Origin of the sequence: Sphingobacterium sp. JB170 (genome assembly GCF_900163865.1) — a bacterium.
In the GTDB taxonomy this organism is placed as follows: Bacteria; Bacteroidota; Bacteroidia; order Sphingobacteriales; family Sphingobacteriaceae; genus Sphingobacterium.
In genome coordinates this window covers 1-51,243 of the sequence record NZ_FUKU01000040.1, presented here as the reverse complement: position 1 = coordinate 51,243, position 51,243 = coordinate 1, and the positions used below count along the sequence as shown (strand labels likewise).

The window sequence follows — 51,243 nt, the reverse complement described above, 5'->3', positions numbered from 1 at the left end:
GGGCATCAAGTGCGATCACCAGATCCCGGAGACTTTCACGGTTGGAAAGCTGTCCAAACATCAACGCAAGCAACTGGTTCCAGCAGGTGAAATGTTTCACGTACTTGTCGCCGTTATACTTGGCTACGATACGATTGAACTTACTGCGGTTGAGAAACGAGGCCAATTGGGCGAAAACATATTTATCTTGAAACATAGACTGTCAGGTTCATCTTAACACAAAGCTATGTTTTCAAGTCCGTTCGGTCTAAAAACCTCTGTAACTAACTATATTTCAAATATTTCAAAGAACAATTTCAGATTTTAATGGGACAGCAATGTTATCTAATTATAAAGTTATGAAATTTATTGGTATTGACATTTCAAAAAGCTCATTCGTGGTTGCTTACCCGGAATTAACTGGTTTTAAAACAGCAGAATTTGTCAACGATGTAAAAGGCATCAAGAAATTTATTTCCTCATTCTCCCACACAGAGTATCATTGCGTAATGGAGGCTACTGGAAACTACAGCACTCTTCTTCTTTACATGCTTTGCAAAGAGCAAATCGCAACCAGTTTGATTAATCCTAAACAGACTAAGCATTTTGCAAGAATGATGATGGCTACTATTAAGACCGATCGGGTGGATGCAAAGTTGATCGCTATGTATGGAGAAAAAATGAAACCTGAAATTTACAAAATGCCTACCGAAGATATTATTGTCTTAAAGCAAAAAAGGGTTGTTCTAAGACAATTAAAGAAGCAATTGACTGCATTAAAAAACCTAAAGGAATCATTTGACGCTTTACCGACGACTGATAGAAAAAGCTTGTCTGTTTTGTCTAAAACCACTACATTTCTAAAAAAACAGATTGCATTGGTTGAGGCTGATTTGTGCTCTATCGTTAAAGAATCATATCAAGCACAAATGAAATCCTTAACATCCATTCCAGGAATAGGGATAACAATAGCAAGTGCATTGATTATTACAACTGGAGGGTTCTCCCAGTTAGAAAATGCCAAACAGGTATCCCGCTACATCGGCCTCTGCCCAACTTACCAGCAATCAGGAACATCAATAAAAATCAGAGGTGCCATAAATAGAAATGGGGACTCTGAGATCCGTTCTTTGCTTTATATAGCATCTTGGTCTGCGATCCGCTACAACGAGCCCTGCAAGGAGTTTTATGAGCGATTAAAAGCCAAAGGGAAACCTTCAAAGCTAGCGCTTATCGCCGTAGCAAATAAGCTGTTGCGACAGGCTTTTGCCGTTTATAAATCTGGGGATGTTTACTGCAATGAGCACCTAGGGCAAGGTAGTCGGTACTCGGATAGGTCGCTCTCGCCGAAAGCTTTTTAGCCCTGAATGTAAAAATAATAGGACTTTTTATTTGCTTTTTAACATAGTTCGTGTCATCTCACTCCATTTAGGGTTCGTACTAAGAGGCTGTAAGCCTCGTGTGCGAACCCTAAATGGAGTTGCCGAAGGCTTTGATTCTATCTTCAAATTTAATGTGTAATTGTTGCATTGTCAAGCCCCAGTTGTGGATAGGCAAAAATATTACCAGTTTTCAACGTGGGACTCAAAGTAAAAACACTTTAAGATTTCTATATTTTACATAGCAAAGATAGTAAACATCTCGGGCTACTATGCAATACTGGTGAAATCCAAGCACAAATCTTCAATTTTTCACAAATGCCGCTTGTAGTAACCGTCTTAACATACAGTGTAGAACATTTTCAATCGTTGTATTCTTGGCACTCACAGGCTCAATACGCTATCGGAAGAATCTATTACCTTTTGCGATTTTATTTTATTTACTAATTATACTTATGCATGGAATTTTTTCGTTCTTTTTTGCAATATCAATGGCGCTTATTTTATTTTTACAGCCAACTAATGTTCCGCTCGAATTTAATTTTCTCCAGCTATGTCAAAAAAAATAAAATACATATTTTCATTATCTATTCTGATTTTACTATTTAGCGGCTTCCTTCTACTTCAAAATTACACACAGATTTCGCAACCGGTCGTCACACATATGAATATCAGTGGCGAAGCCGACAAATTTGGCGACAAAATCAATTTAGTTTATGCATTATTGGCAAATGCAGGTATTCTGGCATTTATACTATTCTTTATATGGAAGCCTCAATTTGCCAATTACCCCTTCGAAATTACAGAGACAACTCGAGAGCCCTCCTATCGAAAAATGCAATTGTTCCTCGCAGTACTTTGTATTATAACTTCAATTGCATTCAATTTCATGATTCTGAAAGCTATAAAAGAAACAAACCTCTTTCTTTATCTGATTTCTTTTATCATGTTCGTAACGATAATGATATTTCGGTTCAACAAAAATGATTTCAATTAAGAATTTTATAGAAAGTTCAGCTGATGTATCAAGGTACTTGACAAAAAAACACTGTTTCCCATGCTTTTTAAATCATTTGAACAATGAGATATTGTCATTACAGTTATATCCTGAAACGGAAGCATTCAACTTCTCTTTATGTGAAAAGGGGGGATAACTATAAATGATTAATTCAAAACTAAACAAAAGAATGTGGAACCTGGGTGGGATAAAAAAGTGAGAACTATTATATAGAGCATAGGTTCCACTCGCGAGAAAATTACCAAATCATTATATTAAAAGGGCTTTGACAGCCCTTTTTTATTGGATTAAAATTCAATAAAACCCTATGCAAACATTTAGTGATCAAAAGCTCCATTTTTTAGGCATCTCTGCACCTTCGTATTTAAAAAAAGAAATATGGCAATCACTCTGCACTACTCAGCAATTATGTCACCAGCCCTATTAGTATTTTGAAAAGTTACAATTCTCCTTAAGTTATTCCATCTTAACAATAGTGATATTTTTATGAAAATTGTCCGAAACATGTCCAAAAATAGAAAAAGCCACTGATAATCAGTGGCTTTTGTCGGGGTGGCAGGATTCGAACCTACGACCTCCACATCCCAAATGTGGCGCGATACCGGGCTACGCTACACCCCGATTCGGTATCATTTTTTTTGCGTGGGACAAATATACAGCGATATTTCCCATTTGCAAATATGTAGAGGAAAATAATTTATAACATACTGATTATTTGAATCATAATTTTAATGCACCCTGCGATATTCGCTTAATCAATTAATATCTGTTGTTACAGAACAACAATTCTCTGGCTGTAATCAAATTGTTATCATTTCGAAAGTTGAAAGTAACGCTGTTTCTTACTCTTTCGATTATTTCGGATTTTTTCTTTTTTATTTCCGATTACGATATCAATATGTAATTATTGACGCTATATTTGAATATTGTTTTTATTAAATCTAAATAAAAATAAAACATCTCTTCTCAATATAGTTGTCGTGGGCTCTCTACTCGCGGCAACTTTTTTGAATTCAAAAAACAAAACGCTAAATTGGTCGTTGTAAATAGACATAGGTATATGACAGATTTTAAATTTAACGTTGTTTAGTTCTTGCAGGAAGATACAGAAAATAATAGATTGACGGAAATAAACATAGGTAATACACCACTCCGCAAGTGCGCGCATCTTTCGGTGCGCTTTAACACCAACATTTACGTCAAAGAAGAGTTTTATAATCAAGGGAAATCGTCCAAGGATCGACCGGCCTTGTTCATGATTCAAGATGCGATAGCGAAGAACAAGATTACAAAGGGAGGTTATTTTGTGGAAGCGAGTAGTGGAAATACTGGATTAGGCGTCGTATTGATAGCGAAACAACTGGGATATAAAGCAAAAATATTTGTTTCAAAAAGCTGTTCAAACGAAAAAATAGAAGCATTAAAGACCGCTGGCGCATCAATCGAAATGTGTGAAAATTCTAATGGCTTACACGACTTTTATTCGACTCAATTCAGAGCACAGTCGTTCGCCGCAACGAATCCAAACTCCTATTTCACCAATCAGTACTACAACTCTCAAAATATACGGGCGCATTATAAAACGACCGGACCAGAGTTGTGGGAGCAAACAAATGAAAGCATAACACATTTTATTGCAGGAATTGGAACAGGTGGTACGATTTCTGGCGTAGGTCGGTACTTGAAAGAAAAAAATAAACATATTAAGATATGGGGGGTCGAACCCAATGGCTCTATCTTGCAGTATTTTCTGAAACATCGTCGTACGCCAGAAAACCCCGAGGCCTTTGACAGTATTGAAGGCATCGGTAGGAATTTTATACCCGGAGCATTCGACGCTGATTATGTGGATGAAATATTTCAAATAGGAAGTCGTGAAACAAAACACATAGCTTTAGAGTACTATGAACAAACGGATATTTTAGTTGGGTACTCGAGTGCCGCATTGATAGCATCGATAGAACAGCATCTTACGAAAATGAATTTTAAACCGACTGATCAAGTCGTATTGTTGTTTCCAGATCACGGCTCGCGTTACAAAAGTAAATTGTACAAAAAACTACTAAAAACTACTAATAACACAAAAAACACGTTCTAATTCTAAGCATGCAAACATACAATGATATCGCTATTCCTCTTTCCTGGCCCGATAAAACAGCTCGCGGAGACGAAGGTTGGATGGCTTTTTTTAAACGAATTGGAATAATCAAAAATTTAAATTTCAAGGTAGGGCACGCAGCCATTCTACTCGTGCAGCGCTCCTCCGGTTTAATAAAATACTATGATTTTGGGCGTTATATTGTTCCGCGTGGATACGGACGTGCACGCTCAAATGCATTTGATCCCAGATTAGTCATTAACACACGAGCAAAATTCTCGTCCGATGGCTCGATCACAAATATCGAGGATGTGCTCAAAGAACTAAAGAGCATAGAGGATGCTACGCATGGAGGTGGCCGTCTTTTATATAGTATCTGCCCGTCCATTTCATTCCTTAAAGGTGATGCTTACGCCGAGAAAATTGTTGCGGATGGACCGATATTATACGGGGCAATAGCGCCAAACAATAATAGTTGTTCGCGCTATGTTGCCCAGGTGCTAACCGAAGCAATGGAACCTGAGGATTCCCGCATTCGGAAAATACTATATCCTGAAAGCTTAAAAGCCAGCCCGACAAGCAATGTTGTAAATGCGGCCAACAAAGAAGGCGTGATGTGCTATCACGATACAACGCTTCACCCCATGCCGATGACTCGGCGTCAGTCGTTACTTTTTCAGTTTCGTCTGATCAAGGATAATTTCACAAAACAAGGTTCAAAAACTTTAGGGATCGACTCAAATTCTGGTTGGATTGATGCTCCCGGCTGCCCAAAACACATACCCAAAGACGCGCAGTGGCTCGGAGGAATCGGTGAAGGTGCGTGGTTCCACCTCCAGCATATTGGCCAAACTAATTACCTACTCCGGAAATATAACACGCAAGGGGAAATAGAATATACGACACCGGTATATTGCATTCAGCAATTAGATTTAACAAAACCTCATCAATTCACCTTCCACTTCACGCACAATAATTGTAGTATTGAACAAAACAACAATCTTCTCATATTCAAGAGCGATCCAGATCGCGATCAAAGCAATAGTGAAAAAGATTATAACATAAAAGCAATATCATAAAATCATGGAAGTAACACTTTTAAAAGCAAAAATTCATACCGTCAAAGTAACGGAAGCTAACGTAGCATACAATGGATCTATCACCATTGACGCAGATCTTCTGGACGCGGCGGGTATAAAAAAATACGAACAGGTATACATTAACAACGCAGTAAACGGAAGTCGAATCATGACCTATGTTCTTCCTGGCAAACGTGGAAGCGGTGAAGTATGTATGAACGGTGGTGCAGCATTGCACGCAAAACTCGGGGATACCGTACACATATTATCTTTTGTGACAATGTCCCCTGAAGAGGCTGAGAGCTATCAGCCGACACTCGTTTTTACCGAAGGAGAAAACCAAATAAAGTCCGTCGAAAAATATAACTATTAATATTCAATAAACGTCCGCATTCTGTGTTATAGAATAGAATGCTGACGTTTTTTACCCAGAAATACCCCTTGAAGGGTGCATGTAAAACAACGACTAGCAGGGATTAAGCCCGACCCTTTCCACAAAACTAGTCTTTGCTCCCAAGGCTGTTTATTCGTGGCTCAATCCCTATGTCAATTTTGCGTAAACCTTACCTTATAAAGATAAAAAACTGGTGCTTTTTGAATTACCTCATCGTTTTTCTAATAAGTGATGCCTAACTTTATACATTAGAGGAATGTAAACATGAATAAGGCAGATATACAAACAGTGGATGACATTAAAGTACTTGTAGATACTTTTTATGGCACAGTCCAGAAAGATCATCTTATCGGTCCCATTTTTAATGAAAAACTTGAGGGTCATTGGCCTGCGCATTTAGCGAAGATGTACACCTTTTGGCAAACGATCCTCCTTGATGAACATACCTATAACGGCAGACCGTTTCCTCCTCATGCACAACTTCCGATCGAAAAAGAACATTTTGAGCGGTGGCTATCCTTGTTTAACCAAACCGTGGACGCCCTCTACGAAGGTCCAACCGCATCAGAAGCTAAAAGTAGAGGAAGCAAGATGGCCGCGTTATTTCAAATCAAATTGGAACATATTAGAAAATCCCCCTTCCCCCCTCTAATATAAAGAAAGTAACACGTAAACCGTGTTGGGAAAAAATAGCATCACGAAAATAACGCACAAAAATTTCAGGATAATAAACTTTCGCGCTATTTTTGCATATGAGTAGACAACTCCCACGTCCGGCAAAACAAATTGATCTACATGCGGAAGCATTCCTCGATAATCCACAAGACTATAACTCCGATGAACTTCTGGGTGAAACTATTGTCTTTTTTCGAGAAATGCTCGATGGCGCAATTTATTGGGACTACAACGAAATACGATTCGTCCACGGTAAGGGTAAAGGCTTATTAAGACAACTGCTATACGAGGAGCTTCGGGAATATAAATTTAACGGGACGATCGCCAATTATCACCCCTCCTATAACAACCCCGACGTTGTCGTTGTAGTCATCGGCTTATAACTAAAATAGCATCGCTCGATCCCTACTATCACTCACAATATCCAACAGAAACTGCATTCGGTCATGCCAGTTCATACTATTCCACGCTAAGTACAACGTAGTTCGCTGCTCCAACATATCCAAGTCAATAAAATTAACATCAATATTGTACCCTCTTTTCAAGGAAGCTGGTACGATGGCAACGCCCAATCCCTGCTGCACAAGGTTGAAAATAGTTAACGCATTAACGGTGCGTAATGCGACCCGAGGCAGGAAATCTGCACTATGAAAAACACTCATTATCAAATCATAGTATGACTGACTATAATCCTTAGAAAACAAGATAAACTGCTCCAATTTAAAATCGGCTAACGTTTCAAAATTGCCTTGTTGTATAGGGTAGCTTTTGGGTACGACTAAACAAAAATGTTCGGTAAGAATCGGTATTGCCGATATTCCTTGCGGAAGGGCATTAGTGCGTACAAAACCAAAATCAATTTCTTCGCGCAGCAGCATTTCTATTTGTAAGAGATTGGATTGCTCTTGGATTTCCACCTCAATTGTAGGATGATCATGCTTGAGTGTGATCAATAATTCGGATAATACGATTTGCACGGCGGAGCCAATGAAACCGAATCGAAGCCGGGTGATTGGGAATTCTCCCAAAGTACGCACCCCACGCTCAATTTTAGTAATATGAAGAAACAATTCGTCTATCTCTTTCTTCAGGTATGTACCCGCGGCAGTAAGTTTTACAAAGCGCTTTCCTCTTTCTAAGAGGGGAACGCCATATATTTCTTCCATTTGTTTGATCTGCCGGCTGAGTCCCGGCTGGGAGATGAACAATCGTTGCGCAGCTTTCCCGAAATGAAGCTCCGAAGCTAAAACACGGAAATAGCGCAGATGACGAAGCTCTATTTGATAACCCATAGTTATTACTTAATGACACAAATAGTATTTATAATTATTAAAACTAACCATTAATTTTGAAAATAAGGTTTCGTCCTCGAAAAAGAACCGTTAAAAGAAAAGTATTATGAAAAAGACCTTCCAATACGGAATTGACCAGCTCACATGCAGCCTTGCACTTGAAATTATGCGCGGGGACCGAATGGGAATCCTTTCTGAAGAAACTAAATCAGGAATTGAACGCAGTTCGACTCACGTGCAACATATCGTCCAAACCCAACAAACGGTGTATGGCATAACAACCGGATTTGGCCCATTGTGTACAAGTATTATTAACGCAGAGGATACGCGTACGTTACAGGAAAACTTACTAAAAAGCCATGCTGTGGGCGTTGGAGAGCCTATCAGTAGCGACCTGTCCAAACTGATGCTCATCCTGAAAGTCCATGCCCTAGCAAAAGGTTTCTCGGGAATACAGTGGGATACAATCGAGCGGATCGTCTGGCATATTGACAACGACATTATCCCAGTAGTGCCCAAACAAGGATCGGTCGGCGCTTCAGGGGATTTGGCTCCCCTTTCTCATTTGTTTCTTCCTTTGATCGCCTATGGGGAAGTATGGGTGAATTCGAAACGATGTGCCGCTGCGCCGATATTAAATTCGCACGGCTTGCCGCCGATCAAGCTTGGCGCTAAAGAGGGGCTCGCTTTAATAAATGGAACGCAATTCATGGCGGCACACGCTGTAATGGCGGTCGTTCAAATGCAAAATCTCTTGCAGAATGCGGACCTTATAGCATCACTCATGTTAGAAGGGCTGAACGGTTCCATCAAACCTTTCTTTGGGGAGCTTCATGCGTTGCGCCCACACCCGGGTAACCAATACGTCGCAAGCACAGTTTATAATTTATTGCACGATTCTCAAATCGTACAGTCCCACAAGAACTGCTCACGGGTACAAGATCCCTATTCTTTACGGTGTATTCCACAAATACACGGGGCATCGCGAAGCGCATGGCTCCAGCTAAAACAAACAACCGAAATTGAGATAAATTCCGTCACCGACAATCCTGTAATCATCGACCGCGAACTAATCATCAGCGGCGGAAGCTTCCATGGTCAACCTATCGCTTTGCCGATGGATTATGCATTACTTGCCGTTTCGGAACTCGGTAATGTCTCAGACAGGCGTGTTTACCTCTCGCTTGAAGGTGATACCCCAGGGGTTCCCAAACTGCTACTCACCGCGACTGGACTTAATTCCGGCTTTATGATTCTGCAGTATACCACAGCAGCACTCGCAAGTGAAAATAAGAACTTTTGCTTTGCTGCAAGTGCCGACAGTATACCGACCTCTCTAGGGCAAGAGGACCACGTAAGTATGGGATCCATTAGCGGACGAAAACTCCTACAGGTAATCGAAAACGTAAGTCATATTTTGAGTATTGAATTGATATGCGCGGCACAGGCGTTCGACTTCCATCGGCCGCTTCGTTCAACACCTATTATCGAAGCTATCCACCAGGCGGTACGGCAGCACATCCCGCATATTGAAGCCGATCAACCAATGACCGACATTTTAGCATCTTCGCAAAAGCTTGTTGCTTCCGGAGAATTGGTCGGTCGGGCTACACAAGTGGCACAAGATTATAATGTTCCCTATCTAGGGGAGCAAGCTCATCTTTTTAATCAATTTTAACATGAACAAGAAACTCATCGGTCCTTTCTCGCAATTACTTCCCATGGTGGACCTACCTCTGAAAGGCCCAATAAAAGACAGCCAGCTAAAGGTCCAACATGCCGCGGGGATTGTCGTGGAGGCGGAGAAAATCCTTGCCGTTGGCGATTACCATGAACTTCAACAGCAGTACCAGGGGGAGGTGGAACAGGTCGACATTGGCCTAAATAGCGTTTGTTTACCCGGATATGTCGATTGCCACACCCATATTGCTTTTGCCGGAAGCCGGGCCCATGATTTTGCGCTCCGAAACAGTGGTGCTAGTTATCTGGAAATCGCAGCTAGTGCTGGCGGAATATGGAGCACGGTTCAGGATACGCGGAATTGTGATTTTATGAACCTTATTGCCCAGATCAGTACGCGCGCGAGGCAGCTTGTAATGCAGGGCGTCACGACAATAGAAGTTAAGAGTGGTTACGGATTAGAAATAGAGCAAGAATTAAAGATTTTACGGGCCATACAGCAGGCTAACCAAGAACTTCCTATCGCGCTTGTTGCTACTTGCTTGGCGGCGCATATGAAACCTCGAGATTATAATGGATCGGCGAGCGCGTACCTTCAATATATTGAAGAATACCTTTACCCCATCCTAATTCGTGAAGGTCTCAGCAACCGGATTGATGCCTTTGTAGAGCAAAGTGCCTTTTCTGTAGACGAGATCCGCCCCTATCTACAAAGTGCGAAAGATATGGGCTTTGATATCACCGTACATGCTGACCAATTTACGAGCGGCGGGGCTAAGCTCGCTTGCGAGCTCGGTGCTATAAGTGCCGACCACCTGGAAGCGACGAGCCAAAAAGATATTGATTTACTAGGCGCATCGGAAACCGTTGCTGTCGCGCTGCCAGGTGCATCACTCGGGCTGGGGATGAACTTTACCCCGTGCCGTAAGCTACTCGATGCTGGAGCGGCTCTCGCAATTGCGACAGATTGGAACCCCGGCTCTGCCCCAATGGGACAGTTAATGGCGCAAGCTGCCATACTCGCCAGCGCCCAAAAACTGAGTAACGCTGAACTGTTTGCCGGCATCACTTTTCGGGCAGCAAAAGCGTTGAATTTAACCGACCGCGGGTCCTTAGCACCAGGCAACCGGGCTGATTTTATTATTTATCAAACAGACAGCTACCAAAATATCCCTTACCATCAGGGTACCATATTGCCCCAACTAGTATGGGCGAACGGACAACTCGTGTACCAAACAAAATAAAGGAGAATGAATATGACTTTTCAAGAAGAAATCCTGCAGGGAATACCACATCATTTACCCCAAAAACAAACGTTCGATAATTCCATAAGCCATGCCCCAGTTCGAAAAGACATACTCGGTACCGCTGAAAAGAAACTGGCCCTGAGGAATGCTTTACGCTACTTTCCAGAAGCCTGGCATCAAGTGTTAGCACCAGAGTTTTTACAGGAGCTAAAAACATATGGACGGATTTATATGTACCGATTCCGGCCGAAGTATCCTATGCACGCTCGAGCAATACAAGCGTATCCTGCAAAGTGTCAACAAGCGGCAGCTATTATGTTGATGATACAAAACAATCTCGATCCGGCGGTCGCCCAACACCCGCACGAACTTATCACGTATGGCGGTAACGGTGCTGTATTCCAAAACTGGGCACAATACCTCTGTACGATGCAGTTTTTAGCCCAAATGACGTCGGAGCAAACCCTGCATATGTACAGCGGTCACCCTATGGGGCTTTTCCCTTCCTCCAAAGACGCGCCGCGTGTGGTGATCAGCAATGGGATGATGATCCCCAATTATAGCAAACCTGATGATTGGGAGAAATATAATGCTTTAGGCGTCACCCAATACGGGCAAATGACTGCAGGATCATACATGTATATTGGTCCGCAAGGGATTGTTCATGGAACCACGCTCACGGTAATAAACGCTTTTCGGAAACAATATCCACAGTGGGACACAATCGCTGGTAAGGTGTTTTTAACTTCCGGACTGGGCGGAATGAGCGGTGCCCAGCCAAAAGCAGGCAATATTGCCGGATGCCTCACTGTATGCGCTGAGGTCAATGCTCATGCGGCACAAAAACGTCACAGCCAGGGATGGGTCGACATCATCATCAGTAACCTTGGCGAGCTTGTCAACACCGTGAAACAAGCCATATCGCAGCAGAAAGTCTGCTCGATCGCTTTTATAGGAAACGTGGTCGATGTTTGGGAAGCATTCTACCAGGAAGATATTTACGTAGCTATCGGATCCGATCAAACTTCGTTGCATAATCCCTATGCTGGAGGATATTATCCTGCAGGCATGAGCTTTGAAGAGGCAAACCGATTAATAACAGATGATCCTGCTGCATTTAAAGTTGCAGTTCAGCGTTCACTCGTTCGCCATGCCCGGGCAATTGAAAAACATGTCGCACTTGGAACCTACTTCTTCGACTATGGTAACGCTTTTCTGTTAGCATGTTCCCACGCGGGCGCCCCTGTAATGGCTCACGGCGAAAAAGACTTCCGGTATGCTTCCTATGTACAGGACATCATGGGCCCGATTTGTTTCGATTATGGCTTTGGACCCTTCCGCTGGGTATGTTGCTCGGGAGACACCGAAGATCTAAAGCATACCGATCGGCTCGCCCTACAAGTTATGCGCGAACTGCTCGAGCAGGCGTACCCAGAAATTACACAGCAGTTGACCGATAATATTCTGTGGATCGAAAAAGCAGCCGAGAATAAACTTGTTGTCGGCTCGCAAGCACGCATACTCTACGCCGATGCGCTCGGTAGAATACGGATTGCCAAAGCCTTTAACAAGGCCGTCCGCGAAGGAACCCTTAAAGCACCCATAGTCATAGGGAGGGATCACCACGACGTCAGTGGGACGGACTCGCCGTACCGCGAAACAAGTAACGTCTACGATGGCAGCAAGTATACCGCAGATATGGCAATACACAATGTGATCGGGGATAGTTTTCGTGGTGCCACCTGGGTATCCATCCATAATGGTGGCGGTGTCGGTTGGGGGGAGGTTATTAATGGTGGATTCGGATTGCTGCTCGATGGAAGTGCGGACACGGACCATAAATTGGAAAACATGCTCTTTTATGATGTAAACAACGGGATTGCTAGACGCGCTTGGGCGGGCAGCGCGCATGCACAAAGAGCATTGACCGCCGAGCTGCAACGCAGCCCTTCATTTCTAGTCACCCACGCAGAAATAGCCGATACTGCGCTAATCGATCAACTATTTGCTAAACAACCGGAATAACCATGGAATTGAACAACTACGAAGTAACCGCATTCGATACGCATGCCATGCGTATCGACGGAGACGACTCACGCGAAAATCGCTGGCATCAAATTATAAGAATTGTCGACTTGCGTAAAGATCCTGTACTTAAAAACGGCATTGTTCTGCTGGGCTTCGCTGTCGAGGAAGGTGTACGACGAAACCATGGACGTCCCGGCGCCAGCACAGGGCCGGCATGCCTACGTGATGTGCTTATCAACCTTCCTGCAGGCGAGATAACGAAAGGTGCTTTAATCGACGCGGGAACAATACGGTGCGCTGCAGGAGATCTAGAACAATCCCAGCAGCAGCTGGCACGTTGCGTCGCATATATCATTAGTAATGGGGGCTTTCCTATCGTGTTAGGTGGGGGGCATGAGATTAGCTATGGTCACTTCCAAGGGGTAAAAAAAGTGCGTGATGGAAAGACAGGCATCATTAACTTCGATGCTCACTTTGACCTCAGGACCCCAAAACCGGCGGGGAACTCGGGCACGAGTTTCTATCAAATTGCGATGGATGAACAGCGTACTGGCGGTTCGTATCATTATCTGGCGATAGGAATACAATCTATCAGTAACACGCAGCTGCTTTTCGATCGGGCACAAACGTTGAACGTTCGCTGGATCAGTCGCGATAAGTTTCATCCTATGTATGCCACTAAAAATGACGAGGTATTGAAGCGTTTTCTAGCGGAAATCGACCACCTTTACCTGACCGTAGATATGGATGTATTTGCCGCAGCTTTCGCGCCGGGCGTCAGCGCGCCCGCATTTAACGGCATAATTCCAGACGCATACTTTCTAGCCGTGTTTGATGCGCTAATCAATTCGAAAAAATTAGTAAGCATGGATTTGGCGGAATTTAATCCCGCTTTCGATAGGGACAAGTGTACGGCGCGCTTTGCGGCGGAACTTATATTCCGAGCGGTGCAGTCCAAGCATAAGCAAATTAAAACAGGTCTTTAAAAACCTAGCGCGTAACGTGGTGCTACGCGCTGGTCTTTTAATTTATTTCGCTGGAGTGATAACCAGTTTTCTAAATTCAACACCGGTATGGTCACCTTGTAAATAGATCGGTCCGGGTTCACCCTCATTGCTGTCGAGCGCGCCCCCTGTAATTCCAGGAATCTCCTGTTCACTGATAATGGTCTTCCCGTTGGCAACAATTGTTACGAGACGTCCACGAAGGGTGATCTCGTAGGTATTCCATTCTCCAGGCCCATTTGTTGCAAGCTGGTTTGGCGATAAAAAACCATAAACGCCACCAAAGTACAACGATCCGGGATGTCTATCCTTGGGTGAATCTTCAATCTGCACTTCATAACGGCCGCGTAAATAAATACCTGCATTACCACCTTCAGCATAACGAAACTCTGCCGTTAATTTAAAATCTTCGTAGGTCTGTTCGGATATCAAATTGGCACCAGCTTCTGTATTGATTAGGATACCGTCCTTGACTATCCATTTATTATTTTCGTCGGATGATGGTTTCCAGCCTTTCAAATCCGTTCCGTTGAATAATACGACCGGCGTTCCCCATTCGGCATCCCCGGTACGGTTTAGGTAGGGCGCTTTCACTCCCGTAAAATTGAAGGTCTCTCCTTTGTTCGAGGTGATTGTTCCTTTTAAATCACTCCCGGCGAGCTCGCCATCGATTTTGAAGTCACCTTCGCCGCCTTCCCATTGTGGTGGAATAGCAAACGAAAATTTACCTTCTTTAAGCACGATATGTGAAACTGGACGGCTACTTCCTGCTTCGCTTACAAATGCCCCGACAAGGGTATTATATCCAGAAACTTTAATCTCTAACCAAGATGGTGCTTTCTTCTCGCCTTTATCGACAGTCAGGTCCCAACGGCCAACTAAACCTTCGGCCTCTTTAGGCACTTCTAGCGACGCGGGATTATGAAGTTCTTCTTCTTGTCCAACTACTTCTGTTTTCGTTTCCGACTCCGTCGAGGCTCCGCCACAGGAAGCCAAACTGCCTATAAGTAGGCAGGCTATCGTGCTGTAACCAGCATATTTTTTTAACATCTTTAAATGGTTAAGGTATTACAAAACTCTAAACTAGAAAAAATATTATTAAAATTATCATCCTTCAAGAGTTCGGGAAAAGAATTATCGACCGAAGATCGAAACGACAGACTTATTTCCATGGATAAGTAGAGGTATCATACCTCCGGTTATTCCTGTTTCCTTTTCCATTATTACCCTTGTATTTCTTACTTTTTTTCCATTTTTTTTTCTGCTGGCCAGGTGCATATTGTTTTGCCGATTTATTACCGTGAATTTTCTTTGCATGCCCCGGCGGAATTCGCCCATGTCTGTGATACGAACCATATGACGAGCATGCAGACATGCCTATCACCAAAATCGCCATCAACACAAAACCTATTAATTTTTTCATATCTCTTTCTTTATCGCGTTATTGGCAAAATTTGGGCCAAAAGCTATTTAACAGCATGATAACCACAAAGTCCGCACGCATTTATGTCACAAACAAACGTAAACAACTAGTGTTAAACTAGTTATAATAAACTAAAGGTAGCGAACTGACGAAAAAAAAGCAAATGCTAATTCCCAGATTCCGGCTTCAGGTGTGACTTGTAAGCGCGACCTTTGCAAATTAGCGTGTAAAATAAGGAGACGTAACTCAAATTCAGGGTCCTCTTGAAACGTAATCCGCGATCAATAAACAAATTAATAATTATCCCACTCGGGCGGCCTTACCCCCAGCAAATGGCGTACGAAGAAGTCGCGACGTTTATTTTCACCAAAGGTTCCTCCCGAGGAGTGCCCCATCCCGGGAACCACAATCAGCTCGTGGTCCTTTCCCGCTTTTATTAAGGCATTAGTGAACTGAAAGGTCGACGAGGGATCGACATTATCGTCAATCTCACCTACAATTAGCATAAGTTTCCCTTGCAAGTTCGCCGCATTTTCAATATTTGAACACGCCGCATATTCAGGCCCTACGGGCCAGCCCATCCACTGCTCATTCCACCATATTTTATCCATACGATTATCATGACAACCGCAAGAGGACACCGCAACCTTATAGAATTCAGGGTGAAATAGCAATGCGCCAGCGGAACTCTGTCCACCCGCTGAGGTGCCGTATATACCTACTCTTGTGGTATCCATGTAAGTATATTTTTCAGCGGCTGCCTTTATCCATAGTATCCGATCAGCAAAACCAGCATCTTTAAGATTTTTCCAGCAAACATCTTGAAACCGCTTGGACCGATTGGAAGTTCCCATGCCGTCAATTTGCACCACAATGAATCCCAGTTCAGCGAGCTCCTGCATTCCGTTAGGGTTTATTGCAAAAGATTTTGGAACAAAGGAGCTGTGCGGACCAGCATAAATATACTCAACGATGGGGTAGCTTTTATTTTCTTGAAAGTTTGATGGTCGAACAATTATTCCCCAAATATCGGTCTGTCCATCTCGACCAGTAGCCGAGAAAGCCTCCGGGGTACGCAGCCCTAGTTGCTGCAATTCAGAATCGTCGGCGCTTTCCAGGCTCATAATCACAGTCCCTTGACGATCACGCAACACCGTACGTGGAACCGTATCTATTCGTGAATACATATCCATAAAATAGCTAAAATCCGGATTAAATGTCGCCGTATGATTTCCATCTTCATGGGTTAATGCGCGTAAATTATTCCCGTCGAAATCAATGCTATAATATTGGAGGAAATAAGGATCCTGTCCTCGCTCCCGGCCGCTCCCCTCAAAGATTATCTGTTTCTGCTGTTGATCGACATGCAGTACGCGCCGTACTACCCATTCACCTTTTGTAATTTGATTGATGATTTCGCCGGTCTGTCCATCGAGGCGGTAAAGATGATTCCACCCGTCGCGCTCGGAAGCCCAAATAATCTCCTTACCGTCCCGTAGGTCGAAGCGGTAACGCTTACCACTGTAATCGATAAAGGTATCGCTACGTTCAGTGATAATCGGTCGCACTTGTCCATTATTTGCCGCAAGTTCCATCACATTATACTGCTGATGCCCACGTTTATTATACTCAAAGCTTATCGCGCGACTGTCCTGGCGCCAAGCAATACGGCTGATCGAAAATTGATTCTCTAGTTCCTGAACACGCGTAATAAACAGCGTGTCGAGTTCGAGGTTATATATTACTGGGTAATATTGCGTTAGTGAATCACCGGGTTTTGGATAGTCCCGAGTATGCAACTTCGGCTGTAGCTGCTCGCTAGGAGATGACTCGACCAAGGTCAGCTGACGTACGGCGGCAGGGTGAACCTTACTGCTTGCAATTTTTTTATTATCCGGGGACCAGTGGATTTGTGCAGAATAATATTCTGTTGGTCTACCGTCAAAGGTTAATTGCTTGATAGTGGTCGTGTCATTTGTCGGACGAATGAATATATTGCTGTCCTTGATAAAAGCAGTCCATTTCCCATCTGGCGAGGGAATACCCTCGCCCTCACGATTCGGAGGAACCCATCCCCAATAAGTGGACCGATCTTCGCGCGCTATTGCGTATTTTTGAACTAGTCTTTTATGCTCCCAGTCCCAAGTCCAGGCATAACCTTGATGTTCAAATTCCAACCTTCGCCCAGAAAGCTTAATCTTCGCCCGATCCAGTGCATCCTCTCCAATCGAATGTCCAAGCTTATTTTGCAAAGAACCTAACAGTTCTTTCAATGTAAATATTTCTTTTTTAGTGCGCTGCGCGATATTTACTAGTATAAATACGCGTCCTTTCGGCGTCTGCTTTTCATACCACAATTCTTTGCCATCCAAACTCCATCCGCTTGCAATGGGAGCGTCGTACAGTTTTCCTTCAACAGCGCCCTTAAGTTGTTTTGCGCGCCTGTAATCCGAAACCGTACCTTGCGCCGAGCAGGGTAGTATATAAAACACTGTTAGCACCAAACAACATAAAATTCTAAATATCATATAGTCAATAATTCTTTGTGTTACACGGTCAATTCCAATCCCCCGAATGGTAAAAATAGGATTGTTAAACGAATGAGCGATACAAGGAAAATAGTGTTCATCGAAATATAAATGGCAGGTAAGGATAGCAAACCCATAATATTATTAAATGTTTTCAAAACTATCGCCTATTCCTGATATGTGCTAATCGAGTTTTAATCAAAACTCACCGCATTTTAACAAAAGTGTTTACAGTACGGTGTTTCTATATCGCGCCAAATATTCCTTGGGTGAGTATCCGGTGATCGTCCGAAATACGCGATTAAAATTTGTTATACTATTAAATCCTGAGTTGTAGGCCACAAGTCCAATACTCTCATAGCGCTGTGCTGTTATCAACGTACAGGCTTCTTGAATGCGAAGCTCGTTGAGGTAACTAACGAAAGTAAGTCCAGTGTGCTTTTTAAAATATCGACAAAACGCTTGGGGGGTAAGGTTGGCATGATCCGCTGCCTCTTCCAAGGTAAGGCTACGGCGAAAATTATCTTTTATAAACCTGCAAACATCGTTTATTCTTAAATAGCCTGATTCTTTGGCGAATACCCTCGCCACCGAAAGCGGTTTAAGCTCATCGGCCACCAAGCTAAGTTCCTTTAAAAGGACAAAGAAGCTCATCAACTGATTCATACTTTCAGCGTCCTTTAAGAGGGAAATGCGCCTTTTAATACGGCTCGTATAGGCATGCGGAACTTTAAACCCGTGGGAATTCTGTAAAATAAAGGAGAATATATCTCGCAACTCAGGCATATTTATCAAACTTGAAAGCCCGCCGTTTAAATTGAAAAATATGGAAACGCTTTCAACGTTCGTCGAATCCGTGGTGTTTTCATTCTTTTTGAATACATGTGGTTGGTTTGGTCCCAAGAGGAATATATCATTTTCCTGAAACGTGTGAAACCTATCCCAAAGGAAAAGTGTCCCCTCGCCTTTGACGATCCACATTAGTTGATACTCTTCGTGCTTATGAAAATAGGGATAAAAATTTGATAGTTTTTCCTCTTGTACGTACACACTTTTATCCTTCGGTGAGGGTACATTAAATTGAATCAATTTCATGACGAGTTTCTGTGAGCGATCTAAAAATACTGTATATGACTATACGCCTAGTGAAAGGAAAGTTACAAGATTAACTTAATATTAACAAACTACAGCCTCGTCTACTCCGAAAAAACGAGCTGCGTTGGTTGACACACAGCATGTTTAATTTCGCTATCGTCCTATTTTGCAATAGAATATTGCTCCATGAAGGTTTTCCATTCACTGGCTGTGAATAAGAATGGAAAAACCGTGAGTAACTTTTCATGTAGAATAGTAATACACTTATGGCCCCACCGGTTAATTTACGCTCCATAAATACCAATATCCGGTAACAATATGATGCGTCCAAGTATTATTTTTGGAACACCGTTCAGCAAATTTAATTTTTACGGATGCAGAGCTCATTTTAACTAAAACACAACTATTGATCGCTATATGTGTAGACTGATGAAATTCCCCTTAGCATTGCTTCTCTTGCAGATAGTATTCTGTAACGAGGGTTTTGCACAGAATCCATTTTGGGAGAAAATAAAAAATCAACCAATCACGCTTGACCTAGAATCAGGAATGGAAAACTATACACTCGAAAAATTAAAATTTAGTATCCTTAAGTCATCGCAAACCCTCAGCGCATTGAAACTGAAAGACGATACTGCTTTCGATTATACACCAGACGAACTTTTAGGATACCGCGCCCGTGATAATTTCTATCATCTTGGCGATATCAACCTGACTATACGTCCCCAGGGCGATTCCTCATGGTCCCGATTTTCTTCCGCACAAACACGGCGCAACATTAAGCCTCTTATGACCACCGGAAACATCTTGGCGGTAGCGGACATGGCACCAACCCTTAACGATATCCCACTTCAGGTGATCCGCAGCTGGGAACAAGATAATGGGGATCTCGTGTTACGATTTACAATCACCAACATCACACGGAAGGCTTACGAAATTGGAGCTCTGGGTATACCGATGATTTTCAACAACAACATGGACTGGAAGAGCCTAGATAGCGCACATGCAGACAACGTATTCTTCGACCCCTATATCGGAAAAGACGCGGGCTACCTACAAGTCAATAGGTTACACGGAAATGGCCCCAGCCTCCTTGTACTTCCTCAGGAAAATGCGGGTTTTGAGGCATACCGTCCCCTCAATGACGACCCAACACCACGCAGCATTACCTTCGAAGGATTTCACGAATGGTTAATACACAGTAAGGCTCTTACACAAACAGCGTGGAAGGGTGTCAAGCAATGGAATGACCCCACTTCCGAAGTTCTTGATCCGGGTGAGACGAAAAGTTATGCCCTTAAGCTGGTCTTAGCGCCCAGTATTCGGGAGATTGAAAAGGAACTTCTCACTCAGGGACAACCTGTAGCAATCGGTGCACCGGGCTACCTGATTCCACAAGACAATCCCGCGAAATTATTCATAAAATATACGCAGAAGGTAAAGCGTATCGATGTATACCCGACGGGTTCAGTAAGTGTAAAACAGCTAGGGTCTACATCGGGAAAATGGTTGAGTTACAAAGTGACGGGGAACAAATGGGGCCGTTCTAGATTAACAATCACGTACGAAGACGAACGAACGCAATCAATTCATTACAAAGTAATTAAATCTGAACAGCGGATCGTGGGAGATCTTGGCCATTTTCTCACCAATGAACAGTGGTATGATAACCCCAACGACGTATTCGGTCGGTCTCCGTCCGTTATCACCTATGATTACGAGACAAAATCACATGTTACGGAACATCAAAACGCATGGTTTGCAGGCCTTAGCGACGAAGCCGGCGCTGCAAGCTGGCTCGCAGCTATCATGAAACAGCTCGTCCAGCCCGATCCCCAGGAGATAAACAAGCTTAAAGAATTCGCTGCACAAACCATGTTTGGAAGAATTCAACATAAAGAAGGGCGCGATAAATTTGGTGTGGTCAAAAGCTTGTTCTATTACGAACCCGATTCGCTACCGACAGGTACCTATAGCGATTCTATAAACTATGAGACTTGGGGCGCATGGTCGAAAAAGGAGGCCAGCGATGTGGGCCGCTCCTACAATTACCCGCATGTCGCTGCCGCACATTGGGTCTTATATAGACTAGCCAGAAATTATAGCCAATTAGTTACCGAGGAAACTTGGCAAACATATTTAGAGCGTGCGTTTCAGACGGGTGTTGCTATGGTAGAAAAAGCCCCCCATTATGCGCAATTTGGGCAGATGGAAGGCAGTATCTTTCTATTCATCCTTATGGATCTAAAAAAAGAAGGGCTGCTCGATCAGGCCAGTAAGTTAGAAGGGTTGATGAAGGAGCGCGCCTTACACTGGAAAACATTAAACTACCCGTTTGGTAGCGAAATGCCCTGGGATTCCACGGGCCAAGAAGAGGTGTACCTCTGGTCACGCTACTTTGGTTTCGATCAAAAAGCAGCAGTAACTTTAAATGCTATTCTGGCCTATGTCCCTGCGATACCGCATTGGGGCTATAATGGCAGCGCTCGTCGGTATTGGGATTTTGTTTATGGTGGTAAGCTTGCCCGTATCGAAAGACAACTGCACCACTATGGTTCGGCTCTTAACGCCATCCCATTACTGACTGCGTATCGGGACAACCCCGCAGACTTCTACCTTCTACGTGTGGGGCATGCCGGAATGATGGGCGCACTTGCAAACGTTACTCAAGACGGTTTCGCTCCTGGGGCGTTCCACTCCTATCCCTCCACGCTCGCAAATGACGGGATCACCGGCGACTACGGTTCGGGGTTTTACGGGTATGCCGTGAACTCAGGAACCTATATCATTAAGCATCCCGAATTCGGGTGGTTAGCCTTCAGTGGAAACCTTTCAGAAACTGGCGGAAAGATTAGAGTAGATATAACCACTGCTTCCAGGGCACGCGTATTTCTGGCCGAGCAGCAACTATGGGTTACGCTCGATGCAGGTCAGTTGAAATCCTTAGAATATGATCCTGAAACCACAAAGGTGCGCCTTACGCTCAGCGCCTCTAAGGAAAGCTACGCCGAAAATACGCTTTTGAAAATTGGACAGAATAGTGGTTATAAAGTTAAAGGATACAAAAAAAATGCACAAGGATATTTCGTTATACCGAGCGAGGTCAAAAGCGTTTTGTTAGTTAAAAGCAACTAGGGAAAGTTTATCTCGTAGATTGTTTCAAAATCAGGGCAAATACATTAAAAATTCCTGCGTTAGCTTATCTTTTCAAGATCCGCTGCGGCCATATGCCTTTTTCTTCTGATGCAGACATTCTTGGGTTGATCATTATTGAGAATATTCATCGTTACATCCTTTTCAAAGGAGGAATTGCGGGCAGCAATCAATTTTTTTTCCCTAGCAGCATCTTCATAGAAATCAAACTCGAGTAAGCAGTGTACCCAATTTCTATCCCCGAATGACAACGAATGTGATGTTGATAAAATTGAACCCCAGCCTGCTTGCTCCCAATATAATAAAGAGTCGCTGTCCCTTTTTTGTTGCTTTGAAATGCCATTCGCTTTTTATTTTAGCCAGAACGTGTTAATTTTTCCATTTTTCGGGCTGTACTATATGCGCTATGTTTGTGCAGTATATCGTATTGTTTCTTTTCGCCCCCACCACGATGAATTTCCTTAAATGAAAACCTTTCACAAGCATTGAATAAGCATTTATATATCAGGTTTCGATACTTGTCTATTCTAATGATCAGTCTAAATACTAATCTTCGGTTGAGGAAGTATTTGCAAGGTTTCGTAAAAAAAAGCTACTACCTTTACTAGCTTACACCCGTTATTATTTTCCGCAACCGTATGAATCTCGCCTACCCTTTCTCCTCGAGCTAGTCCATGAACCAAGACGCCGTGGGGCATAAGGTTCTATAGTAGTACGAAACTTGAAGTAGCGCGCTTAATGAGGGTTGCAGCCTTAATTTTAAGCTAAACTAATCAAGACCGTAGTGCAGAAGATCAATATCTAAAAGAATTCCCGAACGCAATCCGTAGGATCCCTAGATATAAATCGCGCTCCGATCTGCACGAAGCGCGGTTTATAAACGTTATGACAGTTACTTTAAGGTAACATCAAGATAAACCGAGTGACGTCCGTAGGTATCGTAAAAAGGTTTAAATGCTACTCCATCGATTGTAAATTCTAATTTTCGCGGATCGCCCTTGATTGTTTTACTGATATTGCTCGCATCGAAAGTAACTTTACGCCATTCTTTTCGAGGTTCAGTTTCCTGCGCAGCTAGTAATATCGGTCCATAAAATAGGCTCGCTATATTTTGTTGATCCATAACGGGATCTAGATGAAATGCAAACGGTATGGTTAAATCGATACGATCGCCGTCGTTCCAATCGCGTTCTATTACGAGGTAACTTCCTGGCAGTGCTTGCAGCTCCTGCGGTTTTCCATTAATTTGCACGCTAGCACCTTTAGTCGCCCAGCCGGGTACACGCATATGTACAGCGAACCGGCCGCTCCCTTTAATCTTTAAACGTGTTTGATCACTCTTGGGATAGCTCGTTGACTGGGTTAGGATGATATTTCTCTCATCCCAATTTAAGGTTGAAGGAATGAACAAATTAACGTACAAATCATTATTATCCTTACTTTTAAAATAGATCGAATTTTGGAGCTTTGTACTGCTTTCAATCGCTGTGCCATTACAGCAGGTAAAACCTTTCATGTGCGGGTTCCCGAACTGCTTTATAGCTCCTGGCCGCAATGAAACGTGGTAAGTGTTGGCTGGGCTATCTTCCGCTACGGAGGCTAAGATATGGTTATACAAACCTCGTTCATAGTAATCCATTAGCTCGGCACGCGGCGTAAAAAGAAACAAATCACTCGTCAATTTTAACATATTATACGTCGCACATGTTTCATTTTGCCCTCCGGCGGAGAACCCATTCTCATACAGGGTTGCGGGTTGACTAATAAAGCATTCGGCATTTGCCGGGTTTCGTGCACCGGCAACCCCGCCGATGCTGTACATATAGTCGTTGACAGCTTTATACCAAAAATTGTCGGCAATTTTAAAATAATCCGGGTTCTTAGAAACACGGTACATCTCCATGCTACCGACGATCTGTGGAATGTGCTGATTAGCGTGCAATCCTCTGAATGTATCTACATTTTTAGCTAACCCGTGGGAATGCTCCGGATCACCGTAGAACATCTTAATATTATCAAATAACTGCGCGGTCTTCAGGTAGTCTGGATTCTTGGTGATATGATACAAGCGCGCCATGGATTCGTTCATCCCGCCAAATTCACCAGCGATGTACGTATTCCACATTTTAATTAGCGTTTCCTTGGGAAGCTTACTCAAACGCATATAAACCCATTCACTCATCCCTTCGGCCACCTCGAGTGCTTTCTTGTTACCACTCACTAGATAAACATCGATTAAACCTGCTAGGATTTTATGCAGCGTATAATAGGGCGCCCACACCTGATTGTTCTGTCCTCCATAGCTCGCGCCATTTTCCAACATGATAAATTGATCGGGAGGATAGGCACTGATATATCCTTTTCCCCAGTTCCAATAGTCGTTACGTATCCCTTTGTCGCTCAGGTCCGAATCATACTGTGTTTTATTCGGCCCGACAGGTACGGCGGTAGGATCTGAAACATGGTCCCCTCCAGCTACTTTTGCATGACCCGAAAGCTCGGACAGCTCGTATAATGTATTGACCATATACGTCATTTTTTGCGCAAAGTTTTCTTGCAAACGCTTATCGTATGCCGTGCTCGCATAGGACTGTGCTATCGCGGTAAGAAAATGGCCGGTAGCGTGACCTCGTAGCTTCGTATCTTGACTATCCCAAACCCCAAGCGGTGTCGCCCCTTCGGGCTGCTTCTGACCGAAAGCATGTCGAAACATATACAGGAACGAATTGGGATCGGTTTTCGCAAGGGTAGTAATAAATTTATCCCTATTTTCTATAAATTTAGTATCGTGGTTTTGATCATCGCTATTTAAAGAAACTTGGTTTAATGCGAAAATCTCCAATTTTTCACCGGGAGTAGTTTCATTTTTTAAATCTTTAACTCTTACCACAGCTTTTGGTTTCAAGTCTGTTCCGGGCACTCGTCCCGTGATTGTGTATTCACCCGCTTTTTGTACCGCATCATTATCTATATCTGCAGGCCATAATACCCGTACTTTTGGACCTACCATTCCCTTTTTATAGGATCCTTGCACAAAACTAGGCAACCGTGGAAGATCCCCTAATGCCGTTTCGACGCTCACATCCGATACCGCTGTGAGGTAAGTATTATAAAATTGTGCTTTGCTAAGCTCATAGCTCGGAAGATCATCCTCCACTTTGCCCATGCTTTGTTCATCTTCGCGCACCCCTTGTAGCGCGTTGTAATAAATACCTGCAACCTGCTTCTCGGTAAGTGGTACACGATAAATTCGAAAATCATGCACAAGGGCGTTTAAACTTGGGCTTTCAGCATCAAGGGACTTACCTATATATAGTCCGCTTGTTTGCTTCTCCCCTTTTTTAAACACCACAGCAAGTTCCTTTGGTATATCCTTCCCTTCCCCTACGTGTTTACCATCAAGATAGGTTGTAATTGATTTTGAGAAAATGTCGATAACAATCGCAACATGTACCCATTTATTTTGTGGTACTCCAGCAGAAATCGCTCCAGATGTCCGTGTGTTATTAGCCGTTATTAAAGCTTGAAATCCTTCTTGCTGAGCAGAACCCACTGGAGTCGCAAAGAAATGCTGATCATGATTCTGACCAAAATCAAAGAAATACTGTCCTTGTTGTGATGAGCGTAAAAATAACCATCCGGAGATACTTAATGATTCTAGATTTGTTAAAGTTCCTTCCGGTAAAACAACATATTCATTTGATCCTCCAGCAAGAGATAACACTTTACCAAATTTATCGTCTTGAATGAAGCTTGCTTTTGCCCCTCTAAATTCGGCATGCAAATTATTGCGCGACCAATCTTTAAAATTCCCATCAAAAACATAGCGCGCAATCATTCCCGTCTCCCCTATCCCATCTAAAATTTGATCGCCGCTCTGCGCTTGAACTACATTTACACCCTCAACCAGAAGCGTAACAAGCAGCACGATACGCGCAATCCTTTTATTTATTTTCATCTTTTCTTTTCAATAAGTATCTAAAAATTTTCCTCGTCAATCAAACGCCATATTTCCTCGCTCTAAAACTAAAAAGAAATCTGGTTCTTCTATACATTCATTTTAGCCAATTTACACAGGATATTAACAACTGATAGTACTCTTTTATTCAGTATTTAAAAAAAAGAGAGCCGTCAATTGACAGCTCTCCTATTGATTAATCTACTAATTTAAATTCTGTTTAAAAAACGTCACTACGTTGATCCCACCACATCTGTTCTCCCCAGACATAGTCTTTGACCTCTGCATTCGCCTGATTTACATTTTGTGTGTTATACAAAAATTCGTTGTTGGGATACGGTAAACGAAACGGTTGATCGTTATGTGCATCGCCGAAAATAGAATTCAACGACGGGTAATTTGTTGATGGAATTCCTGTACGACGGTATAGGCTCCAAGCTTCAAAATTTTCTTTAAATAAAGCTACCCACATATCCCACCAGATACGCTCTTTCGTGTTATTCCATTTACCTTTACCCGCTAGATACTTAGCAATCGCATCTGAAGCGATCTGGTTATCTTCCATCGACACACGTACAGCCTGCTCGTAAGCTTCTTTGGCAGTCATACCAACGTTATATCCTAACATCGCTGCCTCAGCATAAATATAAAATGTTTCAGCTGATTTGTAAAATGGTGTAAAGCCAGCAGGGTCGTCCATATATTTATCGCCAATAAATGAAATTTTGTCTAAGGGCGACGGAGAAGCCTTTGCGCCGTTCTGGAATCCTCGGTAGGTTCCATCATTTGCTTTATTTGCGACTTTAGCAATCCGTGGATCTTCCATTTCTGTTAAATGGTCAATAAAAATATCTGCCATTCCATAATTATCTATACGTTTTCCTACAATCCCATCATTATACCATGGTTCATAATACGGCGCACCGCCTGGATACGTCAAATAACAATTCTCCGCGTTGGTTTCAAGTACAGGATATTTAGCAGGATCACCTGCGATCTCCTCAATAGTAGTTTTCGCCAATTCCGGCGCCACTGCGGAAATACGCATTGCAAGTCTTAACCGTAATGAATTACAGAATTTTTGCCATTTTTCCATATCACCTTCATAGACAAAATCACCAGCTCCTAGTTCATCCTCTCCAAGCCCAGCATCCATTTCGTCCGCTATAGTCTTCAGATCCTGTAATAAAGCCGGATAAATATCTTCCTGTTTATCGTACTCTGCCTTAAGAACACTACCATTTTCTTCGCGTCCTTGCAATGCTTGGGAATAAGGAACGTTACGCCATCCGTCCGTTAGGTAGGACCACATGTAATTCTGCCATATTCGTGCGACAAAACGAACATTCTTATATAAGTCCGCTTTTTCTTCTGTTGTTTTAAGTAATAAATCCAGCTGTGTGTTATTATAATAACATGCAGCCCAGCGGTTACCGTAGGTATTATTTGTTGGAATCAATCCTCCTAGATAATCAAGGTATTGGATCTTGACGATATACCCCGCAAAGGTTCCATATCCGGCCACATCGCCGCCAAACTCTTCTCCGGTATTACGTAATACATTCGCTAAAATATTTGTGCTTGGAACTTCAGTGAATGCATCGGGATCTGTATTTACGTCTTCAAAAGACTTCGTGCAACTCGTCGTGGCCAAACCAAATGTCAAGCACGCTAGAATTGTATATTTATTAAATTTTATATTCATGATTTTAATTTCTTAAAATGAAACGCCTAATTTCAGCCCAAAACTACGTGAAGTAGGAACGGATGCCTGCTCAAAACCAACACCACGGCTATCACTCGAAACACCACCAGTCTCCGGATCGATACGCATAGTATTTGATTTATGTGTCCAAAGTAAGGCGAGATTCGTTCCGATTAAAGAAACATTCACGCGACTAATTCCTTTCAAGTTTTGTAAATAGCGAGATGGTACATTATAGGTTAGATAAGCCTCTCGTAGCTTTAAAAAAGATCCATCAAAAACATACATCTGCGACACGCCCCCATCTCGATACCAAGTCTGGGCATCGGTTTCGATCGTATTTTCTACCCAGTTACCGTTACCATCACTCATCGCAAATTTTTCATCTTTCATTACATCTCTGCCGGCAACAATCGCGCGTTCACGAACACCGTTTTCAGCGGTGATTTCAGCACTCCCTGCAGAATATCCATGGTTCATTGTTTGAGACCAAATATCTCCGCCAACACGGAGGTCTAATAGGAAACCAAAAGAAAAATCTTTATACGTAAAATCATTACGCCAGCTCGCTAAGAAATCTGGCGTTACGTTCCCAATCTCTTGCCCGCTTTTATTTACCACAAGACCAGTGTTATTTACTTTGATGGCTCCTTTCATTGGTCCTTCTTCCACACGGTCATATCCAGTACCAACTAACGTACCCCATTTCTCTCCTTTACGGGCGACATTTGCGACACCCCAAGTCCATCCAATTTGATAAGTATCTAATTCCAGTTGCGGATAAAGTTCGATCACCTTACTGTTGTCTTTCGCATAATTTACAGTGGTAGACCAATTAAAACCGTCTTCTTTACGAATGATATCACCTCTTAACTGTACCTCAATACCCTTGTTCTCAATTTCACCGGCATTTAGAAGCATTCTGCTAAATCCAACAACATTCGACGTGGAAACTTCTAAAATTTGATCGCGTGTGTTTTTATAGTAATACGCGACATCTGCATGTAACCTGTCATTGAATAAGCCAATCTCTGTTCCTATTTCCCAGGTACGAACACTTTCGGGCTTCAGGTCTTCGTTGGGTAAGATCATCGTATGATACATCTGTGCTACCCCATTAAAAGCGTTATCCTGCGCATAATAATAGGCCCTGTTTTGATAGGCCGATGCGCCAGCGCCAATTTCGGCCCATCCTCCTCGCAGTTTCCAAAAGCTTAACACATCACCCTTCAAATTTTCGAATGTCGATGTCGGGAGCCAGCTTAAACTTGCCGACGGATAGAAAAAATCATCTTTAATTGTGGAGCTCCAGTCATTTCTCGCACTCAGATCTAAATAAAGCTGATCTCTCCACCCTAAGTTCGCAGATGCAAAAACCGAATTAGAACGAACATGTGTATGATCCATCGTAGAAATAGCGTCTCCCATTTTATTAGCAATCGTGTATACGCCGAGCACAGCAAGCGCATCTGCTCCAATCACCGAGTTACCCCACTGTACATCTCTGTAGTTGGCTCCGGCGAGTGCTAAAACATTGAAATCGCCAAATTGCTTATTAAATGATGCAATAAAATCTAAATTAAGCTCGGTGTTATCTGTTTTTCGGTCGCGAAAACCACCAAACGGGAACGCGCTATTGAAATAGTTCTTCTCAAACGCTTGCGCGCTATAATAATCTAATCCGGCACGTCCTTCGAATTTTAGGAATTCAAACGGTTGGTAGTAAAGAGAGGTCTTTCCAAAAAAACGATCTCTTTTATAGGAATTCGTGTTTTCATGAACGTTAAAAAATGGGTTAACATGGTAATTTGTATTCCAGTTATAAAGGGTGTATTCGCCACGTTCATCCTTTTGGTCCCAGTTATCCTCCAGATTTTGCATATTAATCTGGCGGCCAGTCCAAATAAATCCATTCATTGGATTGTTGCCGTCATACCCCTGAGACACGATATTATCACTTTCTGTTCGGGTATAATTCGTACTCACATCGAAAGATACTTTCTCGGAAATTGTCGTGTTGTTGTTTAACTGTATACCATAGCGCTTCTGATCTGTATTCGGTACCGTTCCGACCTGATCACGAAAAGATAAGGATGCCCGGGTACTGGATTTTTCCGACTGTGCGAGTACCGACAGATTATGATTCATCGAATGCCCAACCTGGAAGAAATCGCGTACATTATTTTTATGAGATATCCAGTCGGTAGCCTGACGAACACCATTTTCTACCGGGCTATCGAACTGGGGTAGCTTTAACCCCGCATCTAAGCGAGGTCCCCAAGATTCATCCATTCCGTCAGAAACACCTTTACCAGCTCCTGTGCCCATATCATATGAAAACCCTTTAGTACGGGCATAGTCCTGGTAAGATAAGTTTCCACCGTCACGATTAAAATGGAATTCATCTCCATTGAAACCTTGCCCATACGAATTTTGAAGTTTTGGTAGGTAAGAAGCCTGATCTACCGTGAAATTCCCGTCATAAGAAAGTTTAATCCCCTTCTGGCCTTTTTTACCCGATTTTGTGGTGATGAGAATGACACCGTTACCGGCTCGCATACCATACAGTGCAGCAGACCCTCCCTTGAGTACGGTCATTGACTCTATGTCCTCGGGATTAATATCGTTAATTCCCGAACCGTAATCGACACCACTGTAGGTGTTATCACCCGAGCGCTGCGTATCGTTGGAGATCGGAACGCCATCAACAACGATCAGTGGCTGTTGGTCTGCCCCTACGCCGGAGTTGCCACGTAAACTAATACGCGCCGATGCCCCAACAGTACCTCCAAACTGATTCACCTGTACGCCGGCTACTTTACCCGAAAGTGCGCCGGTCACATTCACTGGTCCTGCTTGAGTTAATTCTTTCGCATTAACCTGTTGGGCAGCATATCCGAGTGACTTTTTATCACGAGAAATACCAAGAGCGGTAACGATAACCTCATCGAGATCTTCCGTCGCCGAATTTAAAATAATCTCTACCGAAGTTTGATTTAAAAGGTTAATCATTTTGCCACTATACCCAATAGCGGAAACATTAAGCTGACCTGCTTGGTCATAAGTGATAGCGAATTCGCCATTGCTACCTGTTTGGGTAGCCGTTCCGTCTTTTAGGGATAAGGTAACACCGGGGATGGGTGCACCGTTCCCGTCTACAACTCGACCTTTTAGCTGTGTTTGGGCAAACAAGCCGGTCGAGAAGAAAAGACTAGCTGCTAAAAAAGCAATTTTTCTTTTGTTCATCTAGTTTTTGTCATTTAGTTAGTTAATCAATTAAATTTAACCGCTTCTAATGTCGGGAGATTTACGTATGCAAGCAGACCGAATATTAACAAGTGTTAACCGTATTTTAACATCTTATTAAATTTAGCTTCGACCCAGCCGCATTAAAACCATGATTATCAACAAATAAACCTTGAATAGCAAGAAGAATACTATTTCGCCCTAAATGTTGAAAAAAATTTAGTCCAAATACGGTTTGAATTTTACATTTAACTTTATCATGAAGCGAAGAAAATGACGACCAAGGCTCCACTATAAAAGGTTAATTAAACACGCTCAACCACAATGATAGTGCACACGACAATCAATTACCTCACGGTATACAAAATTATTTAACAGTCTACATGACACAACATTTCGGTTCAAACTCTAAAACCTCACTGTTAAAATTCGGCATGCGTATCCACACGAGTACGTATAGTTTGACCTAATCACGTTCATCTGTTAAAAATATTTCCCTCGATTTTTCTCCTGCATACATTGTTAAAGAATTAAAAGGATACATCAGTAATACGCTGGGTAATGAATTTCTCAAACTAAAATCCAGCATACTAGGCATTATGGACTAGAAATTATTATTACCAGCCCGGGGGGCAGGACATACTTCGAAAGAAACAGAAAATACATCGACGAACAAAAATCACCTCTCCTTATACCTCTAAATAAACGAGGCTTTACCTGTCGTGTTCGTAAAATCGTTGTTACCCAGCGTTAACTTAAATACGTATTGGGATGAGGAACCTCCAGCTTCCTCCTCGCTACAAACGGCCAGGTTAGAAAACCTCTTGACACGCGCGCCTGGAGAAGATAAAATACTGTATAAAAGCCGACTAACACTCTTATCGCCCAAGAAGATCAATCGAATGATTGGTAGAAAAAAAACACACTGAAGAATTCCATCTTGCGAACATTGAGCCACCAATTAATGACTAAATAGATTTAGCAAAACTTTTTTATTCAATTTGGTTTATATAATTTTAACATGATGAAAATGATAAATACCCTCGTGACGACGGCTTTAATGCTTTTCGTGACCATGATAACGGCGCAAATCAAAACACCAGTTGATTATGCCAATCCCTTAGTTGGTACACAGTCCAAGTATGAACTTTCTAACGGGAACACTTACCCGGCCATTGCGCGGCCGTGGGGGATGAACTTTTGGACTCCACAAACCGGGAAGATGGGTGATGGATGGGTCTATACCTATACAGCAGATAAGATCAGAGGTTTCAAACAGACGCATCAACCAAGTCCATGGAATAATGATTACGGGCAATTCTCCATTATGCCTATGACCGGAAAAGCGGAATTTGACGAAGAGAAGCGCGCAAGTTGGTTCTCCCATAAGGCCGAAGATGCGCGTCCGTATTATTACAGTGTATATTTAGCCGATTACGACGTAATGACCGAATTATCGCCAACAGAGCGGTCAGCCATTTTCAGAATTACATTTCCACAGACTGATAGCGCTTTCGTAGCCGTCGACGCGTTTGATAAAGGATCATACATCAAGATCCTTCCCAAGGAAAATAAAATTATTGGCTACACCACGCGCAATAGCGGGGGTGTTCCTGAAAATTTCAAAAACTATTTTGTCATTGAGTTTGACAAGCCGTTTACCTATCAAGCCGGCGTAAAAAACAACACTATCCAAGAAGGCGAATTAGAAATCCAGGATAACCACGCCGGCGGAATCGTTGGATTCAAAACCACGAAAGGTGAAGAAGTGACTGCGCGCGTGGCGTCTTCGTTTATCAGTTTCGAACAAGCCGATTTGAACTTAAATGAGGTAGCGAACAAATCTTTCGACCAGGTGATGCAAGCCGGCAAAGCCCGTTGGAATGAGGTACTTGGACGCGTGGAGATTGAAGACGATAATCTCGATGCGAAACGCACATTTTATTCCGCATTATACCGTTCAACTTTATTCCCACGTAATTTGTCGGAGATAGATGCAAACGGCAATAAAATCCATTATTCACCGTACAATGGTAAAGTCTTACCAGGTGCGATGTTCACCGACACCGGGTTTTGGGATACTTTCCGTTCCCTATTCCCGTTACTAAACCTCCTATACCCATCGATGAACGATCAGATGCAGGAAGGACTAGTGAACGCTTATAAGGAAAGTGGCTTTTTACCCGAATGGGCAAGCCCAGGGCACCGCGAATCGATGATCGGAAACAACTCGGCATCTATTGTTGCAGACGCTTTAAAAACAGGAAGAAAAGGGTACGACACGCAAATATTGTGGGAAGCGCTTCAGCACGGCGCAAACCATGTGCATCCAAATATTTCCGCAACAGGCAGAACGGGGTTCCAGTTCTATAATGATTTAGGTTATATTCCAATAGGAGAGGATATTAATCAAAATGTAGCCCGTACGTTGGAATACGCCTATAACGATTGGTGTATTTACCAGTATGGAAAATCCATCGGTCGCCCGAGCGCCGAAACTGCGATTTATGCCAAGCGTGCGATGAATTATAAGAATCTTTTTGACGCGCAAACAAAACTTATGCGTCCAAAAGATAGTGAAGGAAATTTTATAGCGGACTTCGATCCCAGCGCCTGGTCTCGCGCATACACTGAAGGAAATGCATGGCATTGGAGCTTTTGTGTATTCCATGATCCGCAGGGTTTGATCGATATGATGGGTGGGAACAAAGCCTTCACCGCGATGTTAGACACCGTGTTTGTAATTCCTAGTTATGAAGGTATGAACAGTCGGGGTATGATTCATGAGATGCGCGAAATGCAGGTAATGAATATGGGCCAGTATGCACACGGCAATCAGCCGATACAACATATGCCCTACCTATACAACTACGCTGGTGAGCCGTGGAAATCACAATATTGGGTGCGCAAAATTATGGATAAGCTCTACCAGCCCACTCCAGACGGATACGCGGGCGATGAGGATAACGGGCAGACTTCCGCTTGGTATGTATTTTCCGCTATGGGATTCTATCCTGTTGCGCCAGCAACTGGTCAGTATGTTCTAGGATCGCCTCAATTCAAGAAGGTCACACTACACCTTGAGAATGGAAATAAAGTCGTTATTGGCTCCAATAATACAGGGGTGAAAAACGTGTATATCCGGGATCTAAAGGTTAACGGCAAAAACTACGATAAGAACTACCTGCGTTATGAGGAGTTGCAAAAAGGTGGTAGCTTAATATTTGAAATGGATGATCAGCCGAATAAACAACGAGGCACCTCGCAGAGTGCTTTCCCCTACTCTTTTACCCGGGAATTAAATGAAATAACACAATAATATGAAGACCTTCTTTTTAAAAATTATAAGCGCCGGAATTGTCCTGAGCTTATTGTGCATCACGGTTAAAGGGCAAACCTTGGACTTGACACTCGGAAGTTACAATATTCGGTATGACAACAAGAATGACCAGACCAATGGTGATGGATGGAACCAGCGGCTACCGGTGATAAGCTCATTGATCCAATTTATCGACTACGATATTGTGGGTTGCCAAGAGGTTTTGAACAACCAGTTAGAAGATTTAACACGTGAGTTGCCTGAATATGGTTATGTGGGCGTTGGTCGTGATGATGGTAAGACGGAAGGGGAATATGCACCAATTTTCTATAAAAAAGATAAATTTAGCGTACTGGATTCAGGCGAATTTTGGTTGTCTGAAACGCCAGAAAAACCATCAAAAGGCTGGGACGCGGCCCTTCCGCGCATTTGCACCTATATACATCTTGAAGAAAAAGAAACGGGAAAAAAATTATGGTACTTTAACCTGCATATGGACCACGTTGGTCAGCAAGCGCGTGCGGAAAGCAGCAAGCTTGTCGTTCGCCGAATAAAAGATATGCTTAAACCAGAAGAGGCCGCAGTACTGACTGGAGACTTTAACGTTGACCAGCATAACCCAATTTATGATATCCTCGAAGAGTCAGGCATTGTTCGCGATAGTTACGAATTAGCGCCTTTTCGATTTGCGTGGACTGGATCATTCAACGCTTTTGATCCCGACCTGTTCACGGATAGTCGTATAGACCATGTATTTGTCACCGATCAATTAAAAGTTAAAAAGTACGCTATACTAGCGGAAACTTATCGGGCGCCCAAAGCCGTTTCGCAAGACGTGAAAAAGGGCGATTTCCCGAAAGAACTTTCGTTCAAAGATTACGAGGCGAAACTACCTTCGGATCACTTTCCTATCATCGTCGAGGCCGAGTATTAACGCTAATTTTGAATTTATTGTGAGGAGTACAATCCCCATTATTTGGCAACACTATTTATAGACTATACTTAAAATCATTTTCCTTGACGCGCGCGAGCAGGACATAAAATCAAATCGTTCTACTCGCGCGCTGTCACGTTGACTAGGCACATCAAAAGCTATAGACGGCCCATTTATGTTTAGGAACCTTCTATTTTCATAATAATTAAGAACGATCGGGGTGCTACGATGAACCGATCCTGAGCCTTTTGCGTCCTTCCCTGTTTATCTCTCTTTTGCACGCCGTATTTATTTTTTAACGGGCTATCGTGAGCCTGATATCGCTATAACTTTAGAAGCTCAATCCACTAAAGTAATAATATCACCAAGCATCTGCATATTGAAAAGTATATATACCTCTTTTCTTTTCGGGGGGGGGGATGTATATCAAAAAAACGGGTAGTAAATACACTTAACCATACGCATTCTCGCACAAGTAATGGTCGGGATGGTAACCTGGCAAGGAGAAGTTACGGTATTTTTCGTGCTGTGTAGTTACGCTAGCTCCTGCAGCAAATTACCCAGATCAAGCGCCTTGGTATACATCACCACCGTTCCATCTGGGTTATATTCCCACCGATCTCTTGGTCTATCCCAATACAATTCTACGCCATTACCATCGGGGTCATCCAGGTATAACGCTTCTGATACGCCATGATCGCTAGCACCAGACATCGGATAGTGTGCTTTACGAAGCCTGTCGTAAATTGCTGCTAGATCTCTTCGTGTCGGGTAGACGATTGCCGTATGATACAAGCCAACACTATTCGTTAGCGCTGGCGGCAAACCTTTACTATGCCAGGTATTTAAACCTATATGATGATGGTAACCTCCCGCAGATATAAATGCCGCTTGGTTGCCATACATTGTCGTTACTTCAAAGCCGAGTATGTCGCGGTAAAAAGCTAGCGACCGTTCCAAGTCCGATACTTTTAAGTGCACGTGACCTATATGTGTTTGCTTTGGGATTTTATATTCGTCCATAATTATTTCAATTGGGTATTGATTTCGATCGGATTAGTTAGTATTTTGTGAATAGGACATGTTTGGGCAACTCTCCGTAACCGCATACGTTGCGAATCATCCAGATTTCCGATGAAATGCATTTTCCGAAAGATCTGCGTTTTATTTTCATCGTCGTTTCGCTCCAGCGCTATTTCAAGCTGCACCTCTTGCAGATCCCAGCCTTTTCTTTCGGCGTACATTTTAACGGTTGCACTGGTGCAGGCCGCTAAGGCCGATGCCAATAACTCTTTTGGAGAAAACCCGAGGTCCTTCCCTCCCTTATCGGCCGGTTCGTCTGCAATGACACAGTTCCCTGTTGGCGAGGTAATCTCCACCTTGTAAGGATCTTGTTTAAGAATTGACGCTACGTTTGTCATAATTGGTTTATCTATTTATTAACAAGTTAATTTTCGTCTATACGCCTATGATAACGGTCCTTATGTTCCACAAAGCGCTCCGTGAAGCGGGTTTTCTTTTTGCGCTAACGGCAAAATGAAAACTTTGTTCTTCGCCGTGACAGGTCAAAAAGAACATGCCTTTTTTTACGATTACGGATACTTAGTTAATTCGCCGAGTATATATCTTGAGCATTCCCCTACAAAGGTGAATCCTTCTATTAGGCCCGCTATTCATTTCGCGCGAATTGAAATAGAGTCACGCCCGCGCTTACTAATTATTTTTGCTTGATGAATTCACCATCGGCTTTAATTTGAACGGCGTTGCTTACTAAAGCTTCGGGAACTTTTGTCCCAACACCGAAGTCTAAACGATTAAGTACACCTGTTACCTGAAATCCTGAAATTTCGTTACCACTTTGCGCGTCGGTAATTGTCCCGCGGTACCAAAAATCCATCGTGAGCGCTTTGGTCACCCCGTGTATAGTCAAATCCCCGCTCAATTTGTAACGATTTTCCCCCTGGTCTTTTTCTACTGAGGTGGTTTTAAAAGTGATGGTAGTGAATTTTTCCGCGTCGAAGAAATCAGCACTTTTTAAGTGGTCATCACGCATTTTAACCTCCGTGTCGATAGACTTCACATCAACAGTAAGATCGAAAACGGCATCGCTAAAATCTGCTTTGGAAGCCTTTATTGTCGCATCAAATGAATTGAATATGCCATCAACGTCCGAAATAGCATTATGAACTGTCGAGAAGGCAATTTTTGCGTGCGCAGGGTCTGCCTTATACGTTGATTGTGCAAAAAGCGTCGTGCTAAGCAATGTTAGCGCTACAAACAGGGTGAATGATTGGAATGTCTTTTTAATTTTATTCATAATAACTCCTATTAACTATAATTTAAATCTTATTTATTGGTAAACGATCGTATTGCCATCGACAATGACAACATGCTTGGTTTGAATATATAGTCAACAAGAAAGTGGTGTAATATGTTTTATTTGCTCGCATTTTCCAACAGGTCCAAATCAGCACTGTCTAAAACGAGCGCGGTACTCGAAAGTATTTCTTGCAATTGCTCGAGCGAGGTCGCGCTCGCTACCGGCCCACCGATATGAGGCTGTGCAGATAACCAAGCTAATGCAACTGCTGCTGGAACCGAATTTTGTTTTTGGGCAACCTGGTCTAGTGCATTTAATACATTCAAACCTTTTTCATTCATGTATTTAGCAGCACCTCGTCCACGTGGACTTTTGGTAAAATCAGCTTCCGAACGATATTTTCCGCTCAGGAACCCCGAAGCTAAAGCATAATATGGGAATACCGTTAAGTTATGCTCAGCAACGATAGGTGCATAATCGTTTTCATACCCTGCGCGTTCCACCAAATTGTATAACGGTTGTAACGCCTGATATTTGGCTACATTATGTTGGTGAGAAAACGTCAATGATTCACGAAGGCGTTCGGGGGAAATATTAGAAGCCGCAATATGGCGTATTTTACCGGTTTTCATCACCTCATCGAAAGCGCCAAGGGTTTCCTCTACGGGTGTTTTTTCGTCATCGAAATGCAAATAATACAAATCTATGTAATCGGTCTGCAGTCGTTGTAGTGATTTGTCAACTGACTCTAAAATATGCTTTCGGCTGGCATCGGTTTCATGCACGCCTGAGGCCCCACCAACTTTTGTTGCAATGACTACTTTATCGCGATTTCCTCGTGCCTTAATCCACTTACCGATGATTGTTTCGGACTCTCCGCCAGCACCGTCATTGACCCAGTGGGAATATATGTCCGCCGTGTCAATAAAATTAAATCCCGCTTCCAGGAAAGCATCTAATATCTCAAAGGATTTTTTTTCGTCTAAGGTCCAGCCAAAAACGTTACCACCAAAGTTGAATGGTGCTACTTCTAAATTTGTCTCTCCGATCTTGATCTTTTTCATTGTCAATTTTTTTGAATTTGTAACTTATTTATCTTTGTTAAACCCGTATCCATGGCGTGTCCCATCGCACTTGCCCGGCGGGCACCCGAGGAATCTCGTATCTCGGCCTGAAGCCCTTCGAGCACATTTACCATGAATTACTGCCAACCTTGGTTATCTAATTTCATCAAGAACAAATTTCAGCCTATTTTCAATTGTACCAACTGGTACTTCGACAAGGTTATATCCATAGTGAATATAGATTTCTTTCATTCTCTCAAAAGTCGTTACCGCTTCTTCCCATTTTTGTTTTCTTTCACCATCATTTTCATAAATTTCCTTCCAAGGTGGTAGGACAAAGACTTTTCTATTATAGATAACTTCGTTAATTAATACCGCCATTTTTTTAGGAATCGGGATATTTTCCATAATGAAATAGCAAACAGTATCTAAGACGCCACGGTCAAAGAAAATTATTCCGGACGGATTCTCTTTTCTAATCTTTTGATATGTCTTTATTGACTCATTAAACATTAATGTTGCATAGAGTACCTTATCCTTCCAAGGCAAGCCAAGACCCTGAAATTTAATTTGTTCTTTTATAATTCTTCGAGCATCTTCTGGAATTGTTTGAAACTTTTTTTTGTTCAATTCATTTAGCAAGGTGGTCTTTCCTGATCCTGGACCGCCTGTTATCACATAAAAATTATCTTTCATTTTACACTATTTAATTTCCGTTCCGGAAAACGAAATCATCGAGAATAATTATTAAAATGGCATTTGGAGCTTAGGTAACGAGTCGTTGTGGAAAAAGCGGAGGAAAATATTGGAACGGCGCCACCCTGATTAAAGCTCTTTGTAAAAAAACGATTAGCTTCTAATGTAAAAATAGCAATTTAACCAATAAGACAAGCAACGAGGTACAAATTTTATTGACTGTCGAACGAATAAACCTCTATATCACATCAGATTTTCACCGTAAATGCCCAACTCGAGAACAACAGCAGCTATGAGCGGTATTTTATCAATTCATGTTAAATTTTCCACGAGTCGCTGACCAATTAATTATGGGTTATAGACACCATTGAATATAATAACTCTCCAACGCTCTGGGTCTTCATAGGTTTTCACTAACATACTTCCAATTGGTGTTTGCTGGTTGAACAGCAATAATTCCCGTTTTTTAGTGTCGTTCATTGGCTTGTTTAATTAAAAGGATTAACATAATAAAAAAACCATTAAATTTTCTTTTGTGGGCCCTAGCAAGTGAGCTCGATCTTTATACGGAGTGAATTCTAAACAGTATGTCTTGTCAGGTAATTCCAACATGACTCCGTCATAACCTATATGGTTCTCAAATTCCCTCAATACCTCTAACCCTATAGCGTCATGATAAAACTAGACGACTCCGTTTAGGCTATAGATCCTTCCAAAGTTCGGCTGTGAAACGTCTACTGCGCATTTATTTTTCCGATGATTAGAATGAAAAAAAGAAATGGAAACAACCTTTCGAGTTTATGTTTCATGTTCATGTAGTTAATTCGGAGTATCAAGACGGTATGAGTACCAAATATTAATGTGGTTACTTGTAGATTGGGTATGTAATAATTATTCAAAAGGTCATCTTTTCCATCTTTTATGCGTCCAGAGCCAGCCATATGGCTCCTCTTTGATATTTTCTGTGAGCAATTCGACATACTTTTTAGTAATTTCACCCTTTTTTGTAGATTCTGCTTTAGCGTTTATGGGCGTGCAGCTCACCTTATAGTTTCCTTTTGAGATTAGTGTAATATGTAGATATATAACTGCAGCCTCACTTTTACGAGCTAGTTTCTCCATACCTGAAAACATATATGTCTCTTGATTTAGTAATTTGAATTTGTATTCCTCTTCTTTTATTCGTGGACTTTGGTCGGCAAGAAAAAGATAAACCGCCGGAAATGCTTTTTGAGTTAAAATATGGCGTATAGCGTACTTATCGGCAAGCAACTTCATGCCAAAACGAGATCGGACTTTAATCATAAGATCATTCACTAATCCCGAACTTAGCGGCTTGTATATTGCATAAACGTCGTGTTGAATTTTATGCGGTAAAAAATTTAACACTTCCCAGTTGCCGCAGTGCCCAAGAGCGACAATAACATTACGTCCTGATTTTATGTATAGATCCACTAACTCAAGGTTTTCAAATACTATTTTTTCGTTAAGTATTTTTGCGTCAACAGAAACACCTTTTATCATTTCAGCAAAATAGGATACGAAGCAGACATAGAATTTTTTCACGATTGCTTGGACTTCTCCATATTGCTGCTCAGGGAATGAACGAGCAATATTCTGAATGACAACTTCTTTTCTATATCCAACTATTTGGTAAACAAAGAAAAAAGTAAGAGACGCCATCGCATATAACAATGCCATTGGCAGCAGACTTACCATATAAATGGCCACGTAGACCAACCTATATACAATAAGTCCCAGCGCTCGCTTCAGATTATTCATAGTTAAAATTTCATCTTTAAGCCGACCGACGAATAGAGTGCAACATTAAAAAAATAATCGTTATCGGATGCAAAAACGCCTTTTAGAGTTCTATCACTGTAAGAGGCAGGACGGTATAGATTGAGTCCTGCCATGCCGGTTACAGAAAGCCTTTCATCAATTTTGATTTCGGGACGAAATCCGGTAACAATATACTGGTGAGAAAAAATGACATCCTTGCCGTCTTTTTTCAATAAAGCTACTTGACCATTCATTTCAAGAGCGTATGAGAGCTTAAATCGGTCGTTGAAATCATAACCTGCCGACACTTCCAATCCGTCTATTAGTTCTACGTTCAGATCAAATTTGCCTTCAGTTTTCCAATTCACATACACGGCGGGAAATACCATCGGATAGCCTAGTGAACTATTTATTGCAACCCCTCCACCTATCGAAAGATTTGGATTCAAATGACGGATGAAGACAGCACTTCCACTAGCCAGTACATTTTTGAAGCTTAATTTCGAAAAATCGGTAGTGGGCGTAAATACCCCCATCCCGAGACTTGCCCTCATCGACCACCTGTCATTCAACGGTCGCAAATGGTAAATCCCTACTTGTAGATTCATGATTTCGGAGACCATCTGTTCCGAAAAGTTTTGGTTTTTCAACGAAACATATGACCCTCCGAGACCGATGCCCCATGCAGTCGGACGATTATTTTCATTCATCTTCATGGACAACGGGATATTAGCCGCAGCTTGGTAAACCATTGCAGAGCCTTTAGCATCACCTATTTTCTCTTTTGGTTTCTCGCCCGGAGGCAGATAGTAATAACCCGATTTCCCGATGTATTCTGTCTTGAACGTTACTTCTTGTGCTTTTGCCTGCAGATATAACAACGTCACCAACGTTGTCAATAATAATGACTTTAATTTCATTTAATTTTAAAATTTATATTTGAGATAATTTATCTTCGTTAAGCAAAGCAACGATGATTAAAGCGGGGCAGAAAGCAGTAAATTATAGACTTCAGAATCAAAAAGATGAATTGCGGAATATGAGGGATGGAATGCAATCGACCAAACCCTTGTTCCATTTTTTTTATTCATTCCAAACAACAAACCTCTACCTAATTCAATTTTTTTCGGCAATCGTTGGAGTGCATTCTTTAGATATGTCTATCTGGCAATAACTACCTAAAAAAAGAAGCTCTTCTGCCCATCAATTTATCGGTACTAATTTTTTATATGTTGCTAATTTTTCTAATTTATTTAATTGTAGAGCAGGAAATAACAATACCTGTCGTCCTATTGTTAAAGTGCTTTTTGTAGCAATATTATTCTGTAAGATTTACATAGCGCGTAGAAGCAACGATCAGGAAATTATTGCATACCGAATTTCAAGCGTCGTGATATTTTAATACGCAAAAAATCGGTATGCAATGTATGATTATACGTTGTGTTGAATGTTAAAATTTATAAGATATACCGATGGATGCACCGCTGCTTTTCATAGAACCGCCTCCGCCTTTGTGCAGATCAGCGAGACCAAATTTATAACTTGCACTTATCTGCCACCTTTTGTCAAAGTCGTACCCGATAATCCCTCCCAAACCATAGTCAAAATGGTTCATTGCGACTCCTTTTTCATTATTTTTTTTCAATAAGTTCACGTCATCTAATTTTGCACTGATATTATAGCCAACGTAAGGCCCTACTCCTACGAACGCATTTCCGGTTCCTAGCCTGCCCTGAATAACTCCATAAAGAGGAATTTCAGCGCCGAAGGTTTTGAGTTTATCAGATGATCTATTCGTCTTAGATTCCAGCGTCGTGGTGTTATAGTATCCATCGATACCGGTTTGCAATGCAAAATTTGAACTTAGGTCATATTTCACAAAAAGGCCGGCTGAACCACCTATGTTCATTTTACTATTAAAGCTTTTCATATGACCACTCAAGCGATAATTTGATAAACTGGCACCGATTTTAACACCAACGGTCAGGGGTTTATCCTGAGCGGATAATTGAGTAGAGAAAACTAGAGTACCTACTGCGACAACAAATGTTAACATGTTCTTTTTCATTCTTCTTTAGTTCTAAAATTTTGATATTTATTTTTTTATTGTGAACAAAAGAACAACGATCTATTCCATTATGAAAAGGATAAAAGATAGACTTAAGAATCTAACACTTTAAATGTACTATTTAGGGGATGGGTTTTTCGAAATCCATAGTTATTCCACAATTCCATCCATCCATTTTAAGAAGTCCGGTACACGTACACGGCTTACCAAAACCTCATGAGGACATTCTGGCAGAAAGGAAAGTTTAAGACGGCTATTGAAGTATTTTGCAACATTTTCAATAGCTTTAACATTCCCTATGCAATTACGGGACACACGAAAAAACAAACGGCCATCAAGCTGCTGTTCTAATTGATCTAACGTGTAATTAATAATGTACCTGTAGTCCTTAAATGTATGGAGAAAGACGACACCATCTTCACTATAAAAATGGGCAATATCGATTGTCTCGATATAATGATAGTTTTCCCCTTTTGATATTAAAAAGCGGTTTTTAGTTTTGACCGACAACAGCTGTTCAAAGTTCTTAGGGATAGTGGCATATGATACATTATGGAAGATATTTTCAAATTTAGTTAATGCCAATTCTAACTCATTCTCCTCAAACGGTTTGAGCAAATAATCAACACTATTTAATTTAAAAGCTCTAATCGCATGCTCATCATACGCAGTTGTAAAGATTACCGGAGTGGATACTTCTATATGATTGAATATCTCAAAGCAGTTACCGTCCGCTAGTCGGATGTCCATAAGAATTAAATCTACAGTCGACAATTTCAAAAATTCTATCGTATCTATAACTGTTTTAGTTTGTTTCTCCAATAAATAGTCGGGACGTAATTTCGTTATCATACGTTTCGCTTCTTCGTATGCGAAACGTTCATCTTCTACAATCAAGTACTTCATGGCTGTATGTATGGAATTCTAACAACAAATAAGCGCTCAGTATGTTCAACTATAACCTCTTTGTCGTATAATTGATATTGCTTGGTGATGTATTTTAGTCCAATTCCACCGTTACCGATATCAATCGAGGGTTGGATATTGTTTTCGACCGTAATATATTTGCTGCCAATAGTAATTTTAATTTCTAACAGCGAATCTTCTGTTGCGATATTATGCTTAAATGCATTTTCAATCAATAATTGCAACGTAAGAGGAATAATCACATTCTGTTCACAATCGCATGTTTTATTTACAGTAAAAGTAAAAGAGTTTTCAAACCGCATCCGCATCAAAAAGATATAAGATTGCAATGCATCCAATTCTTCGATAACAGAAACCACTGGTTGCCGGGTGAGTGAAAGTACATATCGGTATGTTTTTGAAAGAGCTTTTGTGAATTTGTTGGCGTTTTCCGGATTCAGATATATTAATGAAGAAAGCACATTTAGCGAATTGAACAAGAAATGTGGGTTTATCTGTGCGCGTAGCGTCTCGTGCTGAAATAGCAACACTTGACGTTTCGCTATTTCAGAATCAGCGATGGCTTTTTGTTCGGACTGAAAATAATAAATCAGTTCAAACGCGAGTAGAATAGGAATGTTATTTGTCATTGCAAATGCAAATTTGACAACAAAAGAGGGCAACCCATCCTCTGAAATTAACAAGACATCATAAATCAAGTAATTGAAAATCCATAATATAATCAAGCATATTACGATCAGACCGGTAATATCCGCCATGATGCGATATAATATATTCTTGGAATAGGGTAAATACGAATTGAGAAACCTTAATAAAAGGTAATCAGCTATACACATAATAACGATTACCATATAATGCGACAACAGTTGAATATGAAAATTGCTCCATAAATCTTCCTTCATCAAAACAATGCTAAACAGCATTTGACACAAAGCGTAAATCAACGTAGAGAAGAAAAAAATGAGCAATTTTTTGGCGCCTATTTTCCTAATTTGAACCATTTATCAAAAATAAAATTTTTCATTTGAGGTTTATGATAAATCAATAACATTTCTGATGAACTTCATTATTTGGGAGATGAATTTAACTTTTGTGCTATTGTCCGGCTCACTTCTCGTAAAAATTATTCGTTAGAGCGAATTGCTTTTTGGCACTGCAAATATTTTCCTTGGCATCAAATAACAGAATTTAATTTACAATCTCGAAATAGGCAAAGATATGACTTGACAATTCCATTCCACTTTTTCTTGCAGGAAAAATAGGATTGCCGTAGCTTGATTTAACAAATTCATTTTCATTTCTCACACCAATTAAAAATATTATAATCATGCCGATTTAACTTATCCGACAAAAAATATCACGAAGGGACGAAATGTTACAACTAGAAACCAAGCTCAATCCTCCATGATCAAATCAATTACTTTCTCGGGGCTAGTATGATTGTTAATCCAAATGTCTTCTATAGTAACTGCTTCTTGAATCGATATTCCATTATTTTTTAGTTTTTCAGCTACTCTTTCATAATTTACACCTAAGGTCTTAAACGCAACGTTAATAGGCGCTTTTACCGTTTTATTAAAAATCATTAAGTCCACCGGTGGATATATTCTTTCTGAAATAATTAGTACAATCGATATGGTTAACACCCCCAATAAAGTGGGAATAAAGACGCCTTTTTTAAAATGTATTCTTAATGCTCTCCAATTGAGTACGATATGAAAAATGGCACATATAATAAAAAACACGCCTAACAACTCATGTACAACTTCCGTATAGCCATCAAATAAATGGAAAAACATAAATATGCCCGACATTCCCACCACGAGGAAAACCAAGGAAATAAAAGGAGTGATATAATTTCGGTTCAGTTTCATAATATCCCGATTGCTTAATTAATTTTTGAAAATTTGATTTCAACACCCATTAGCCATTTTACCCTCTTTTCCTGACTGACTGATTTTACCAAGTTGTAGCTAATCCATTTAAGATTTTTGTAGCCCATTGTCTTGAAAACACTTTTTATCATGGCTTTTTTGATTAAGTTGCCAATGAGCAAGGAGTACATTATTTTGGGCTTATTCATGGTAGTGATTACAGTAACACCCTTAAGGCCTTTTAAAAGCGGCACTAACCCAAAACCACGCGGATGGTGGTCATATGCAACTCCGGGAAAAAGAACCCTATCTATAAACCCTTTCGTCATTGCGGGCATCAGATCCCACCAAATAGGAAAAATAAAAATCAGGTGGTTTGCCTTTTCTAAACGCTCATTATAGTCTATAACCTGTGGGTCAATCGGTTTGTGTTCCACAAATCCTTTCAAATCTGCCTTTGACATTACAGGATTAAATCCATCATTGTCAAGGTGCATCAAATCAACCTCGTGATTTGCACTTTTAAGCCCATTTATTACGGCATTTAAAATTGCATTGCCAAAACTCCCTTCATTGGGGTGATTGAACACGATTACTATTCTCATCTTTTCACTGTTTAAATACAGGACAAAATTGAGAAATCAATACATGATCGGACGATAACAATTGTTAAAAAATCGAAAAGTGAGTTTATCGTCTGTTTCGTATTCTACTTAACGAAACAGCAGTAATCCCTAAATAGGATGCTATATAATGTTGTGGAATGCGTTGGATAATATGTGGATGCTCCCTAAGAAGCTCCTCGTAGCGTTTTTGAGGATTATTTTTAAGATAGGAATAAAATGTTTTTTGAGAACTTAAAAATCTGCTGAACAAATGTTTCTGCATTTCTTCTTTGATTTCAGGTAAATGTGCTAAATCATTTTGGAAATCCTTTTGAGAAATAGTTTGTAATATACAAGATTCTAAACTTTCGATCCCATATAAACTCGGTTGATTTGTTATGAAGCTTTCAATAGACGATACTTTATCACCTTCAAAAAAAAATTGAGTAGTGATATCTATACCGTCATTATTAAGCCATGTCCTCAAACACCCTTTTTCAATAAAGAACATTGTTCTTGAAATTTCTCCCTCCTGCAATAAGATGGTTTTGGCAGGAACTTCTATTCGCTTAAAAACATGTTTGAATTTGTCCCCATCCCCTATCATTGCTTATGGTCGATTTTTTGTTTGCTATTAATTTGTCGATACGGTTGTACTATATAATTATGTTTCACTTAGAATCGTTTCGGAGTGTATATTTTCTTGTTTCTTATAAAAATCACTCATAAAATGGCTTCCCCAATTTTCCATCATATCCACAAGTGGTAAAAGAGATTCGCCTATTTCAGTTAAAAAATATTCGACCTTAGGGGGGAGTACTGGATAAATTACTTTTCTTACAACACCATACGCCTCCAACTCTTTCAATTGTAAGGTTAAAACTCGTTTGCTCGCAAGCGGATGTTTCTTTGCGAGTTCACTTGGTCTTCGGATTCCTTGATTGATCGAATCAATTAAGCAGGGCTTCCATTTACCTCCAATAATCTCAAAAGTAATACTGATGCCACAACTAAAATCTTTCGGTATTTTTTTCTCGTACATAGCTTGTCAATTTAAGGAACTAATTTACGACATATTTCGTTTTCAACAACTTATAGGGATAAAATTATCCCTATAGCAATATTTTTACCTATATTTTTTCAGATGTAAAAGGGCGGTACATTTGTCAATAATAAATAATAAAAAAAATTACAAAATGGATTTATTTAATAGAGACAAAGCTGAAGCTATCCAAAATAGCATCGAAACTGAAACATTAGCAGAAATAGGATTGATCAATCCTACTTCTTATAAACAACACAATCCACATGTAGCAACAGGATTACAAGCAATTTTGGATCTACATGATCAAATGCCTATGGAGAAAGTATACACCAATGTGGTTCGAAAATTTCAAGATGGTGATTTTGGATTTGTCCACGTCGATTATTTTCTTTTTGAACCTACGGTCGCATTTGACATACATCGGTTTGAGAACGGCGTAAGCGTTGAACATTGGGACAACCTCCAAACAACTCCAAAAACACGGAATAAAAGTGGACGAACCATGACTGATGGAAAGACCAAGGTAAAAGATCATCATAAAACTGAGGTTAATAAAGTACTGGTTCGGAACTTTGTTCAAGACGTTCTTATTAATGGGCAAATCGACTCGGCGTCAAATTATTTCCGGGGAGACGAACTGATTCAACATAATCCATACATGAGTGATGGGCTACAAGAATTTTTAAATACGCTAAAACAATGGGAAAATGACGGGGAACCTCAAATTTATAATAAAATCCATAAAGTGCTTGGTGAGGGAAATTTTGTCCTCGTATTAAGTGAAGGTTTTTTTAAAGGAGACAACGTTGCATTCTACGATTTATATAGAGTTGAAGACGATAAAATTATCGAACATTGGGATGTCGTTGAAACCATACCAGTTCCTGAAAAACGAAAAAATAATAATGGCAAATTCTAAGAAAGATAGACGCTACCGGACAATCAGCACCTTTTTTGTGGTTCTACCGACAACTTTTGTCATGTCAGTGTTATCAAGTTGTACAGGCGAGGTTTCATCTGAGAATTGGATTGGCGAACTTTCGAAATCCTGGCTTACCTCCTTGCCGATCGTATACGCATGCGTATTACTCCTATTGCCACTTGCAAATAAAATAACAAGTAAAATTCTAGATTAATACTGGAGACCTACACTGGCAAGTACCTTTTCGAACCCACTATGGTATTTAAAATTGTTTGTGCGTCTCGGAAATGATCAAAAATACTCATCCCCTTCGGCGAGCATTAGTTTTATACCAATGATATTGATGCTACAATCATCTTTCACAAGAGCAAACCTGGTCAAACTACAGGACTTACCAAAATTCAGAAGAGTGAAATGACCGAAAAAAATGCAATGGTTGATGAAGTCGCGGTTATTTATAATAAGCAAAAGTCCATTCATATATGATTTATGAATGGACTTTTGAACGAATTGACGAACTGTTAAGGCTATTTGAGTACAATCGTACCTATATCGCTAACCACTTCATTTGAAACATTAACATCATATAAAGTCTCTGTTTGAAAATCCAAGGACGTTGGTTCTATAATCACTTTGTATTCACCCTGTAACACTCCCGGAAAATAAAAAGCTCCTGTTTCATCAGTTAGCGTTCCTAGCGTGTCTGTCCCATTTATCGCATATATATGTGGTAATGCCTCAGCGGGGCCGACCATACCTTTGATGGCACCAGTCACTTCAACAGGTATTGCACGGATCACTGGCTTAAGCATATACTTTCCATTTCCTGTTTGATGAATTGATTTTGATGCATCAAAATCGAGAAGTAATGTATAACCAATATCAGGAATAAGTTCATCTTGCATTTTTAATTTCACGCCGGAAGATTGTCCACTAGGCGTTGTTAGTGGTGAAGTCACTCCATCAATTGTAATAGTATTGCCCTGATCGTGAAGTTTTAATCGAATTTCTTGAATCATTCCAGAAGGAACATCATGTTCTGCAATAACTGTATCTCTTCCATTTCTATACGCCAAAATATCAAACGGATGCTCGTCAACGTCAATTGTTTCGCGTCCGTTCGTCGTAAGAATTTCAATTTCATCGATATTCAGAACAATTGCATCATAATAAGCTGGGGCATCTGTCATTTTCAATGTGACAGGTGTTGTCCCTTGGGGTGTACCATTATCCTTAGTACTACAACTTGCGAGGGTTAATGCTACTGCCAAAATTCCGATTTGTAGATTTCTTTCCATAACAACATTTTTAATTTAAAATAAATAAACAAAATAAATGCCATAATAAAACTACAAGAAAAAGTAAAATAATCTCAAGGTCGTACGCAAATCAAGAAAAAAATAAATATTGAATCTGTGGTTTCATAAGTACTATGAAAGCATGATCTAAAAATCCAATTCTTAATCATATACACACCTTTTTTTTCCAAGCACATAGTTTGTTTTACGCATGCCCAATATCACGTGGTGTGGTCTGAAATTATCATTTTGCAAAACGACTTCGTCTTCTTCGTTTCTGCCAATCTCCTTTAGCGGTTTGGGTAACACCTTATCTAACTGTTTAAACAGTTTGCTTTTACGTGAAAACGCAAGACCTGACGTTGCGATAATAGCTTTAGAATACTACACCAAAATTGGCCGGCCGTTTATGCCCGTATAATAGTTTGGAAAGAAGGAGCCACTGCACGCAGGACCAATAAGTGATTGATCTAGTGTTCTCTCATATCGAAGTATATGTATCCTTTCGGTTACGTCAACCCTACGATTAACATATCAGAATTACTAGTGATGCGTTAAGTTTTTTAAAACCAACACAAGTAGCTGTTTATTAAAACATTACATTTGTTCTTTGATTTTTTGATTAGAATTAATCTGTAGCTTTGCCACCCTAAAAATGTGGCTATGAATTCAGGAAAGTATGTTTTTGCTCAAATCCTTCAGTTTATTGACCGTTACGAGTTCGATAAATGTGTAGCAAAATACAACGGTGATTTCAGGACGAGGGAATTCAATTGCTGGAATCAGTTTATTCAACTGTTTTTCGGTCAGTTGACCTCACGTAATTCGCTCCGAGATATCTGCGTATGCCTGAAAGCGCACCAGAACAAGCTGTATCACCTTGGAATACGAAAGTATGTGAATCAGTCCACGCTCTCTAGAGCGAATGAAGGCCGTGACCATCGAATTTTCTCCGATTTCGGGAATTATCTGATCGGTAAAGTCAGGCCCCTGTATAATAAAGAGCGTATTGCGGGAGTGGATATCACGAACGAAGTGTTCGCACTGGATTCTACAACGATATCACTCAGCCTCAAATTGTTCAATTGGGCGCCTGGTAAATACTCACGCGGAGCAGTTAAAGTGCATACCTTATTAGATCTCAGGGGGAGTATCCCGGCATTTATTATGATCACCGACGGCAAATATCACGACAGTAACGTCTTAGATAGCCTAATAGCCACACCTGATTCGATCTATATCATGGATAAGGCCTATATCGACTTTGCCGCATTGCAAGATATTAACGCTTGCGGGGCGTACTTTATCACCCGAGCCAAAACCACGATGGATTTTACAGTTACCGAAAACAACGTAAGCCCTCATTACGGTGCATCTTGACGTAGATTATTCAATTTTGCAAATTGCA

At 41.3% G+C, this 51,243-nt stretch carries 41 protein-coding genes, 1 tRNA gene and 1 pseudogene; 17 read left to right on the top strand and 26 right to left on the bottom strand.

The window, feature by feature from the left end:
* On the bottom strand, window positions 1–196 hold a 196-nt coding region (locus tag FM107_RS20240; protein ID WP_143559482.1), incomplete at its 3' end, for a DUF4372 domain-containing protein.
* A 142-nt stretch (window positions 197–338) separates the two neighbouring features.
* Between FM107_RS20240 and FM107_RS11880 the strand changes: the two genes are divergently transcribed.
* Complete coding sequence (locus FM107_RS11880) at window positions 339–1,340, top strand: IS110 family transposase (RefSeq protein WP_218778969.1); 1,002 nt, start codon at window positions 339–341, stop codon at window positions 1,338–1,340.
* A 571-nt stretch (window positions 1,341–1,911) separates the two neighbouring features.
* Entirely contained in the window at window positions 1,912–2,355 is a 444-nt protein-coding gene (locus FM107_RS20235; RefSeq protein WP_086948731.1) for a DUF1648 domain-containing protein, read from the top strand.
* A gap of 568 nt (window positions 2,356–2,923) precedes the next feature.
* Here FM107_RS20235 and FM107_RS11865 read toward each other — a convergent pair.
* Window positions 2,924–2,997, bottom strand: a tRNA-Pro gene (locus FM107_RS11865).
* Window positions 2,998–3,469: 472 nt separating this feature from the next.
* Between FM107_RS11865 and FM107_RS11860 the strand changes: the two genes are divergently transcribed.
* The 5 genes from FM107_RS11860 to FM107_RS11840 all read left to right on the top strand — a co-directional run bounded on the left by FM107_RS11860 (window position 3,470) and on the right by FM107_RS11840 (window position 7,005).
* Window positions 3,470–4,474 carry a PLP-dependent cysteine synthase family protein gene (locus FM107_RS11860; protein WP_086948729.1) on the top strand — a complete coding sequence of 335 codons (1,005 nt, stop codon included), beginning with the start codon at window positions 3,470–3,472 and terminating at the stop codon, window positions 4,472–4,474.
* An 8-nt stretch (window positions 4,475–4,482) separates the two neighbouring features.
* Entirely contained in the window at window positions 4,483–5,553 is a 1,071-nt protein-coding gene (locus tag FM107_RS11855; RefSeq protein WP_086948728.1) for a DUF6695 family protein, read from the top strand.
* Window positions 5,554–5,557: 4 nt separating this feature from the next.
* Window positions 5,558–5,926 carry an aspartate 1-decarboxylase gene (gene panD / locus FM107_RS11850; protein ID WP_086948727.1) on the top strand — a complete coding sequence of 123 codons (369 nt, stop codon included), beginning with the start codon at window positions 5,558–5,560 and terminating at the stop codon, window positions 5,924–5,926.
* Between the two features lie 285 nt (window positions 5,927–6,211).
* Window positions 6,212–6,604, top strand: coding sequence for a group III truncated hemoglobin (locus tag FM107_RS11845; protein ID WP_086948726.1), 393 nt, complete (start codon window positions 6,212–6,214; stop codon window positions 6,602–6,604).
* A gap of 95 nt (window positions 6,605–6,699) precedes the next feature.
* Complete coding sequence (locus FM107_RS11840; RefSeq protein ID WP_086948725.1) at window positions 6,700–7,005, top strand: Smr/MutS family protein; 306 nt, start codon at window positions 6,700–6,702, stop codon at window positions 7,003–7,005.
* On the opposite strand, the gene FM107_RS11835 is transcribed toward FM107_RS11840, so the two are convergent.
* Window positions 7,006–7,914, bottom strand: a complete 909-nt coding sequence (locus tag FM107_RS11835) for a LysR family transcriptional regulator (protein ID WP_086948724.1) — start codon at window positions 7,912–7,914, stop codon at window positions 7,006–7,008.
* Window positions 7,915–8,020: 106 nt separating this feature from the next.
* Between FM107_RS11835 and hutH the strand changes: the two genes are divergently transcribed.
* Genes hutH through hutG form a run of 4 tightly spaced genes read left to right on the top strand, consistent with a single transcriptional unit; the run spans window position 8,021 to window position 13,855 of the window.
* Window positions 8,021–9,592 carry a histidine ammonia-lyase gene (hutH, locus tag FM107_RS11830; protein ID WP_179204469.1) on the top strand — a complete coding sequence of 524 codons (1,572 nt, stop codon included), beginning with the start codon at window positions 8,021–8,023 and terminating at the stop codon, window positions 9,590–9,592.
* Window position 9,593: 1 nt separating this feature from the next.
* The gene (hutI, locus tag FM107_RS11825) at window positions 9,594–10,838 is read left to right on the top strand and encodes an imidazolonepropionase (protein WP_086948722.1); all 1,245 of its coding nucleotides are present in this window, start codon (window positions 9,594–9,596) and stop codon (window positions 10,836–10,838) included.
* Between the two features lie 6 nt (window positions 10,839–10,844).
* Window positions 10,845–12,866, top strand: a complete 2,022-nt coding sequence (locus tag FM107_RS11820) for a urocanate hydratase (RefSeq protein WP_256959490.1) — start codon at window positions 10,845–10,847, stop codon at window positions 12,864–12,866.
* Window positions 12,867–12,868: 2 nt separating this feature from the next.
* The gene (hutG, locus tag FM107_RS11815; RefSeq protein WP_086948721.1) at window positions 12,869–13,855 is read left to right on the top strand and encodes a formimidoylglutamase; all 987 of its coding nucleotides are present in this window, start codon (window positions 12,869–12,871) and stop codon (window positions 13,853–13,855) included.
* 42 nt (window positions 13,856–13,897) lie between these two features.
* On the opposite strand, the gene FM107_RS11810 is transcribed toward hutG, so the two are convergent.
* The 4 genes from FM107_RS11810 to FM107_RS11795 form a co-directional block, all read right to left on the bottom strand.
* Window positions 13,898–14,923 (bottom strand): DUF1080 domain-containing protein, encoded by a 1,026-nt coding sequence (locus FM107_RS11810; protein ID WP_086948720.1) that lies wholly within the window; start codon window positions 14,921–14,923, stop codon window positions 13,898–13,900.
* Window positions 14,924–15,035: 112 nt separating this feature from the next.
* Window positions 15,036–15,296, bottom strand: a complete 261-nt coding sequence (locus tag FM107_RS19700; protein ID WP_086948719.1) for a hypothetical protein — start codon at window positions 15,294–15,296, stop codon at window positions 15,036–15,038.
* 293 nt (window positions 15,297–15,589) lie between these two features.
* On the bottom strand, window positions 15,590–17,824 hold the full coding sequence (locus FM107_RS11800) for a S9 family peptidase (RefSeq protein WP_086948718.1): 2,235 nt from the start codon (window positions 17,822–17,824) through the stop codon (window positions 15,590–15,592).
* A 228-nt stretch (window positions 17,825–18,052) separates the two neighbouring features.
* Window positions 18,053–18,919, bottom strand: coding sequence for an AraC family transcriptional regulator (locus FM107_RS11795; protein ID WP_086948717.1), 867 nt, complete (start codon window positions 18,917–18,919; stop codon window positions 18,053–18,055).
* A gap of 429 nt (window positions 18,920–19,348) precedes the next feature.
* Between FM107_RS11795 and FM107_RS11790 the strand changes: the two genes are divergently transcribed.
* Complete coding sequence (locus FM107_RS11790; RefSeq protein WP_086948716.1) at window positions 19,349–22,054, top strand: DUF5695 domain-containing protein; 2,706 nt, start codon at window positions 19,349–19,351, stop codon at window positions 22,052–22,054.
* A 910-nt stretch (window positions 22,055–22,964) separates the two neighbouring features.
* On the opposite strand, the gene FM107_RS11785 is transcribed toward FM107_RS11790, so the two are convergent.
* From FM107_RS11785 to FM107_RS11775, 3 genes are all read right to left on the bottom strand, one after another.
* The gene (locus FM107_RS11785) at window positions 22,965–26,030 is read right to left on the bottom strand and encodes a beta-L-arabinofuranosidase domain-containing protein (RefSeq protein WP_086948715.1); all 3,066 of its coding nucleotides are present in this window, start codon (window positions 26,028–26,030) and stop codon (window positions 22,965–22,967) included.
* Between the two features lie 220 nt (window positions 26,031–26,250).
* Window positions 26,251–27,735 carry a SusD/RagB family nutrient-binding outer membrane lipoprotein gene (locus tag FM107_RS11780; RefSeq protein ID WP_086948714.1) on the bottom strand — a complete coding sequence of 495 codons (1,485 nt, stop codon included), beginning with the start codon at window positions 27,733–27,735 and terminating at the stop codon, window positions 26,251–26,253.
* Between the two features lie 12 nt (window positions 27,736–27,747).
* The gene (locus FM107_RS11775; RefSeq protein WP_086948713.1) at window positions 27,748–30,981 is read right to left on the bottom strand and encodes a SusC/RagA family TonB-linked outer membrane protein; all 3,234 of its coding nucleotides are present in this window, start codon (window positions 30,979–30,981) and stop codon (window positions 27,748–27,750) included.
* A gap of 1,024 nt (window positions 30,982–32,005) precedes the next feature.
* Between FM107_RS11775 and FM107_RS11770 the strand changes: the two genes are divergently transcribed.
* Both FM107_RS11770 and FM107_RS11765 read left to right on the top strand, forming a co-directional pair.
* Window positions 32,006–34,300: a GH92 family glycosyl hydrolase gene (locus tag FM107_RS11770; RefSeq protein WP_218778970.1), complete on the top strand. Its 2,295-nt coding sequence runs from the start codon at window positions 32,006–32,008 to the stop codon at window positions 34,298–34,300.
* Between the two features lies 1 nt (window position 34,301).
* Entirely contained in the window at window positions 34,302–35,234 is a 933-nt protein-coding gene (locus FM107_RS11765) for an endonuclease/exonuclease/phosphatase family protein (protein ID WP_086948711.1), read from the top strand.
* 534 nt (window positions 35,235–35,768) lie between these two features.
* On the opposite strand, the gene FM107_RS11760 is transcribed toward FM107_RS11765, so the two are convergent.
* From FM107_RS11760 to FM107_RS11685, 15 genes and pseudogenes are all read right to left on the bottom strand, one after another.
* Window positions 35,769–36,257 carry a VOC family protein gene (locus FM107_RS11760; RefSeq protein WP_086948710.1) on the bottom strand — a complete coding sequence of 163 codons (489 nt, stop codon included), beginning with the start codon at window positions 36,255–36,257 and terminating at the stop codon, window positions 35,769–35,771.
* A 2-nt stretch (window positions 36,258–36,259) separates the two neighbouring features.
* Window positions 36,260–36,655, bottom strand: coding sequence for an OsmC family protein (locus tag FM107_RS11755; RefSeq protein ID WP_086948709.1), 396 nt, complete (start codon window positions 36,653–36,655; stop codon window positions 36,260–36,262).
* Between the two features lie 296 nt (window positions 36,656–36,951).
* Window positions 36,952–37,551 carry a YceI family protein gene (locus tag FM107_RS11745; RefSeq protein ID WP_086948707.1) on the bottom strand — a complete coding sequence of 200 codons (600 nt, stop codon included), beginning with the start codon at window positions 37,549–37,551 and terminating at the stop codon, window positions 36,952–36,954.
* 119 nt (window positions 37,552–37,670) lie between these two features.
* Window positions 37,671–38,618 carry an aldo/keto reductase gene (locus tag FM107_RS11740; RefSeq protein WP_086948706.1) on the bottom strand — a complete coding sequence of 316 codons (948 nt, stop codon included), beginning with the start codon at window positions 38,616–38,618 and terminating at the stop codon, window positions 37,671–37,673.
* Between the two features lie 153 nt (window positions 38,619–38,771).
* Complete coding sequence (locus FM107_RS11735) at window positions 38,772–39,314, bottom strand: AAA family ATPase (RefSeq protein ID WP_086948705.1); 543 nt, start codon at window positions 39,312–39,314, stop codon at window positions 38,772–38,774.
* Window positions 39,315–39,815: 501 nt separating this feature from the next.
* Window positions 39,816–39,983 (bottom strand): annotated as a pseudogene (locus tag FM107_RS20230) (VOC family protein); the annotation flags it as partial.
* A 234-nt stretch (window positions 39,984–40,217) separates the two neighbouring features.
* A complete protein-coding gene (locus tag FM107_RS11730; protein ID WP_086948704.1) occupies window positions 40,218–41,096 on the bottom strand; it encodes a lysophospholipid acyltransferase family protein in 879 nt (292 codons plus the stop codon).
* A 2-nt stretch (window positions 41,097–41,098) separates the two neighbouring features.
* Window positions 41,099–42,016 carry a DUF6268 family outer membrane beta-barrel protein gene (locus FM107_RS11725; RefSeq protein ID WP_086948703.1) on the bottom strand — a complete coding sequence of 306 codons (918 nt, stop codon included), beginning with the start codon at window positions 42,014–42,016 and terminating at the stop codon, window positions 41,099–41,101.
* Between the two features lie 530 nt (window positions 42,017–42,546).
* Window positions 42,547–43,164, bottom strand: a complete 618-nt coding sequence (locus FM107_RS11715; RefSeq protein ID WP_086948701.1) for a porin family protein — start codon at window positions 43,162–43,164, stop codon at window positions 42,547–42,549.
* Between the two features lie 150 nt (window positions 43,165–43,314).
* Window positions 43,315–44,070: a LytTR family DNA-binding domain-containing protein gene (locus tag FM107_RS11710; RefSeq protein ID WP_086948700.1), complete on the bottom strand. Its 756-nt coding sequence runs from the start codon at window positions 44,068–44,070 to the stop codon at window positions 43,315–43,317.
* On the bottom strand, window positions 44,067–44,993 hold the full coding sequence (locus FM107_RS11705; protein WP_256959489.1) for a sensor histidine kinase: 927 nt from the start codon (window positions 44,991–44,993) through the stop codon (window positions 44,067–44,069). The genes FM107_RS11710 and FM107_RS11705 overlap by 4 nt, the downstream gene beginning before the upstream one ends.
* Before the next feature lie 492 nt (window positions 44,994–45,485).
* Window positions 45,486–45,965 carry a DUF4405 domain-containing protein gene (locus FM107_RS11700; protein WP_086948699.1) on the bottom strand — a complete coding sequence of 160 codons (480 nt, stop codon included), beginning with the start codon at window positions 45,963–45,965 and terminating at the stop codon, window positions 45,486–45,488.
* A 14-nt stretch (window positions 45,966–45,979) separates the two neighbouring features.
* Window positions 45,980–46,570: an NAD(P)H-dependent oxidoreductase gene (locus FM107_RS11695; protein ID WP_086948698.1), complete on the bottom strand. Its 591-nt coding sequence runs from the start codon at window positions 46,568–46,570 to the stop codon at window positions 45,980–45,982.
* An 85-nt stretch (window positions 46,571–46,655) separates the two neighbouring features.
* A complete protein-coding gene (locus FM107_RS11690; RefSeq protein ID WP_086948697.1) occupies window positions 46,656–47,177 on the bottom strand; it encodes a Crp/Fnr family transcriptional regulator in 522 nt (173 codons plus the stop codon).
* A gap of 57 nt (window positions 47,178–47,234) precedes the next feature.
* On the bottom strand, window positions 47,235–47,612 hold the full coding sequence (locus FM107_RS11685; RefSeq protein WP_086948696.1) for a helix-turn-helix domain-containing protein: 378 nt from the start codon (window positions 47,610–47,612) through the stop codon (window positions 47,235–47,237).
* Window positions 47,613–47,766: 154 nt separating this feature from the next.
* Here FM107_RS11685 and FM107_RS11680 point away from each other — a divergent pair, with 154 nt between their 5' ends.
* Window positions 47,767–48,534, top strand: a complete 768-nt coding sequence (locus FM107_RS11680) for a hypothetical protein (RefSeq protein ID WP_086948695.1) — start codon at window positions 47,767–47,769, stop codon at window positions 48,532–48,534.
* Window positions 48,476–48,751 carry a DUF2798 domain-containing protein gene (locus FM107_RS20225; protein WP_086948694.1) on the top strand — a complete coding sequence of 92 codons (276 nt, stop codon included), beginning with the start codon at window positions 48,476–48,478 and terminating at the stop codon, window positions 48,749–48,751. Before FM107_RS11680 ends, FM107_RS20225 begins: the two co-directional genes overlap by 59 nt.
* Before the next feature lie 313 nt (window positions 48,752–49,064).
* Here FM107_RS20225 and FM107_RS11665 read toward each other — a convergent pair whose 3' ends face one another.
* Entirely contained in the window at window positions 49,065–49,835 is a 771-nt protein-coding gene (locus FM107_RS11665; protein ID WP_086948692.1) for a DUF4382 domain-containing protein, read from the bottom strand.
* 663 nt (window positions 49,836–50,498) lie between these two features.
* Between FM107_RS11665 and FM107_RS11660 the strand changes: the two genes are divergently transcribed.
* Window positions 50,499–51,215 (top strand): IS4 family transposase, encoded by a 717-nt coding sequence (locus FM107_RS11660; RefSeq protein ID WP_256959487.1) that lies wholly within the window; start codon window positions 50,499–50,501, stop codon window positions 51,213–51,215.
* Window positions 51,216–51,243: the final 28 nt, after the last annotated feature.

Bases quoted from the DNA above. Each gene is read 5' to 3' on its own strand.
- FM107_RS11820 (WP_256959490.1), top strand. From the start codon at position 10,845: ATGAATATGACTTTTCAAGAAGAAATCCTGCAGGGAATACCACATCAT.
- FM107_RS11800 (WP_086948718.1), bottom strand. From the start codon at position 17,824: ATGATATTTAGAATTTTATGTTGTTTGGTGCTAACAGTGTTTTATATA.
- FM107_RS11685 (WP_086948696.1), bottom strand. From the start codon at position 47,612: ATGTACGAGAAAAAAATACCGAAAGATTTTAGTTGTGGCATCAGTATT.
- FM107_RS11745 (WP_086948707.1), bottom strand. From the start codon at position 37,551: ATGAATAAAATTAAAAAGACATTCCAATCATTCACCCTGTTTGTAGCG.
- FM107_RS11780 (WP_086948714.1), bottom strand. From the start codon at position 27,735: ATGAATATAAAATTTAATAAATATACAATTCTAGCGTGCTTGACATTT.
- FM107_RS11695 (WP_086948698.1), bottom strand. From the start codon at position 46,570: ATGAGAATAGTAATCGTGTTCAATCACCCCAATGAAGGGAGTTTTGGC.
- FM107_RS11710 (WP_086948700.1), bottom strand. From the start codon at position 44,070: ATGAAGTACTTGATTGTAGAAGATGAACGTTTCGCATACGAAGAAGCG.
- FM107_RS11855 (WP_086948728.1), top strand. From the start codon at position 4,483: ATGCAAACATACAATGATATCGCTATTCCTCTTTCCTGGCCCGATAAA.
- FM107_RS11715 (WP_086948701.1), bottom strand. From the start codon at position 43,164: ATGAAAAAGAACATGTTAACATTTGTTGTCGCAGTAGGTACTCTAGTT.
- FM107_RS11680 (WP_086948695.1), top strand. From the start codon at position 47,767: ATGGATTTATTTAATAGAGACAAAGCTGAAGCTATCCAAAATAGCATC.
- FM107_RS11835 (WP_086948724.1), bottom strand. From the start codon at position 7,914: ATGGGTTATCAAATAGAGCTTCGTCATCTGCGCTATTTCCGTGTTTTA.
- FM107_RS11770 (WP_218778970.1), top strand. From the start codon at position 32,006: ATGAAAATGATAAATACCCTCGTGACGACGGCTTTAATGCTTTTCGTG.
- FM107_RS11810 (WP_086948720.1), bottom strand. From the start codon at position 14,923: ATGTTAAAAAAATATGCTGGTTACAGCACGATAGCCTGCCTACTTATA.
- FM107_RS19700 (WP_086948719.1), bottom strand. From the start codon at position 15,296: ATGAAAAAATTAATAGGTTTTGTGTTGATGGCGATTTTGGTGATAGGC.
- FM107_RS11760 (WP_086948710.1), bottom strand. From the start codon at position 36,257: ATGGACGAATATAAAATCCCAAAGCAAACACATATAGGTCACGTGCAC.
- hutI (WP_086948722.1), top strand. From the start codon at position 9,594: ATGAACAAGAAACTCATCGGTCCTTTCTCGCAATTACTTCCCATGGTG.
- FM107_RS20235 (WP_086948731.1), top strand. From the start codon at position 1,912: ATGTCAAAAAAAATAAAATACATATTTTCATTATCTATTCTGATTTTA.
- FM107_RS11785 (WP_086948715.1), bottom strand. From the start codon at position 26,030: ATGAAAATAAATAAAAGGATTGCGCGTATCGTGCTGCTTGTTACGCTT.
- FM107_RS11725 (WP_086948703.1), bottom strand. From the start codon at position 42,016: ATGAAATTAAAGTCATTATTATTGACAACGTTGGTGACGTTGTTATAT.
- FM107_RS11845 (WP_086948726.1), top strand. From the start codon at position 6,212: ATGAATAAGGCAGATATACAAACAGTGGATGACATTAAAGTACTTGTA.
- FM107_RS11705 (WP_256959489.1), bottom strand. From the start codon at position 44,993: ATGAAGGAAGATTTATGGAGCAATTTTCATATTCAACTGTTGTCGCAT.
- FM107_RS11755 (WP_086948709.1), bottom strand. From the start codon at position 36,655: ATGACAAACGTAGCGTCAATTCTTAAACAAGATCCTTACAAGGTGGAG.
- FM107_RS11765 (WP_086948711.1), top strand. From the start codon at position 34,302: ATGAAGACCTTCTTTTTAAAAATTATAAGCGCCGGAATTGTCCTGAGC.
- FM107_RS11665 (WP_086948692.1), bottom strand. From the start codon at position 49,835: ATGGAAAGAAATCTACAAATCGGAATTTTGGCAGTAGCATTAACCCTC.
- FM107_RS11735 (WP_086948705.1), bottom strand. From the start codon at position 39,314: ATGAAAGATAATTTTTATGTGATAACAGGCGGTCCAGGATCAGGAAAG.
- FM107_RS11740 (WP_086948706.1), bottom strand. From the start codon at position 38,618: ATGAAAAAGATCAAGATCGGAGAGACAAATTTAGAAGTAGCACCATTC.
- hutH (WP_179204469.1), top strand. From the start codon at position 8,021: ATGAAAAAGACCTTCCAATACGGAATTGACCAGCTCACATGCAGCCTT.
- FM107_RS11660 (WP_256959487.1), top strand. From the start codon at position 50,499: ATGAATTCAGGAAAGTATGTTTTTGCTCAAATCCTTCAGTTTATTGAC.
- hutG (WP_086948721.1), top strand. From the start codon at position 12,869: ATGGAATTGAACAACTACGAAGTAACCGCATTCGATACGCATGCCATG.
- FM107_RS11840 (WP_086948725.1), top strand. From the start codon at position 6,700: ATGAGTAGACAACTCCCACGTCCGGCAAAACAAATTGATCTACATGCG.
- FM107_RS11775 (WP_086948713.1), bottom strand. From the start codon at position 30,981: ATGAACAAAAGAAAAATTGCTTTTTTAGCAGCTAGTCTTTTCTTCTCG.
- FM107_RS11700 (WP_086948699.1), bottom strand. From the start codon at position 45,965: ATGAAACTGAACCGAAATTATATCACTCCTTTTATTTCCTTGGTTTTC.
- FM107_RS11880 (WP_218778969.1), top strand. From the start codon at position 339: ATGAAATTTATTGGTATTGACATTTCAAAAAGCTCATTCGTGGTTGCT.
- FM107_RS11795 (WP_086948717.1), bottom strand. From the start codon at position 18,919: ATGAAATTGATTCAATTTAATGTACCCTCACCGAAGGATAAAAGTGTG.
- panD (WP_086948727.1), top strand. From the start codon at position 5,558: ATGGAAGTAACACTTTTAAAAGCAAAAATTCATACCGTCAAAGTAACG.
- FM107_RS11730 (WP_086948704.1), bottom strand. From the start codon at position 41,096: ATGAATAATCTGAAGCGAGCGCTGGGACTTATTGTATATAGGTTGGTC.
- FM107_RS11790 (WP_086948716.1), top strand. From the start codon at position 19,349: ATGAAATTCCCCTTAGCATTGCTTCTCTTGCAGATAGTATTCTGTAAC.
- FM107_RS20225 (WP_086948694.1), top strand. From the start codon at position 48,476: ATGTCGTTGAAACCATACCAGTTCCTGAAAAACGAAAAAATAATAATG.
- FM107_RS11690 (WP_086948697.1), bottom strand. From the start codon at position 47,177: ATGATAGGGGATGGGGACAAATTCAAACATGTTTTTAAGCGAATAGAA.